Origin of the sequence: Litchfieldia salsa (genome assembly GCF_900104555.1) — a bacterium.
Lineage (GTDB): Bacteria > Bacillota > Bacilli > Bacillales > Bacillaceae_L > Litchfieldia > Litchfieldia salsa.
Genome location: NZ_FNJU01000006.1, coordinates 193,863 through 243,082 on the forward strand (window position 1 = coordinate 193,863; position 49,220 = coordinate 243,082).

The window sequence follows — 49,220 nt, forward strand, 5'->3', positions numbered from 1 at the left end:
GATCCAACAGATCCGGTAGACCCAGTAGATCCAACAGACCCAGTAGACCCAGTGGATCCGACAGATCCGGTAGACCCAGTGGATCCAACAGATCCAGTAGACCCAGTAGATCCAACAGATCCTGTAGATCCAGTGGATCCAACAGATCCGGTAGACCCAGTGGATCCCACAGATCCGGTAGACCCAGTAGACCCAGTGGATCCAGTAGATCCAGTAGACCCAGCTGATCCAGTAGACCCAGCTGATCCAGTAGACCCAGTAGATCCAGTAGACCCAGTAGACCCAGTAGACCCAGTAGACCCAGTAGATCCAGTAGATCCAACAAATCCGGTTGATCCAACAAATCCGGTTGATCCAGTAGATCCAAAGAATAAGAGGGATATTTCAGCTACACCTGTAAGTGGCACTGGTACATTACCAAATACAGCATCACAGTGGATGAATTTGTTGTTTGTAAGTGCATTAATAGGCGCGGGTTCGTTGCTGACAATGTATAAATTAAGAAAGAATTAATTCAAGGTGGGAGGAAGGACATGAGTAAACGTTTGATTCTATGGGGCGTTCGAATTGTGTTCAGCCTCTCTCTTTTTTTCGCGGTTTATGCAATAAGTCAGATGATGTTAGAAAAGAAGGAAGTAGATTTAGCTTTGAATAAGTGGGAGAATAGAGAATCTTTTGAATCTCCAGTGTCTAGTCTCCAAATAGATCTCACTAATGCTGGTGCGTCAGAGACAAATAACAAAAATATAACATATCCTATAAAAGGTGATGTTTTCGGTAAACTCTCTATTCCTAAATTACACAGAGAACTCCCAATTATATATGGCACTGATAATGAAGAGCTTGCAAAGGGAGTTGGTCATTACATTGGAAGTGCATTTCCAGGAGAAAGGAATAACGTAGTGCTAGCAGGTCATCGTGATACTGTATTTCGCGGGTTAGATTCAGTGAAAGTTGGTGACCGGGTTTTAATCGAAACAGATTCGGGAGAGTATACATATGAGGTATTTGATCAATCGATCGTAAGTGAAGATGATTTATCAGTACTTTTATCTAATGAAGAAGCGATTCTTACATTAATAACTTGTTATCCTTTTAATTATATAGGGCCAGCCCCTAAGAGATATATTTTGAAGGCTCAGCTAGTAAAGCAAGAATAGTTTAAGTTAAAAAACTTATCTTATACTTGAGGCGAAAAGGAGGTTATCTTTTTTAAACAAAAAGAAAAACACCCCCATAAAAAGGTGCAAATGTGTGAATTGTTTGTATGTATTGGGGTAATTCTATTTTTTAGCCTGTTCTGATAAAAAAGATTGAACGTCTTTAATGCTTAGTCCCATCTTCTTTGCCTCCAGTATAAGGACAACCCAGTCAATGTCTAGCCCATTCTCTACTCCAACTGCAACATTGTTCAACACATATTCCTCCCATTTCCAGGAAATCCAGCCATCATAGTTTTTCAACCTTAGACCTGTGACTTTGCGTCCTGTCCTTTCAAACAGTTTGCCCTTCATATACTGGCTGTTCACTATATAAAACATTTGTAAAAGTTAATAGCTATAATATAGTACAAATTTTCAGAAAAATTTGTAGAACGATGCAAAACATTCCGACAGAATTTCCTATCTCTTTTTGTAAATAATCACCCTGTATAAGTTTTTGAACAGTAAATGAATACCAATGTACTTAAATTATCATAAGTAATGTGTAAATTTTACAGGATTTTTGTAAAAATATGATGAAAAGATGAGGTAGAATATATTGAACACTTCAGGTTTCATCATGCCAATTTTTACATTCTTAGTACAATTTGTTAAAATAGACCATTACAAGTGAAGAATTTATTATGTTGCTTTATAATGGAAAAATAAACAAGCAGTTTTATATCGTTTTATTAGGAGTGAGTTTGCAATGAGTGGATTACAAAATGAAATTATTCGTGCCTTAATGGTAAAACCAACGATTGATCCAGCAGAGGAAATACGTCGTAGTATAAACTTCTTAAAAGAATATATGAAAAAGCATACATTCTTAGAAACCTTTGTGTTAGGACTTTCGCTTGGCCAGGACTCTACATTAACAGGAAGGCTGGCACAATTAGCTGTAAACGAATTGAATGAAGAAGCTGGCGAGAAGAAATACAGATTTATAGGTGTTCGTTTACCTTATGGAAAACAAAAGGACGAGCATGATGCTGAAGCTGTGATTTCTTTTATTGAACCAGATGAGGTTCTAACGGTGAATGTCAAACAATCAGTGGACGCTAGCATTCAGTCATTAAAAGAAGCTGGGATTGAATTAACAGACTTCTTAAAAGGAAATGAGAAGGCAAGAGAACGAATGAAGGTGCAATTTAGTATTGCTGGTGCTACCAAAGGAGTTGTCCTTGGTACAGATCACTCTGCAGAGGCAGTAACTGGGTTCTTTACGAAATATGGTGACGGTGCAGCTGATTTAGTTCCTATTTTCCGATTAAATAAACGACAAGGAAAAATGCTGCTGAAGGAATTAGGTTCTCCAGAACAGCTTTACATGAAGGCGCCGACAGCTGACCTCGAGGATGATCGTCCAGGATTGCCTGATGAAGTTGCTCTTGGAATTACATATGATGAAATTGATGATTATCTAGAAGGAAAACAAATTAAATCAGAGAGTCAGAAGAAACTCGAAGAGACATACTTAAAAACTGAACATAAGCGTCAAGGTCCGATAACGGTTTTTGATGATTGGTGGAAATAAGAAGGAATGAGTAGTCGTAAAGGACTGCTCTTTTTTTGGTTCTAAATAAAGAGCGATATTCGTTATAACAGTTGAAAAATTCAAAAAATAAGGGTATTATTATAAAAACATGTTATAAATTGTTCTTTTTATAGAAAAATTGACTAAATGTGAAGTTGTATAACCTTAGTTCTAATGACAGTTGGATTTGAATATATCTTTATCTATGTCGAAGAGTTGGTAAATAACCGAGCATTAGGAAGGAACGGAGGTTATATGGAGGTGATGACAGTTGACTAAACAGCTAGGTGAGAGAATAAAGGAGTTAAGAATTGATCATGGCATGACATTAAAGGAATTAGGACATGCGATTAACTTCAATTATAGTAACCTTTCAAAAATTGAAAGAGGACATAGAAAACCAACGATTGAATTTCTTGAATGTTTATCTTTCTTCTTTAATATACATATTTCATACTTCTTTGACGAAGGTATAGGCAAAAGAAACCTTTGTAAAGAAGAACATGAGTGGATCTCTTTATCGAATGAAATGAAGCATCAAAATATTACAATTGAAGAAGTTCGTGAACTGGTTAATGTGTTAAATAACAGTAGAAAAATTAGTTACTGAATTTTCTATCATATTTTAATATTTTGTTGACACGTTCTCTAAAAAGAACTAATATGATGATAGATTAATTTTCCATATTGAACAATCGATTTAGTCAAAACCGCCCATCAGGGTTCTATTTTTGGTTAAGGTGTTCTTTTTATAGAACAACGAGGAGATTTAGTCGAATACTCGTAAAGCGGTGAAAAAAGTGGAAAAAGAAATTAATTTAAAGAAAATAGTAAGTGTTATTAAACACAGAATTTGGATGATCATTGTATTATCGTTTTTAGCGGCACTGGCAGGCGGCATTTATAATCAGTATACTTATGTTCCAATCTATGAAGCATCAACGCGAACATTAGTTAAGGCAGATGATAACTTATTTGCTCAATTAACAGCATTAATAAAGGAACCGAACATATTAGAAAAAGTAGTCAGTGAATTAGACCTTCCGGGTTCAGCAGCTAGTCTTGGAAGTAAAATTACGATTAATCAAAGTTCTCAAGTATTAGTTATAAGTGTAGTTGACATTGATCCAGCGAGAGCAGCAAATATTGCGAACACAGTTACTGAAGTATTTATTAAAGATGCAGCCGTTCATTATGATTTCACTGATTTTGAAATTTTTACATCTGCAGAAGAAAACCCATGGCCTATCAATCCTAAAAGCAATAAATTATTAATAGTTGGTTTTATTTTAGGTGCAGGAATAGGAATTGGATTAATTTTTCTATTAGATTCTTTAGACGATACAACAAGGAATTCTCGTGATACGGAAGAAATTTTAGGAATCCCAGTTTTAGGAAAAATATCAAAAATGACAAAAAAGAATACGAATATGAAAATGAAAAAACAAAAAAGCTTAAGTATAAGAGGTGAGTCGATTGGATCTTAAGGGACTTAAAAAGAAACTATTTAAACGAAAAGATATTGTCATCGACAATCCATTAGTAACGTTTAATCAACCAGCTTCAAAAATTTCTGAACAATATCGTACGATTAGAACGAATTTGAAATTCTCATCGTTTGATCAATATCATAAAACATTACTTATAACATCACCAGTAGGTGGAGAAGGAAAATCGATTACGATTGCTAATTTAGGGATTTCAATGACACAGCAAGGACAAAGAGTCCTGATCGTGGATGCTAACCTCAGAAATCCTAATCTCCACCATATATTTAAAATGGATAACTCGTTAGGCTTGTCTTCCATTCTTACTGGTAGATCAGTATTAGAGGGTACTGTTTCACAAACAGATATTAGTAAATTAGAAGTGTTAACAAGTGGGCCTATTCCACATAATCCTACAGAGTTACTAGGATCCCATTCAATGAGGAAACTTATAAACAAAATGATAGAGAACTATGATGTGATCCTGTTTGATTCAGCGCCTGTCCTAGAAGTGGCTGATACGACCGTTATTGCGAACCAATGTGAAGCAGTGGTATTAGTTTTAGATTACGGACACACAGAAAATCAAGATGCGATTGAAGCGAAAAGAGTTTTAGAATTTGCCAATGCAAAGGTTGTAGGTGCAGTTATTAATAAGGCAGGCTAAATCACGGATTTTTGTTCGTTATTAGGAACGCGTTGACTATATTTTGGTGATGCCTCCTCTCCTTTATCAGCGGAGGCACTCGGTCATGCTGTGGGTTGAAAGACCTTAGACGCGATTTGTCGTCAAGAGTGTGGTGTGAGGGTGGGTTAGATGCCCATTTATACTTATTAAAGATTTTATCAATACGCTTTTACTAAAGAACGTATTGATAAGTCCTTTAATAATATCCACAAGCAATATATACCTGAGAGGAGTGAATATATGACATACCGACAGAGAGTTTCTTTTTTAATTTTTATCGATTCCTTTATTATTTTAACAGCCATCCTAATTAGTCGCTTTTTAGTCGAAGGGGACATATATGTTATTACAATACCAGTTGTTGTTAGTGCGATTACCCTATTTTTAAGTCATCATTTCTTTTCATTCTTTTATAAGCTCTATAAGAAAGCTTGGGAATACGCAAGCATAGGTGAATTATTTATTATTTTTAAAGCTATTACATTCTCAGCTATTACAACCGCACTTGTTCAACAGCTTTTCTTAGGTGACATGATGGTAAGATTGCTTGTTGTTACGTGGATGATTCATATACTGCTTATTAGTGGGTCTCGGTTAGTATGGAGAATATATAGAGATGCATTTATTAAGAACCAGGATCATAAAAAAAGAACACTTATAATCGGAGCGGGATCTGCGGGGACGATGGTTGCTAGACAACTGTTGAATAATCATGATTCAGAACTTCGACCTGTTGCTTTTATTGATGATAATGTCAGAAAACAAAAGTTGGATATCTTAGGAGTTCCAGTGGTTGGAGCGGTTCAAGATCTAGAAGGCACGGTAAGCAAATATAAGATTGCCAATATTATTATCGCAATCCCCTCATTAAGTAAGAGAGAACTGAATCGAATTTTTCAAGAATGTGCAAAAACGACAGCTAAAACGAAAATTCTTCCTATGCTTGAAGATTTAGTCACCGGGAAGGTTTCAGTTAATCAGTTCCGAGATGTACAGGTAGAGGATCTTCTTGGTCGTGAACCGATTGAGTTGGATATTACTAGTATTTCAGAATATGTGACAAACAAAGTTGTGTTAGTGACAGGTGCTGGCGGTTCTATTGGTTCAGAGATTTGTAGGCAAATATCAAACTTCAAACCAAAGACGTTAGTATTACTCGGACATGGAGAAAATAGTATTTATTCGATTGAAATGGAACTTAAGGAAACTTTCAAGAGTACACCGATTGAATTCATAACCGAAATTGCAGATCTTCAGGATGCAAAGAAGATGATGAGTGTTATGAGTACCTATCTTCCTGATGTTGTTTATCATGCTGCAGCACATAAACACGTACCTTTAATGGAGCGAAATCCAGAAGAAGCAGTTAAAAACAATATTATTGGAACTGTCAATGTGGCGAAGGCTGCAAGTTGGAATGGTGTAGGTACATTTGTCATGATTTCTACAGATAAAGCGGTAAATCCGACAAGTGTAATGGGAGCGACTAAACGACTTTCCGAAATGATGATTCAGCATCTTGATAAAATAAGTAAAACAAAATTTGTAGCAGTTCGCTTTGGAAATGTATTAGGAAGTCGTGGTAGTGTAATCCCTCTATTTAAAAAACAAATTCAAAAAGGCGGACCAGTTACAGTTACCCACCCAGATATGGTTCGTTATTTTATGACAATACCAGAAGCATCAAAACTGGTCATCCAAGCAGGTGCACTTGCAAGGGGCGGTGAAATTTTCGTATTAGATATGGGGGATCCAGTGAAAATTGTTGATCTTGCCCGTAATTTAATTAAGCTATCAGGGAATTCCATTGATGAAATCGGGATTGAATACACTGGGGTGAGACCTGGTGAGAAATTGTTTGAAGAACTACTAAATCATGATGAGGTCCATGGCAAACAAGTATATCCTAAGATTTACATAGGAAAAACATCGGATTTATATATTGAGGAGATTGAGGAAATCATCGCATCCTTTGGGACCTATGATAAGACAAAGCTTAGAGATCGATTACTTGAACTTGCTAATAAGAAAGTAAGAGTGCAAGAGAAACTTGTGTCGATTTCTGGATAAGAGGAGTGAGATTTGTGAAGGTGAAAAAAGCAATTATCCCTGCTGCTGGACTTGGAACACGGTTCCTTCCAGCTACTAAAGCAATGCCAAAAGAAATGCTTCCAATTGTAGATAAGCCAACCATTCAATATATTGTTGAAGAAGCCATTGAATCAGGTATCGAAGATATCATTATTGTGACTGGAAAAGGGAAGCGAGCTATCGAAGATCACTTTGATCACTCGTTCGAGCTTGAGCAAAACCTATTTGAAAAAGGAAAGTTTGAATTACTAGATGAGGTACAGAAATCTTCAAAACTGGTTGATATTCATTACATTCGTCAAAAAGAACCAAAAGGATTAGGGCATGCCATTTGGTGTGCAAGAAAGTTCATTGGGAATGAGCCGTTTGCCGTTTTACTAGGAGACGACATTGTTCAAGCAGAGAAACCATGCTTACAGCAATTGATAGAGCAATATAATCGCTATAATGCGAGTGTTCTAGGTGTTCAAACAGTACCAGAAGATGAGGTATCCAGATATGGAATCGTTGATGGAAGTCAAATTGCAGACCGATTTCTTACCGTTAATAGTTTAGTAGAGAAACCTAAGCAAGAAGAGGCTCCTTCAAACTTAGCGATCATGGGCCGTTACATTTTAAGTCCTAGAATTTTTGATATCTTAAGTAAACAAGAACCTGGTTCAGGTGGAGAAATTCAATTGACAGATGCAATTGCAGCGCTAAACCAACATGAAGCAGTTTATGCTTATGATTTTGAAGGGACTCGACATGATGTGGGAGAGAAATTTGGATTCATTAAAACAACTGTAGAATTTGCGCTTCAACGTGAGGATTTAAAATATCAATTGTTAGACTATCTTTCGTCAGTTGTTGACAAAGAATTAACGAAATGAGCTAACTTATATGAAAAAAATCCTATTTTGTGCAACCGTAGATTACCATTTCAAAGCCTTTCATTTACCTTATCTAAAATGGTTCAAGGAACAAGGTTGGGAAGTTCATGTTGCGGCAGCTGGGGAAATCGAACTTCCGTATGTAGATCAGAAGTTTAACATCTCGATTCAAAGATCACCTCATAATCGAAAAAATGTTGGTGCTTATAAAGAATTAAAACAAATCATCGAAAACAATCAGTACCAACTCATTCATTGTCATACCCCAATGGGAGGAGTTCTTGCAAGACTAGCAGCAAGAACAGCTAGAAAAAAAGGAACAAAGGTTATCTATACTGCCCATGGGTTTCATTTCTGCAAAGGTGCACCATTACTGAATTGGTTGATTTATTATCCAATTGAGAAAATGTTGGCGAAAAACACTGATTGTTTAATTACCATTAATCAAGAAGATTACGAGCTTGCTAATAAAAGATTAAAAGCTGATCGAATTGAACATGTTCACGGAGTTGGCGTGGATATTGAAAGATTTAAGCCCATTAGTATTATTCAAAAGAATAATTTAAGAATCTCCTATGGGTTTAAACTAGGAGATTTTTTATTATTTTACGCGGCGGAATTTAATAAAAATAAGAATCAACAGTTATTAATAAAAGCTCTAGCCCAAATAAAGGATGAAGTCCCGAATGCGAAACTACTGTTATGTGGTGAAGGAGATTTACTAGAACAGTGTAGAGAGTTAGCGGGTACTCTTGAACTAAAAGATAGGGTTCATTTTCTGGGATTTCGAACCGATCTTGATCAATTGATTCCAATGTGTGATGTTGCTGTCGCTTCAAGCTTACGCGAAGGATTACCTGTTAATATCATGGAATCAATGGCATGTGGGTTGCCGGTGGTTGCTGTTGGGAATAGGGGGCATAGTGAACTAATTAATCACAGGGAAACCGGATATCTGGTTTTGCCAGAACAAGTTGAAAAGTTTGGTGAATATATATTGGATATTTATATGAAAAAGGATTTAAGAAAAAAAATGAGCTTAAACAGTATTGATAGAATGAAATTATTCACCGTTTATCGCGTGAGTCTAGAGCTTACCTCAATTTATGAATCATATATGGTGGAGGATATGGATGAGGCCCAAAATAAGCATAATCGTGCCTATATATAATGTCGAACAGTATTTAAATAGATGTTTTAATAGCCTATTATCACAAACACTAAAAGATATAGAAATAATTGCAGTAAATGATGGGTCCACAGATAGCAGTTTAAAGACTGTTGAACAGCTTGCTGCGAATGATAATCGAATTGTTGTTATAGACAAGGTTAATGGTGGAGTCTCATCTGCTCGAAATGAAGGACTAAGTAAAGCAAACGGTGAGTATATCGGCTTTGTAGACCCTGATGATTGGGTAGATTCTACAATGTATGAGACGCTTTATTCTATTGCTGAAAGAGAAAAATCAGATATTGTTATGTGTTCGTATATGCGTGAATTTGGAAGTCATTCTAAGGAAAAGAAGTTCAATCTTCCTGAGAAAACTACTTTTCATAATGAAGAAGTTAGAGACAAAGTACTAAGACGACTCGTAGGTCCTATTAATGAGGAAATTGCAAATCCAGAACTTCTTGATGCATGGGGAACCGTTTGGTCTAAATTATATAAAACTGAAATTATAAAAAACAACAAGATTCAATTTAAAGATCTTCAAGAGATAGGTAGTAATGAAGATTCTTTATTTAATATTGAAGCGGTATATCACGCTAAAACATTTACTTTTTTCAACCGACCTTTTTATCATTATTGGAGGGCTAATATTGCTTCAGAAACTTCTGGATATAAACCAGATTTAATGAAAAAGTGGTTTAAACTCTACAAACATATTGAATTATTTTTAGATAAACATGAAATGAAAGAGGAGTATTATCAAGCCCTAAATAACAGAATTTGTCTAAATACTCTAGGACTCGGCTTAAACACGATTAGTCATCAGAATAATTCATCTATGTTACATAAAATGAGAAAAATAAGAGAGTTTTTAAACAATCAAAGGATTAAAGGATCATTTAAGCAATTTGATTTATCTGTATTTCCATTTGTATGGAGAATTTTTTATTCTTTAGCTAAAGTTCGGTCGGTAATAGGGTTTTATTTCGCACTAATCGGAATTGAGCAGTTAAGAAAAATTGTTAGGTAGGAGGTGTTGAAATATGGAACCAATTCGAATTCTTCAAGTTGTAACCATTATGAACCGTGGTGGACTAGAGACGATGTTAATGAATTATTATCGTCAAATTGATCGAGCAAGGATACAGTTTGATTTTATGGTTCATCGATCAGAAGAAGGTCATTATGACCAAGAAATAAAGGAACTTGGCGGGAAAATTTATAAGATGCCTCAGATAAGACCAGGGAACTACCGAAGATATTTTAAAGAGTTAGATGTTTTTTTTAAGAAGCATGATGAATATAAAGTAGTACATTCACATATTAACGAAAATAGTAGCTTTGTACTTAGGGCAGCAAAGAAAGTTGGAATTCCAGGAAGAATTGCTCACAGTCATTTAAGCGATTTAGGGTTGGATAAGAAACTACCTTTTCGATTATATGCCCGTTATCATATGAAAGATAATCCTACTTCTTATTTCGCATGCTCAAAAAATGCAGGTCAATGGCTATTCGGTAGGCAAATAATGAATTCTAATTTGTCAGTTGTTAACAATGCAGTAAATGTAGAAGAATTTAAACATAGCAAGGAAATACGAGCGAAAGTCAGAAGAGAGCTTGGATTAAAAAATCAATTAGTGATTGGCCATGTTGGAAGGTTTAATAAACAGAAAAACCACGAGTTTATTATAGATATTTTCAAAGAACTAAAAAATAAGAAACCGGATGCCGTTTTAGTTTTGATTGGCGAGGGAAATTTAATGGACGATATTAGAGTTAAAGTAAAAAAGCACAATCTAACTGAGAATGTTAAATTCTTAGGAGTTCGGAATGATATTCCTGATTTAATGCAAGCAATGGATCTATTTCTATTCCCATCTTTATTTGAGGGATTACCTGTAGTTTTAGTAGAGGCGCAAGCGGCAGGGCTAAGATGTGTTGTTTCTAATTCAATTACAAACGAATCAGATGTTACGGGTAGAGTGCATTTTATGAGTCTGCAAGATTCTTCAGCAAAATGGGCAGATCAGATTCTTTTAACCCCTTTGGACCGTATTGATTCAACAGAGGATCTTATAAGAAACGGGTATGATTCTAGAACAATGGTGAAGTGGTTGAGTAAATATTACTCTAAGTATTATTTACTAGCAAACTAATGGGGGTGAAGAGTTTGAAACCTACACTAACGGTATTTACTCCAACATTCAATCGTGCTTATACACTCCATCTAGGCTATGAAAGTTTGAAGAGACAAACATTTAAGGATTTTGTTTGGTTAATAATTGACGATGGTTCAACTGATGATACAAGGGAATTAGTTGAAAACTGGATTAAAGAAAAGATTGTTCCTATTCGTTATCATTACCAAGATAACCTAGGGATGCATGGAGCTCATAATGCAGCCTATGAATTAATAGATACTGAGCTAAATGTTTGCATTGATTCTGATGATTATATGCCGGATCAAGCAGTTGAGAAAATAGTTAATTTTTGGAGCAAATATGGAGATGCAAATGTAGCTGGTATTGTTGGACTAGATGCGAATCAAGCAGGACAGATTATTGGAACTGAAATTCCAGAAAGTCTCGAAAAATCTACTCTATCAGATTTATACGGAAAGTATAAGGTAAAAGGAGATAAAAAACTTGTGTATCGGACGGATTTGATAAAGAACACTCCACCATACCCAATCTTCCCTGGTGAAAAATACTGTCCTCTTAGCTATAAGTACATTTTAATTGATCAAGGATATCCTTTGTTAGTAATGAATGAAGTCTTATGTCATGTTGAGTACTTAGAAGATGGTTCCAGTTTGAACATGATTAATCAATATAAGAGAAATCCTAGAGGATTTTTGTTCTTTAGAAAGGTAGCAATGGAATATTCACCGACTCTAAAAGATTTACTTCGTGAATCCATCCACTATGTATCTAGTAACATGATGGTAAAGAATTATAGATTTCTAATTGAAACACCAAGATTTTTTCCGACATTATTAGCTACTCCGTTTGGAATCGCACTGTTCTTATATATTAAGAACACAAAAGTGAAAGCTCTTAAATAATAGTTCTACAACATCAACAAAGGAAGGGAAGTAATTATGACTGTTTTATGGATTAACTTAGCGGTAGTTTATTTACTTTCTTTCTTAGGAAGATACTTTTCAAGCTATGATCTAAGGTGGATTAGCAATCTAAAGCCAAATCGATTTTTTGTATTTTTAGTCATTACAAGCCTTGCTTTAGTTTCCGGATTGAGGAATAACATTGGGGACACATACTTCTATATGCATTCTTACGGAATACGTGAATTAACATGGAAAGATATTGATTTTACCGGAGATTTTGGTTTTGATATTTTACAAATGTATCTTCAAAGAATTTCTCCTGATCCACAGATAATGATATTCGTTACAGCCATTCTTACAAATACACTAATTGTTATTGCTCTTTATAGATATACTAGAGTATTTGAAATAGCTATCTATGTTTATATCACTTCAGGAATGTATATTGTTTCTATGAACGGTATTCGTCAATATTTAGCAGCTTCGATTGCATTTATAGCTACTAAATACTTACTAAATGGGAATTTTAAAATGTACACCTTAATTATTCTACTGGCATCTACCATGCATAAAACGGCACTTGTACTTTTGCCAATATATTTTATTGTTCGAAGAGAAGCCTGGACTAAAATCACCTTTCTATTATTAGGTTTTTCAATAATTATTGTACTTGGATTTAACCAGTTTTCCACCATGCTGTTTGCTGCATTAGGAAATACTCAGTATGGACATTATAGTGAGTTTTCTGAGGGAGGAGCAAGTATCTTAAGAGTGGTGGTTACTGCTGTGCCAGTTCTGCTAGCATTCTTAGGAAAAGAAAAACTTAAAGAACTCTGGCCAAAAAGCGATTATATTGTGAATATGTCAATTATAAGTATGGTGTTTATTGTCATATCATTACAAAGTTGGATTTTCGCGAGGTTCAATATTTACTTTGGCCTGTATAATTTGATATTAATTTCTTGGGTATTGAAAGTATTCAAGGATAAAGACCAGAAATTTATATACTTTGGAATATTGTTTTGTTATTTCCTTTATTTTTACTATGAGCAAATACTAGGACTTAGACTTGAATATAAGAGCGATTATATACCCTTTTAAATAATCATTCTTAATATTTTATAGTTATTATAAATTTAAATATTTTAAAACGAAAGGTAAAAAAAAATGAGTATATCAGATAGTTTAACTGAAGAGAAATTACAGAAAATCTTAGTAAATGTGTATCAAAAGGATCAAGAATTAGTAGATGTGAAAGTTTCTGATGTAATCGAGGATATAAAACTTCAGTTAATGTCGATTATTGAAATGAAAGAATAAGGCTGCTTTGAACTTATTATTTTCATAGGAATTAATATATTGAAATATATTTGATTTCGGAGAAGGAGTTGAGTTATGAAGCGATTATTCGATTTATATGTTTCTATATTTTTATTAGTGATTCTCTCCCCGTTAATAGGAATCTTGGCTATCATGATACATTATAAGTTAGGGTCACCTGTAATATTTAAACAACAAAGACCTGGTTTAAATGGAAAGCCTTTTTACCTTTATAAATTCAGAACGATGACAGACGAAGTGAATCATAATAATGAGTTATTACCTGATCATCAAAGATTAACATCGTTTGGAAAGTTACTTAGAAAATATAGTTTAGATGAATTAACACAGCTAATAAATGTGATAAAGGGAGATCTCAGCTTAGTGGGACCAAGACCTTTGTTAATGGAATATCTTCCACTATATACAGAAGAACAAGCAAAGCGACACCTAGTAAAACCTGGAATCACTGGTTGGGCTCAAATTAATGGTAGAAATACAGTTAGCTGGGAAGAAAAATTTAAATTAGATGTCTGGTATGTTCAGAACCAAACATTCTTGTTAGATACTAGAATATTATTTCTAACTGTTATGAAGGTGATTAAGTCTGAAGGAATTACACAACCTGGGAATGTGACGGTTGATAGATTTGAAGGATCTCATTCCAAAGTAAAAGAGGGACATGGATGAAGATAGCGATTGTTGGAGAAGGTGGCCATAGTAAAGTTATTCAAGATTTGATTTCTTTGCTCAATGGATACGAAATTGTTGGTATATTTGATGATAAATACAATGAATTAGAACTTAAAGAGAAGCATTATATCGGTCCAATAAAAGCTATAAATCAGTTTTGTTCCTTCTTTATCGATACAAAGGTCATAGTGGCAATTGGTGATAATCGGATAAGGAAATCAATTGTCTCTAGACTGAGCCTTTCAGGTTCCACTTACATTACCTTGATTCACCCTTCAGCGATTGTTAGTCAAAAAGCGACTCTGGGAATTGGGACGGTTGTCATGGCGAATGCTGTTATTAACTCAGATACTTACGTAGGTGATCATTCCATTATAAATACAGGTGCTATTGTGGAGCATGACAATAATATTGGAGATTTTGCTCATATCTCCCCAAATGCAACATTAACGGGTTCAGTTCAAGTGGGTGACGGAACTCATATTGGAGCAGGTGCAACCGTAATTCCTAATTTAACTATTGGCGCTTGGGCAAAGGTCGGAGCGGGTGCAACTGTCATTCATGATATACCAGACTTTTCTACAGCTGTGGGTGTTCCAGGGAAAATTGTAACTAAAAAGATGGAGGTGTAATCTTGATCAAAACATCATTAAAGAATAGGATCTATCTCTCACCACCACATTTAAGTGGAAATGAGAAAAAGTATATTCAGGAAGCATTAGATTCGAATTGGGTTGCACCACTTGGACCAAACGTAGACGCTTTTGAAAAAGAACTAGCAAATTATGTAGGAGTCAATGATGCTGTTGCAGTAAGTTCCGGAACTGCGGCGATACATTTGGCTCTTTCTTTATTAGGTGTACAAACAGGCGATATCGTTTTTTGTTCTAGTCTAACTTTTATTGCTAGTGCTAACCCGATTCTTTATCAAGGAGCTAATCCCGTTTTTATAGATTCTGAGCCTGAAACATGGAATATGTCACCTCAAGCACTTGAAGAGGCATTTAATTCCCACGCAAAAGAAGGTAAGCTCCCTAAAGCTGTTATACTAGTCAATTTATATGGCCAGTCTGCCAAAATGGATGAATTATTGACTATTTGCAATTATTTTGATGTACCAGTCATTGAGGATGCTGCTGAGTCTTTAGGTTCAACTTATAAAGGAGTGTCAAGCGGAACCTTTGGGAATTTTGGTATCTACTCTTTTAATGGTAATAAAATAATTACAACTTCTGGGGGCGGTATGCTTGTTTCGAATAATACGAGTCTCCTAGAGAAGGCCCGTTATTTAGCTACACAGGCAAGGGATCCTGCTAAGCATTATCAACATAGTTCAATTGGCTACAACTATAGATTAAGCAATATTTTAGCTGGTGTAGGAAGGGGACAATTAGAGGTAGTAGAGGAAAGAGTAAATGCAAGAAGAAGGATATTCACTAATTATTCAAATGAATTGTCTAAGATACCAGGTATTAAATTTATGCCTGAACTAAATAATTCAATCTCTAATCGTTGGTTAACTACATTAACCATTGACCAAGGGATAACAGGGGTGTCGGTGAATGAATTAATTGATTCTCTTGAAGAAGAAAATATTGAGGCAAGGCCTGTCTGGAAACCATTACATTTACAGCCCTTATTTAAGGGTGTAACTTACGCTCAACACTCAAAAAACATAGATGTTTCAAGAGAACTTTTTGAAACAGGATTATGTCTTCCATCCGGTTCTAATATGACGGAAGAAGATCAAGAAAGAGTAATAGAGTGTATTAAGAATGTATTAGTTAAGAAATCAATACTTTGAAATTAAAGGTGTGTTACTTATATGTTGATAGAACAAAAAATCCCTAAAATCATCCATTATTGTTGGTTTGGCGGAAATGATAAGCCCGCTATTGTAAAGAAGTGCATTGAAAGCTGGAAACAACATTTATCTGACTATGAAATCATAGAGTGGAATGAACAAACCTTTGATATTTTAAGCATTCTCTATGTTAAACAAGCGTATGAATCAAGGAAATTTGCTTTTGTCAGTGATTATGTAAGAGTTTATGCTCTTTACCATATAGGAGGTATCTACCTTGATACAGACGTAGAAGTATTTAAAACATTCGATGAACTACTCCATCACGAATCATTCTGGGGATTTGAGCAAGAAAATTTTATTGCTACCAGTACAATTGGATCAGCTAAAAGTAATACATTAATTGGACACTTTCTAGAATTCTATAAGGATAAGAAGTTCAAAAAAGAAGATGGTTCATTTGACGAATTGACCAATGTAGCTATTGTAACAGATATGTTAGAAAAAAAAGGACTTAATACAAATGGTACATATCAAGTTATAGAAGGAATAGGAACGTTTTACCCTCAAACGTATTTTTCTCCATATGATTATATTAATTGTAGAAAGTTTATTACTGATAACACTTTTGCTATGCACCACTTCTATAAGAGCTGGCTACCACCTACTGCAAGGTTAAAGAGTAATATAAAAGTTTCATTAGCGAAGATTGTGGGTGGGGAAAATATAGCTAGAATAAGACAATTAAGACAGAAGAACAAATCCTCAAGGAGTGATTTGAATGAATATTCTAACAAAAATTATTAAAAATACTACCGCAGAGTCCCGAAAAAGAGGGGTATATTATACACTTCTAATGAACCTGTCGTATTTGATTGGTATTTCAAGAGGTTATATTTTTAAGTTGATTTATTTTAAGAACATTTCCTCTACCGTCTTTTCTATGCAGGCTAACAGTAGAATAGAAATTTTTAATAAGAATGCAAAAGTCTCTATTGGAAAGTTCGTTTTTGTAAGAAAAAATGCTAGTTTTAGAATTGATTTTGAGGGTGAGCTCAATATTGGAGAAAAAGTATTCATTAATGATAACTGTAATATTAATTGTGTAAGTAAAATTACAATAGGTAGAAATACTAAGATAGCACCGAATGTTTGTATAAATGATCATGATCATAATTATAAAGAACCAGGTAATAATCATTTGAAAATTGGTGAAGTGACGATAGGAGAGAATGTTTGGATTGGGTCCAATGTGGTAATTTTACGAAATACAACTATTGGAGATAACTGTGTAATTGCTGCCGGAAGTATTGTAAATGGTAATGTTCCCACTAACACTTTATTTATTAATAAGCGGGAGAATCAAATGCAGAACTTTAAGAGTGCTAGTGCTAAAACTATAAAGACAGCCAATTGAAGCTTTTCATAGATTGAGAGGATTACGAATGAAGAAAAGTATTTTAATATCAGTTTATAACATGGAAATTGGTGGTATTGAAAGAAGCTTAATTAACATGCTCGAAAGTATAGATTATAGTAGTTATACTGTAGATTTACTAATTTTCAACCATACTGGTGACTTTATGAATTTAATACCCTGTCAAGTAAATATCTTACCACAAAATAATAAATATACAGTTTTTAGAAAATCGATTATTCAATGTTTGAAAGAGGGACACTTTCTTTCAGCTTTAATAAGAGTATTAAGTAAATATATTGCAATTTTTAAGGGCATATCTAGGAAACTGGAAGAAGGTTCTGGTTATATTCAAATGCAGCTAACAATGAAGTATTTAACTTATATTCTACCTAAGCAATCAAAAAAGTATGACCTTTCAGTAAGTTATGCTTGGCCGCACAATATATTGGCAGAAAAGGTAGAAGCCAAAAAGAAGGTAGCGTGGATTCATACTGATTATAGTAAATTAGAAATTGATAATAAACTAGACTTCCTGATATGGGATAAATTTGATTATATTGCTTCTATTTCAGATGAATGTACAAAGTCATTTGTAGAGAAGTATCCAACACTCAAATCCAAGGTGGTATTGATAGAAAATATTACCTCACCTAATTTTATAAGAAAAATGGCAAATGATACTGTTTCACTTCCGAAGGAAAATGAGAATTTTTTCAATATTTTATCAGTAGGAAGATTATCTTATGTTAAGGGCTATGATCTTGCAATCCATGCACTTCGGAGGCTACATGATAAGGGATTAACAAATATAAAATGGTATGTCATTGGCTATGGAGGATATGAAAAAGAACTTCAAGAACTCATAGAACATAACGATTTGAATGAGAGTTTTATTCTACTTGGTAAAAAAACAAACCCATATCCTTATATGAAAGCATGTGATTTATATGTGCAACCATCAAGGTACGAGGGAAAAGCAGTTACAGTTACAGAAGCTAAAATTTTAGGCAAACCCATTATCATTACTAATTATCCTACTGCAAAAAGCCAATTGAAAGATGGAAATGAAGGAATAATATGTGATCTTAGTGTAGAGGGTATTGCGGCGGCCATCGAAAGAATAATGAAAAATCAAGAATTGTCTTTAAGGTTGGTAAATAATATAAAAGAATTTGATTACAGTAATGTGGATGAATTAAAAAAACTTTATAAAATCATTGGTTAAAGCTGATAAAAAAGGGGTGTATAAAGCTTGAATATTAAAGTTAGTGTAATTGTTCCGGTTTTTAATGCGGAAGAATATCTAACAGAATGTATTAACTCATTATTAAATCAAACACTCCAGGATTGTGAATTTATCTTTATTAATGACGGTTCTACTGATAAGAGTAAGTTTATTATCGAAAATTATAGAGCATTAGATTCAAGAATTAAGCTTATTAACCAGGAGAATCAGGGTGTCAGTACAGCTAGAAACAATGGGTTACGGTATGCTTATGGAGAGTATATTGGTTTTGTAGATGCAGATGATTTTATTGAGAAGGAAATGTATGAGGTATTATATTATTCTGCAAAACTAAGTAATTGTGATATGGTTTTTTCAAATTTCAAAGGGGAAACTGAAGGTCGAAAAGTAGTAACGAGATATCAATTTCCAAGTAATATAATCCTCAATAAGACCTTTATACAACAGGATTTATTACCTTATTTTTTGAAAGAGGATAATTTAAACACTGTCTGTACAAAAATTTATAAAAGTAAAATTGTTCAACTAAATAATGTTACTTTTCCCAACAACATTGAATTAGGGGAAGACGGTATGTTTAATATGCACTTTTTAAGTGGTGCTAAAACTGTTAAATATATAGATTATATTGGATATCATTACCGAGAAGTAAAAGGAAGTGCCACTAGAAATATATCTGAAAAAGACTATTTTAAAAGGGCTATAGACGTATATAACATAAAGTATCCGGAAGACTATTATTTTCATATAGATAAAGAAATAATTAATAAGCTAAAATCAATAAAGTTAATCAAGAGTGTTATATCTTACATTCATTTATATTTTAATTCATTTAAAGAATTAAGTTTTAATCAAAGATATTCCTACATAAAAAAAATGATTAGACATGAAAATGTTCGAAATGCATTACCGATATTTTACGGTGAATTTCACGCAAGTTTAGGAAGATATGAGAAGTTTATCCTTGAAATGATTAACAAGAAATTTGTCTTAGGATTATATTTTGCAACAACATACAGCAGGCTTAGAAGTAAGTAGATTAAAAGGAGGCATGGATAATGAAAATACTAATGTTTTTTCATGGCGGAAGCCAGAATAGAGGCTGTGAAGCAATTGTACGATCTTCTACTAATATTATTAAAGAAAAGATAAACGAAGCGAAAGTGTACTTAGTTTCTGGGAGACCTGATACCGATCGTATTATTACTAATTTAGATGGAATATATGATGGGGCAGATTTGAGTATTCAGAAGTACTCTTATGAGTGGTTAGTTTCAGCATTAAAAGTGAAGGTGTATAATGATGAATCTTATGCTTTGGGAAAAATACACCAAAATATTATTAAACATATTGAATACGTAGATGTGTGTTTATCGATAGGTGGAGATAATTACTGTTATGGAGAGCAGCCTGGATGGTATGAGATACATCGACGTGTAAAAGCCAAAGGGAAGAAATTAATATTATGGGGTTGTTCAATCGGAGAAGAAGATATGTCAGAAGCAAAACTTGAAGATTTAAAATCATTCGATTTAATTTTGGCCCGAGAGACATTAACATATGAACTTTTAAAAAATAAAGGCCTAAAAACTGTAGAACTATGTGCAGATTCGGCTTTTACGATGGAAAAACATGAACTTCCACTACCTGAAGGATGGCAAATTGGTAATACTTTAGGTTTAAACTTTAGCCCGCTTGTCCAGAAAAAAAACACATCTTCTGAAGTAGCTGTGAGGGATCTAATTAATCATATATTAGATAATACCAATATGACCATTGCACTTACACCTCATGTTATAGACGAAGGGAATAATGATTATGAAGTTCTTTATAAATACTATGAAGAATTTAAGAGTACTAGTAGAGTGATAATCTTACCAGATAATTTAAATGCTACACAATATAAGGGGTATATTTCAAGGATGAGATTTTTTATTGGTGCTAGAACTCATGCTACAATTGCTGCATATTCAAGCTGTGTTCCAACAATGGTCCTTGGATACAGTGTTAAATCAAAGGGAATCTCGAAAGATATCTTTGGTGATGAAAAACTAGTACTTGGAATTGAAGATATTTCAGATAACAAAAAACTAAAAATGAAATTTGATGAAATGGTCCTTAATGAAGAAGAATTGAAAAATAAATTGCAAAAATCTATCCCGCAAATTAAGAAAATGTCATACAAAGCAGTAGAATATTTAAAACAGCAATTTGCACTGATGTGAGAAAAGATATGAAGAGAAACTTATTATTTGTAATCCCAAGTTTGTCTGCTGGCGGTGGCGAAAAAAGTTTAGTTAATTTATTGTCCCAGATAAATTTTGAGTATTACAATGTTGATCTGTTTTTATTTACTCATGACGGAATTTTTATGGGATATTTACCCAAAGAGGTTAATGTTATTAATTTACCAGAGGATTATAAGCTATTCAGCTTACCACTTCTTTATTCTATTAAAGAACTATTTATAAAAGGAAAATTTAATTTAATTTATAACAGAATGAAATTTGCACTAAATAACAAGAGTAATAAAATTGTTTCTATCAAGGAGCAAGAAAGTTGGAAATATATATCCAAATCCCTAGATAAGTTAGAACGGAATTATGACGTAGCAATTGGTTTTCTAGAAAAAACATCAACTTATTTCTGTGTGGATAAGGTAAATGCAAGTAAGAAGATTGGATGGGTTCATATTGACTACGATCAATTAGGTATGAATCCAAATTATGACATAAAGTATTTTAATAAATTATCAAATATTGTTACTGTTTCTGAAGAATGTGCAAATATTTTAAGAAAGAAGTTTCCTAGCCAAAGTAAAAAGATAGAAGTTATCTATAATATTGTTTCACCTAGTGTAATTAATAAAATGGCAAATATAGAAGAGAGCTTATATGATAAACACCATAAAGAAATTAATATTATTTCTATTGGTAGATTACATTATCAAAAGGGATTTGAAGTTGCTATAGAAGCTTGTAAAAAATTAAGAGATAAGGGATTTAAAATAAAATGGAATATTATAGGAGATGGAGAAGAAAGGGAAAAGTTAATTAAGCTAATCAAAGAAAACGACTTACAAAATCATTTTAAATTATTAGGACTTAAAGCTAATCCTTACCCTTATATTAAACAAGCGGATATATATGTGCAAACATCAAGATTTGAAGGAAAATCCATCGCAATAGATGAAGCAAAAATATTGAATAAGCCAATCGTTGTTACAAATTTTAGTACTGCAAAAGATCAAATAAACGATGGAGTAGACGGTCTGATTGTTGACATGAACTCAAATTCAGTTGCTATTGGGATTGAGAAGTTAATAAAAGATAACTATCTAAGAAACAATCTAGTACATAACTTATCAAATCTAAAACTTGGAACCGAAGAGGAAATAGAGAAGCTCTATAAACTGTGTGACTAGTAATAGGGAATTTGAAAAGAACTATTTTGTATAAATTACTATAATTGTGAGAGCAGAAACATTCAAGAAACCATTTCACTTCAATAATAGTTAATTTATATAGATGGTAGGAAATTAGCATTAGATAATGTAATCATTAATACATTTTATATTTATAACTAAAATAATCCAAGGGAGAAACTTATGTTCAGTAAATTGATGAGATTTTTAAAGGTAAAAGCAGGAATAACATCACTTGAACAACTTACTGTAGAAGCATGTTTACAAAGGGGGATGAAAGTTGGAAAAAGCTGTCATGGTCTTGGCAGTAGTACAATCGATTATGCACATTGTTGGTTAATAGAAATAGGAGATAATGTAACCTTCGCACCCCAAGTATATCTTCTTGCACATGATGCTAGTACAAAGCGATATTTAAACTACACAAAAATAGCTAAAATTATAATAAAAGACAATGTATTTATTGGAGCAAGAGCTCTAATAATGCCTGGTGTAACTATTGGTACTAATGCAATTATTGCAGCTGGAAGTATTGTTACAAAGTCAGTCCGAGAGCTTGGATCAAAATATTACAATAGAAATGTGTAATGAGATGTCAGAACAATTAGATAATAAAGTTGGATATGTGAAGTGAATCAGTTAAAATTTACAGAACCAATTGAAAGGGATTTTTACTAAATGATATTATTTGAACTCTTACTATATTTAATACTGTTTATGGTTTTATTAGTAGGTTATATTGATATTTTTCCATTAGTAAATGATTGGGTTCAGAGAATAAAAATTGGGAGATTTAAGGACAAAATTTTATGGAATCATAAAATAAGTAACATGGGTATACGTTGGCTGTTAAAAACACCAAAAATTAGAATAACAGATAATACGAGATTAATTGCTATAGATATACTAAAAAGAAATTATAGTAGTAGGGCTATTCAAGATTGGCAAGAAGCAGCACTTTTACTAGGACTAACAGAGACATTTAGACTAAAAAATGATGGGGAAATAAAAAAAGAAATTTTGGAGTATATAAACTTAAAGTTTGATCGAAATGGCCATTGGTTAAATAAACCAAAACATGTAGATGCGGCTATTCTTGCTTATGCAGTTATGAAAATTGATTTTATAGATACTGAAAAATACAAATGTGCTTTTGATGCAACTTGGAAAATGATAAAAGACCATATAGGTGAGGATGGTACGGTAGAATATAGGAAATTTATGAAAAGTTATAGGTATGTAGATACTATTGGATTTGTTTGTCCTTTCTTAATAACATATGGTGTTAGGTTTAACAAAGAAGAATGTATTGAATTAGGTATTAGGCAAATTAAAGAATATGTAAAGTATGGTATGTTAAAAGAGCATTTTATTCCTAGTCATGTTTACAAAATAGATAATAATGTCCCTCTTGGTCTATATGGTTGGGGGCGAGGTCTAGGGTGGTTTGCTATAGGACTTATAGATTCTTGGTCTGAATTACCTCTTGGTCATAAATATAAAGATGATCTAGAAGAAATTATAATAAAGTTCGCAAAAGCATCCGTGTCTTTCCAACAACAGAATGGTAGTTGGAATTGGACTGTTACAAGAGAAGAAACTCGATCTGATTCATCTACAACAGCAACATTATGTTGGTTCTTACTAAATGCAGCAAGGATAAATGTGATTACTGATGATTGTTTAGAAAGTACTGATAAAGCTTTAAATTACTTAATGAGTGTCACAAGAAAAAGTGGAGCAGTTGATTTCTCACAAGGGGATACTAAAGATATAGGGGTATATTCAAGTTTGTTTAATATATTACCATTTACACAAGGCTTTAGTATTAGAACTATAAATTATTACATTATAAACATTTTGAAAAAAGAAGAAAACCAGAAAAGAGTATCCTAGTGTATGCAAAAGTGAGGTGCAAATTCCATGAAAATTACAGTTTTTACTCCTACCTTCAATAGAGGTTATATAATAGAACAACTATATAAATCTTTAAAAGAACAGACATACAAAAATTTTGAGTGGTTAGTAATCGATGATGGATCTACAGATAATACAGAAGATTTATTTAATTTATGGAAGGCAGAAAAAAATGAATTTACGATTAGATATTATAAAGTTGAAAATGGGGGCAAGCATAGAGCTATAAATAAGGCTACTGATTTAGCAAAAGGTGAATTATTTTTTATAGTTGACTCGGATGATCAACTTGTTAATGTAGCATTAGAAGACGTAGTTAGTTGGGAGAAAACTATAGAGAATAAAAGGTATTTTTGTGGAATTGCCGGTAATAGAGGAAGAAATGATAATGAAATACATGGTACTTCATTTATTGGAGAATACAAGGACGCAACATCACTTGAAAGAAACAAATTCAATATAACAGGTGATAAAGCAGAAGTTTTTTATACGGAAATCCTTAGAAAATATAAGTTTGATGAAATAGAAGGAGAAAAATTTATTACAGAGGCAACAGTCTGGGATAGAATGGCTTATGACGGGTATAAGATAAGATGGTTTAATAAAACCATATATATTTGTGAGTACCTTGAAGACGGATTAACAAAAAATATGACTCAGGTTTTTGCACGAAATCCTAAAGGGACAGCTATATATATTAAGCAACAAATAAAATTTTATAACTATAATTTAAAGGGTAAACTGGCAAACTATAATTTGTACTATAATTTTGTCAAATCAAACATAAATTTACTAAAGGCTGCGAAATTACTAGATATTCATCCTATAGTTTTATATTTTGCAATCTTTTTATTTAAAAGTAAATCTCTTATTCATGAAAGATAATATTTGTGGTGAAGTATTAAGTATGAAATATTAAAAAGTTAATATTCTGTATGTTTATTTATGAGCTTAATTAGATGAAAAAGTTTGTTTTAAGAAATTCATTTTATAGGGTGGATAATTTTGAGGATTCGAATAGAGATGACAGTATGAAAAAAAAAGTTGCTTTTTACATTGAGTCAATGGTAGTTGGAGGAGCAGAGAGAGTTCTAATTGACCTAGTAAATAATTTAAATCCTGAAAAATATGAAGTTACAGTAATTGCACTTTTTAAGAACAGTGTATATTCAGATTACTGCTTCCAATTTGAAGACGGATTCAAATCGCATGTACAGTACAAGTATCTAATTGACAACACTAGTGGAATACGGTATCGAATATTTAATTATATGAATGCACATCTATCAAAAAAAAAAATTTATCAATATTTAATTAATGACGAATTTGATGTTGAAGTGGCATTTTATGAAGGTTGGCCAACGGAATTTGTTAGTTTTTCGAATCAAGACAGTTACAAAATAGCGTGGTTACATACAGATCAACATAGGTTATATGAGAAGTTAACTATTAACCAAATTAAAGAAAAGAAAAAAGTGTATGAATCCTTTAGTCAGATTGTCGGTGTATCTGAGGCAGTCTGTAAATCATATAAATTCATTTTTCCAGAATCTGAACCTCGTTGTGTTTATAATCCGGTTCAAGATGATTTGATTCGCACGAAGGCGCAGAAAGAAGAAATAAAACCTAAACAGTTTGTGCAATTTGTTACTGTGGGACGTTTAATTACAATAAAGGGATATGAACGATTGATTTCGGTTTTGGCAAGATGCAAAAGAGAGGGCTATAAATTTAGTTTATGGATTATTGGTGATGGTGAAGAACGTGAGCATTTAAGATTAATTATAGAACGTGACCAATTAGAACAGGAAATCCTTCTATTAGGACAAAAAAGTAATCCATATCCATTTATTAAAACTGCTGATTGCTTAATTTGTTCTTCCTATGCAGAAGGCCTAAGTACTGTTGTAATTGAAGCAATTGTTCTGGGAAAACCAGTAATTACTACTGATTGTTCTGGTATGGATGAAATATTTGGAAACCTAGAATGTGGTTGTATTTGTGAGAATAGTGAGGAAGGTTTGTTTCTAGCAATAATTCAAGTGCTAGAAACGCCAAATAGATTGGATTATTACCATAGTCAAGCTAAGCAGCGAAGTTCTTTTTTTGCATTAAAGAATAGAATGGCTGATGTGGAAGCCTTATTGGAAGGGTTAACAAAATAAGATAACAACTATATTACTGAGAAATGATAGTGGTAAAAAAATGAGAACTAAGAATTCTATAATTAACATTTCTGCAGGTTTAGGAAATCAACTAATAATAACTTTGCTAAGTTTTGTATCAAGAACGGTTTTTATAAATAGCCTAGGTATCGAATATCTAGGAATAAATGGATTGTTAACTAATATTTTTGCAATGTTAGCATTAGCAGAAGCTGGTATAGGCTCCAGTATCATGTATAGTCTTTACAAACCTGTTGCTGAAAATGACCAACAAAAAATAAATGTACTAATGAAGCTTTATCGAAATGCGTATTTAGCAATTGCTATTGTAATATTAGTTTTAGGTCTAACATTGTTACCGTTTCTAGATCTATTTATTAGGGATACTTCTGCAGATAATATTAATGTTATATATATAATATTTTTAATAAATACAGTTATCCCCTACTTATATTTACATAAGAACTCTTTTCTAAATGTTAGTCAAAAGGGCTATATTGTTACGGCTGTATATTCCGTGTCCTCAATAGTTTCTACCGTTTTAAAGATTGCAATATTATATTACACACAGAACTATATCTTATTTCTTTTAATTGAGAGTGTTATAACTATTACAACTACTATTATATTAGCTTCTATTGTAAATAGGATGTACCCTTTTTTAAAAAACAAAGTTGTTGAGAAACTAGATATTGAAACTAAACAGAATATTATGAGAAACGTCAAAGCTATTGTAATGCAGAATATAGGTGTATTTTTAGTATTTGGTACAGATAATATCATCATTTCATCTTTTATTAGTGTCGCTGCAGTAGGTTTATATTCAAACTATGTAATGCTAATAGACATTTGTAGAACTTTTATTAATCAAATTTTTAACAATATCTATCACAGTGTAGCTAACCTAGTTGCAAAGGAAAATAAAGAGAAAATTTATAATATATATAAAGTATATTATTTTTTAAACTTCTGGTTATATTCTTTCTTCACAATAGCATTAGCTGTATTAATAGAACCTTTTATACTTTTATGGTTGGGGAAAGAATATTTAATGGGGCAGGCAGTTCTTATTGTCTTAATGATAATTTTTTATGAAAGAGGAATGCGAAATGCGATTACAACTGTCAAAACAACCGCAGGTATTTTTCATGAAGATCGATATGCGCCACTTTGCCAAGCAGCTGTTAATTTAATAATTTCTATTATTTTAGTTAAACAAATTGGCATTGTTGGAGTGTTCATAGGAACAATGGTTAGTTCGTTAGTAGTGCCGTTTTGGACTACACCATATTTAGTATATAAAAAAGTTTTTAACAAACCTTTGATAGAATATTTTAGTAAGTATTTTTATTTCTTATGCATTGGAGTATGTACATATTATGTTACCAGCTTTATAAGTGGGTTTATCTTATTAGAAAATCTTTTAGGATTATTTTTAAAAGGCGTAATCTGTCTCATCATTCCAAACGTTGTATATACTGTTATTTTTTATAAGACAAGTGAATGTAGGTATTTATATGCAATATTGAGAAATATAATGAATTCAGTAGTTATAAAAATGAAATCTGGAAAAGTAAAATTACCTGTGAATTAATATCGCTTATGAATCATTGAGATGTTCGATTTATTAAGTCATCATGTACCGTATTCTGTATTCACTATAACTTAAATAATAGTTCATTTAAAAAACATAATTCTGCCTAAACCAGAGAGATAACTTAAATAGGAAAAGGTTAAGAATATTTACCATCCCTCCAGTATGGAGATTAGTTATAATGAAGGGCTCACTTTTGAAAGGATTACATCCGGCTCTATGATATATATTTATTTAACGCAAAATAATTTCGAAGAATATAAGTTATCAACAATGAGTTGTCATAATAAACACAAATATAAATTGACACCACCCAAGGGACATGATATATTTCGGTTATATCGTTCTTAATAAAGAACTAACCGACTGAATATCTACACATAGAACCAGCGACATATTGTATTTAAAACGAGAACTAAGGAGAGAGTTTATGAGTGCAATAGTTGGCATCCATAACATAAGAAAAGAGAAAGTATCTTTTGAAGATACTGATACTCTAATGAGTGAGTTAAAAAAGTTTCCAGCTAATGATGTCAAAACATTGCACCTAGATAATATATTCCTAGGTTGTCTTGCCCAATGGATTACACCTGAATCAGTTGGTGAACCACTTCCTTTTTATGATCGTAATAGAGAATTAGCTATTACAGCAGATGCAATTATAGATAACCGCTTAGAATTATTTGAAAGATTGCAGGTTGAGAAGCACTTAAGAAAATCAATGCCTGATAGTCAATTAATTTTACTCGCTTATTCTAAATGGGGAATTGAATCTCCGAAATATCTAGTTGGTGATTTTGCTTTTATGATTTGGGATCAAAGAAAAAATCGGATTTTTGGAGCAAGGGATTTTTCAGGCACTAGAACCTTATATTACTACTTTGATCATCTGAGATTTGCTTTTTGTACTACAATCAAACCTCTGTTGCTTTTACCGTACATTAAAACAAGATTAAATCAACAATGGCTAGCAGAATTCTTGGCTGTATCAGGAATGGTGGATACAGTAGATGCTTCGGTAACACCTTATTTAAGCGTTGAGCAAGTCCCACCATCTCATAGCCTATTAATTGAAGGTAATAAAATAAAGCTTATTAGGTATTGTTCATTAACTTCAGTTGAGAAAATAAAATACAAAAAAAATGAAGATTATGTAGAAGCATTTCAAGAAATTTTTCAAGAGGCTGTGAATTGTCGTGTTCGTACCTATCATGAAGTGGGGGCCCAATTAAGTGGTGGGTTAGACTCGGGTTCAATCGTGAGTTTCGCAGCAAGAAAATTAAGAGAAGAAAAGAAACTATTACATACATTTAGTTATATCCCTCCAGCTGATTTTGTAGATTTTACCCCAAGAAACATCATGCCTAATGAAACACCTTTTATTAAGGAGACTGTTAGGTATGTAGGGAATATATCTGATAATTACCACGACTTTGCTGGAAGAGATCCTTATACTGAAATTGACAGCTTCTTAGATTTAATGGAGATGCCGTATAAGTTTTTTGAGAACTCCTTTTGGTTAAAAGGTATGTTTGAAAAAGCAAAAGAGAAGGGAGTGGGCGTATTACTTAATGGAGGAAGAGGAAACTTATCAATTTCTTGGGGATCTGCGATTGAGTATTATGGTTTTCTTTTAAAACGACTAAGGTTTGTACGTCTTAGTCAAGAGTTAAATCAGTATAGTCAAGTTGTGGGAGGTAGTAGATATAGACGTCTTCCATTAATAGCAAAGGTTGCATTTCCTAGGATAAATAAATTCTTAAAAGCTGGCCAATCACCTTATGAAATGCCAGCGTTAATAAATAGTGAATTTGCAAGAAAAACAGATGTATATAATAAGCTAAGTGAATTTGGAATGGATGAAACAGGATGGTTTAGTTCAAACGATGTATTCGAACACAGAAAAAGTCATTTTTCAGAGGTTTTTCATTGGAATGCTAGTAATACATTAGCTTCTAAATTATCCTTACCATTTTCTTTGTTAAAGCGTGACCCGACTAATGATATTAGGGTAATTCGTTTTTGTTTATCCATTCCAGAGGAACAGTATGTACAAAATGGCATGGATCGAGCACTTATTAGAAGGTCAACTGAGAATTTATTACCAGATGAAGTTAGATTAAACCAGCGAATTCGTGGGGTTCAAGGGGCAGATTGGGTACACCGTATGTTGCCACACTGGGATAAACTTAGTAATGAGTTAAGAAGCCTGAATATTAATTCAAGAATCTTTGAATTCGTAAGTGTTGAGATGTTTGAGGATGCAGTAAGTAAGACTCAAAAGAAAGTAACACCAGAGTGTGCAATTGACCCATACTATAAGGCTCTAATGAGAGTTATGATTGTTAACCGTTTTATACAAAAATTCGCTTGAAAGGAGGTGAGAAAATGAAAAAGAATTGGGAACAACCTGTCTTAGATGTACTTAACGTCAATATGACAATGGCTTCAACTGTTTCTGGACCATATACTGATGAAGCATATGTACCAGGTGTAGAAGTAGATAAAAATGATCCAGGAACTTGGAACCGTTTTGATAGTTAAAGTTATTTTCGTAAGTGGTATGTTATTAAATGTAAAATGAAATAATTGTTCATTAATGACCCTTAAACAGAGTAATGTTTAGGGGTTTAGCTTTTCAGGATAAAGAATCATCTTAACTTTCAACTATTAGTCACATAACCTTCAGTATTTTTCCTCTCAAAAAAACATACGATTAAATTTCCGTTTCGATGTATGTTTATGATTCTATTTCATCTAGTAATAAAGGAGTTACGATTATTTAGGATAGTTGGATGTTGAACATGTTTAATACAGAGTAATATTGTTATTGACTCCTAATTATATAAATGGTAAATTCATTCTAAGTAGTTCTTTATAGTGAACAGTATACATTTGAAATAATGTGTGTATATAGTAATTACAATATTATTGTTCTTTAATAAGAATAAAAGTGTATATGATTGTATTTTTATAAATATACAACACAATAGGAGGCAATTATGTTATGAGTGCTATAGCAGGTATGTTTCATTTAAATGAAACTCCAATATCAATTGAACATAGTAGTACGTTAATGAAATCATATGAAAAATATCCTGCTGATGATACTCAAACCTGGCAAAATCAGAATTTGTTTTTTTATTGTCTGAACCAATGGATCACACCAGAGTCGATAGGAGAACGATTACCTAGATATGATTATGAACATAAATTAGCCATAACTTCAGATGCGATTATTGATAATCGTGAAGAATTGTTTGAGAGATTACAAATTCGTAAGCAAGATAGAAATAAGATTACTGATAGTGAGTTGATACTGCTCTCCTATAAAAAGTGGGGAGAAGAATCACCAAAGTATTTAGTTGGAGATTTTGTGTTCCTAATTTGGGATGAGAACATGAGAAAACTATTTGGTGCTCGTGATTTCTCTGGTTCCCGCACCTTCTATTACTATAGCGATTTTAATAGATTTGCGTTCTCAACAACAATAGAACCATTACTACAATTGCCTTTTATAAAAAAAGGCTTGAATGATATGTGGATGGCTGAATTTCTAGCAATACCAAATATGGTTGAAGCGGTCGACATGAACTTAACTCCATATAGTGGTATTTTCCAATTACCACCATGTCATAGTATCTCCATTATAATGGATGGAACTATTTCAATAAAAAAGTATCAACAGGTGGTACCTACGGAAGAATTAAGATTAAAATCGAATGAAGAATATGAGGAAGCGTTTAGTTCTGTATTTCATAATGCAGTTTCCCAAAGATTGAGAACGCGTGGCAATAGTGGTTCTCACTTAAGTGGTGGTTTAGACTCTGGGGCCGTAGCAAGTTTTGCAGCGACAGCTCTTAAAAAGGCAAATAAAAAGCTGCATACATATAGTTATATTCCTAGTAATGATTTTGTAGATTGGACTTCTAATTTTTATGCGGCAGACGAAACCCCTTATATTAAAGAAACTGTAAGTTTTGTAGGTAATATAGAAGATCATTATATGTCCTTTGATGGGAAGAGTCCTTTAACTGAACTTGATGAAATGTTAGAAATCATGGAAATGCCCTATAAATTTTTTGAAAATTCTTTTTGGTTAAAAGGTATTTTTCAGGAAGCAAGTAATGAAGGAATTAAGGTTATGTTAAATGGAGCTAGAGGAAATCATTCAATTTCATGGGGTTCTTGGAATTTAACGATGAATTATTATGCCAACTTGTTGAAGAAACTTAGGTGGATACGCCTTAACCAAGAATTAGGGAAATATTGTATCAACTATCAAACTGGTAAATCAGTAATGCTCCCTCTGATCGCAAAAAAGGCATTTCCAATGTTGGTTCAAGATAATCAAATCAATAATCTTGATCAATATGACGCTCCATTACTTATCAACACAAACTTGTCTAGAAGAACAAATGTATTTGAGAAGATACAACAGTATGGTATGGATTTAAGCGGAAAAGTTGTATCAGGTAATAAATTAAATGATTTTAGAAGAAATCATTTCGAATTACCATATTCTTGGAACAAAACAGGAGTAGTCACTACAAAAATTTCATTGCGTTATGGAGTATGGGATCGTGATCCTACAAATGACTTAAATGTAGTACGATTTTGCTTATCTTTACCAGAGGACCAATTTGTAAAGGGAGGAATGGATAGAGCTTTTATCAGAAGAACAACTAAAAAATCACTTCCGGATAAGATAAGACTTAATATGAAAATTCGAGGTCTACAGGGGGCTGATACCATCCACCGGATGATGCCTCATTGGAATTCATTCATCAGTGAATTAAAAGAATTAACTAATGATTCAAGAGTAACAGAGCTACTAAATATTGACACAGTAAAGCAAGCATTAACGAGAATGGGGGAGAAACCTCGTTTAGAACATGTATTTAATGATGACTTTAAACTATTAAGCCGGAGTTTAATAGTTTATCGATTCATTAAAAAGTTTTAATAGAAAGGAGGGAGGAAGTCATGAAAGAGTGGAAAGTACCAGTTTTAGAAGTGTTAGATATTAGTATGACAATGCTTGGACCAGGAAAAGAGGTACCAGATTGTTATGAGGTGGGAGAAGCAAACGGTAATCAACATGGTCAAGGTCAAGATCCAGGATTGTCGAACACAGCTTGTAAAGCACTTAGTGATGTAGATAGTTAATGACGTAAAGAAGGATTTAATAAAGCTCTTGCCTTTCTCATTAGGCAAGGGCTGAATATGATATTTGGAGGACTTATGTTAATAACTAGACCTAGAGTAAAGTATAAAACCTTTGGACTTAATCTGTTAAGCGAGATACAATTTCCAGAATTACAATTATCAAAGGATCGTAACGTAATTGAATCTGACATACGATTAGAAATTACAGATCTTGCAGAGCGTTGGGATGAGGTGGCAGAATATAGTGATATTTTTTATATTACTCATAGTGTTATTATGTTTAAGATACCGAGAATTGCCATTTTCTCGATCGAGAATGGCTCAATAATTAAAGTATCTCCATTAGAAGACTGTACAGAAGATCATTTGAGGTTATATGTTTTGGGAACATGTATGGGCGGATTATTACTACAAAGAAAAACACTGCCTTTACATGGAAGTGCAGTTTCAATAAATGGGAAAGCTTATGCGATTGTAGGAGATTCAGGAGCTGGCAAATCAACGTTAGCTTCAGCTTTTTTAAAGAAAGGATATAAGCTTATCAGTGATGATGTAATCCCGGTTACTTTTTCTGAGAAAGGTACCCCTGAAGTAACACCTGCATATCCACAACAAAAACTATGGCAAAACAGTCTAACTGAATTTGGGATAGAATCAACAAACTTACGCCCTATAATTGAAAGAGAAACTAAGTATGCTATAGCTGTAGAAAACCAGTTCGTTACTCAAACGCTGCCTCTAGCCGGAATTTTTGAACTAGTTAAAACAGAAAATAATAATGTTATCTTCCAAGAAATAAATAATCTAGAGCGATTGCATAAGTTATTCTATCATACATATCGGAATTTCATTCTCGAACCAGCTGGATTATTAAAATGGCATTTTTCTTTTACTGCCCAATTATTAAATCATGTAAAAGTCTATCAAATACAGCGACCAATTACTCGCTTTACTGCAGCTGAATTAACAACTCTTATTTTAGAAAATATTAATAAGGAGGAGTAAACCAAATGATTTCTAGTCAACTAATTACAGTAAAAACAACAGTTAACCAAGGAAAAGGAAACATTGTCAGTGACATGGGTGGAGAAAAAGTAATGCTTAGTGTCTCAAAAGGCAAGTATTATAACTTAGGGGATATTGGTGGGGAAATCTGGGACTTAATAGCTGACCCTATACCCGTATCAGATGTTATTGAAAAGTTAATGACTGTTTACCAAGTGGAAGTGCATGTTTGCGAGGAGCAGGTGCTATCTTTCTTGGACCATCTTAGTCATGAGGGGTTAATAGAGATTCATAACTAGTTTTGGGGTGGAATGAAGTGAATAGTATTTTTAGAAAGATTAATAGTTTCTTAGGAATGAATTCTTCCTCAAAAAGATTACTTGTTGAAGCTTATTTTTTCTTAGCATGGGGCCGTGTATTTAAGCTTTTGCCCTTTTCCAAGGTTGCTCCATCATTAGGGGAACAAATGGTCGAAACCTCAGCCAATGACATGCAGGATCGTAAGGAGCTTTTGATGATTTCAAATGCGATACACTTGATGAGTCGTTATACTTTTTGGGAAAGTGAATGTCTAGTTAAAGCAATTGCTGGGATGAAAATGCTGGAGAGACGTCAAATGGAGAGTACCTTGTATCTAGGTACAGCAAGAGATGAAGAAGGTAAAATGATCGCTCATGCGTGGTTACGAAGTGGCTCATTTTATATTTCTGGTTCAGAAGGAATGGAACGGTTTACGGTAGTTGGGATGTTTGCAAAGAGGATTAAGAACCGAGTTGTAAAGGGTGAAAGTATTGGATAGAAACCTACAATTAGAAATATCAAACCTCCCAAAAGAACTTGTAACGATTCTTGAATTGATTAGGGGAGAAAAAAGTCTCTCAACAGGAATAGATATGACAAAATGGGATGAATTCCTGGAATTATCTCTACATCACCGTGTCTATCCAATCTTGTTCACGAAACTTAAAAACCTTGAAAATTATCCTGAATTAAATACAACCATACAGTCACTTACACAAAATTATAGAAGAAACACATTTATAATGCTGCATTTATGTGGAGAAATGGAAGCTGTAGCCAAGCTTTTTTCAGAAGAAAAGATATGTCCTCTATTCTTAAAAGGACCTGTATTAGCAGCCGACCTATATGGTGATATCTCTTTACGAACAAGTGGCGATTTAGATATATTGGTACCGTTTGAACAGTTAAATCAGGCGGAATCGTTACTTTTGAGTCAAGGGTATGAAAAGGATGAGTACATCGAATCGGTTTTAGATGACTGGAAGTGGAGACATCATCATTTTACTTATTTCCATCCAACGAAGGGGGTTAAACTTGAAATCCATTGGCGACTTAATCCAGCACCTGGAAAAGAACCAAGTTTTGAAGAGTTATGGCAACGAAAGCGTCAAAGCTCCATCACTAGTTTTCCAGTCTACTTTTTAGGAAAAGAGGACCTATTTTTCTTTTTGGCCACTCATGGTGCTCGTCATGGATGGTCAAGATTACGGTGGTTATTAGATATTCACCAGCTAGTCGAGAAAGAATTAAATTGGAAGTTTCTCTATCACTTGTTGGAAAAATATCAATGTGTTCAAATTGGTGGTCAGTCATTAATCCTAGCTAGTAATTTATTTCATACGAAGTTAGCCAAGGAAATGGAACAACTACTAAAGGGGAGACGACCGAAAAGGCTCGCTCAGGAAGCTATATTCTATCTAGAACAAATGATAAATTTACATACTGAACCTGTACCAAGAGAAACTGCTTCTTATCATTCACGACATTTATATTCACTCATGTCGTTCCAACAAAAGTGTTGGTATTGGCTAAGTGTTTGTCATCCTTATTACACAGATGTTGAAACCTTACCATTACCGAAAAAGCTACATTTTTTATATTATCCGTTACGTCCTTTTCTTTGGTTATGGAGACGAAGTAGAGGTCATGCAATGCCATAGGAGGATTAACAATGAATCATGTTTTCTATTTCTTTAAACAGTTACAATCATATGCAGGGAAAAAGTTATATGGAAATTTAGTAGGAATGATCATCATTAGCTTACTAGATGGTATTGGAATACTCATGTTAATACCTCTTATTAGTGTGAGTGGTATATTAAATATCAATACAGAAGCGCTACCGATCACATTTATTTTTGATTTTTTTAATCAGTTTACTACTTCGGTTAGCTTGTTGATCATATTAGGGATATTCTTAACTGTAAACATCCTTCAGAACTTAGTTCAGCGCTTTTTAACGATTGAAAATGCTAAGATCCAACATGGTTTTTTTCGAGAGCTAAGACTCGATACTTATCAGTCTCTACTACAATCAAATTGGAACTTTTATTTAAAGAAACGTAAAACAGACCTGATTAACTCGTTGACAGCCGAATTAGCCCAAGCTAGTGCGGGGACCAATACATTTTTACAATTGGTTACTGGTGTAATTTTCACATTGATACAGGTGGGAATTGCGTTTTTCTTGTCCCCACAAATCACGATATTTGTGTTAGTAAGTGGACTTATTCTTTCGTTCTTTTCAAGACAATTTATTAAAAAATCCCAGGCTTTGGGGAGCCGAAATTGGGAGTTTGGTAAAGAATTCTTAGCTGGAATTACGGATACCTTTAATGGAATAAAGGAAGTGAAAAGTAATAGTCTAGAAGACTCTCGAATGAAATGGTACGGAAAGTTAACCCAGCGCATGCATGACGAACAGGTTGAATTTACGAAATTAAAGTCAGCATCTCAATTTTATTATAAGATTGCACAAGCTGTGCTAATTGCCTTATTTGTATTCTTTTCAATTCATTTGTTCCATGCTCAAGCAGCACAATTAACATTTATCATGATTATTTTCTCAAGGTTGTGGCCAAGAATTACTGGTATACAATCAAGTCTTGAGCAGATTGCTACTTTTGCTACACCATTAAGATCCGTTATCAATCTCCAACATGAATGTAAGATTTCAAGAGAAATTACAGATGACATGACTTCTAATGTAAACCCTATTTATATTGAGCGTTGCATAGAACTTGTAAATGTAAATTTTCGTTATAACGAAAATCAATCAAACTATGCCCTAAAAAACATTAATGTATTAATCCCTTCCAACCAAATGACAGCCATTGTCGGTCCATCTGGTGCAGGTAAAAGTACGTTTATTGATTTATTAATGGGTTTAAACCAACCTGAAACAGGGGAGGTTTTCTTAGATGGTGCACCATTATCAAAAGGTAATTTGCTTTCGTTAAGAAAGTCTATTAGTTATGTACCACAAGATCCATTTTTATTTAATACAAGTATAAGAGAAAATCTATTACTCATATCACCAGATTCTGAGGAAAAAGATTTGTGGGAAGCACTGGAGTTTTCTTCTGCAGCAGAGTTTGTAAGGAAACTTCCGCAAGGATTAGACACAATTATTGGTGATCGGGGCATTCGATTATCAGGAGGAGAGCGCCAACGACTTGTTCTAGCTCGAGCAATCTTACGCAAGCCTTCAATATTAGTATTAGATGAAGCAACTAGTGCACTTGATTCAGAGAATGAAGCTAAAATACAAGAAGCGTTAGGTCGATTAAGAGGTAAGTTAACGCTTGTAGTCATTGCTCACCGCTTATCAACAATTAAAAATGCAGACCAGGTTGTTGTTTTAAGTGAGGGGGAAATTGTCCAAAAGGGTGGATTTAACCAACTAGCTATAGAAAAGAAGAGTGTATTCGGTAATCTATTAAGTAAACAAATGGCATCAAATGTGTTGGACACTTCTGGTTAATGGGAGTGTCTTTTGTTTATATGAGACGGTTTATTGTGCACGGAGATACCTAATTGGATCATTATAAAAAAAACTCCGATTCATTCGGAGTAGGTTAATGAGTAAGTTATTTTCAAGTATGATGTAGTCCTCATTGAGGTGATTGGCTATTCAGCGTCCGGATTTAATATAGATTGTATTTTGCTGTTTTGTGTTTTCTCTTATATTACTGTTTTTATCAAATATGGGCGAATTATAATCATCCTGGTTATAATTTCCTAAAGGCTCATATTTACTAGCTATAACTGTATCGAGTAGAGAATATTGGGTGTAATGAATAACTAGTAAACCTTGTGAATTAAGTAAGTGATCTAACCCAATAATTTGCTTTTCAAACTTTTCAAAAGGATAAATCTTTTTTAGGCTAGTTATTCCTTTTTCTGCAATATAATGAGGTTGTCTTTGTAGTACTGCCATGCAGAAAATAACATCAAATGGTCCATGCTTTTCTAGTTCGTTAGGATTCGAATAGACAAATGAAATGTTGTTATCTACTGAAAGCTTCTTGCAAATTGCGAGAGAACTTTTATTGACGTCGGCACCCACTATTTTTGCATGAGGAAAATAATGACGCAGAGTTAGCACTTCTTCTCCTGTTGAACATCCATAGGATAGAATTTTTATATCTTGTTTTCCTTCAAAAAAATCCCGACAAGCAGAAAAAATGGTTGGATATCGATTCATATAGGTGAGAGAAGTTGTCTGATGGACATTTTTTGAGTTAAGTAATCGCATAAGTATAATTGATCTAAAATTTTTATCAATCAGGAATCGTTTGACTTCAGTAATAGGTTTACTAAGAGTGTACAAAATTGAAATTCCTAATCTAATAAAAGGATTTTTAGACGTACGGTGCATTTTAAGCGTTTGTTTTGCAGTCCCTATTAATCTAATTCCTATTTTATCATCCATACTTGTAGTTCCCTTCGTTTTCTGTTTTGGTGTTTCCTGTCGCTTGTCTTAATCTTAATTTTATATTATCACTGTTCTTTATAAGGAACAATGTGTTTTGCATGAACAACATATTTCTTTTATCTATTTAATCTGATAATCATGTTTTTACATGAATATTCTCTTTATATTGTTAGATAAGTTCAGTGTTTCAGTCATACGAGAACCAGTAACATCGTTCTTATAGTAAGGTTAGTTCAGTTAGGAGTTTTAATCAATGAATATATATATACGATTTTTGCTCAGAATCCTCCCAATCACATACATAATCTGGATCTGGCTCCAATCCGCACATTTCAACCCATCCTCAATCGAACACGTTTTTTACGGCATGGATTACAGAGTATATCTATTAATAGGTGGCACATTGGAGATGGCTCATCTCATCATGTTCGGTATACTGTATCTCTTCATAGTATTGGCACTGCTGACTTTCGGAAAGTTGACACGTAAGAAAGAGATATATGCTTTAATAATTGCAATCACCTATTCCATCACCGACGAAATCCACCAATACTACGTCCCATACCGATCTTTCTCAATCATAGACATAGTCAAAAACCTAATCGGAATATGGTTCTTCTGGTGGCTCATCAACAGAAGTTACTATAATAGAGATTCGAAGATAGGGAAGGTTTTTCGTAGGGTCACATCGAAAAAAGAAGTTCCTTTATAACTAGTAATAAAATGGCTGTGTTAAAGCTAATTGTTAATTATCACCTGGAGAATGAAAAAGGTTTTGCTAACTAAGTATGGAATGAGCGGAGAACCACTCAACTCCTGCGGAATATGCGGTACACGGGAGACCCGACGGGAGCTTGCGACGAGGAGGCTCCCGGAGCGCCCCGCGGAAAGGGAGTGGTTCGTAGCGAATGGAAGTTTACTAAATCAGGTATTTTATGTAGACAACAAAAAAGCGCCTCTTGATCACTCCATCAATAGTCGCTTTTTAACGTTATTTATTGTTTGTTCGCCATTTGTTGAATTCAAGAAATTCTTTGAATTGTTCTTTAGACACTCCAGAGTTCATTGCTTCTTTAACTAGGATTGCCCACTCACCGTCAAGCTCCGCAGGTTCACTGTTATATTCTCCATCAAGTAAGGTATTGACAGAAACTCCGAGGACAGTTGAGATTTTTTCTAAGAATTGAATAGAAGGATTTGATTGGAGATTGCGTTCAATCGAGCTAAGATAGGATTTAGCAACTCCAGCTCTATCAGCTAATTCGGAGAGAGATATTTTTTTTTGTAGTCTATAATTTTTGATTCGTTGACCAATCATGCTTAATGTCACCTTCCTTGCTCTCAATTATATCATATTAGAAGGATATTCATCATTATTTTCATATAAATATTCATAATCATACAAAAGTATTAGTCCAAATGAAAAAACCTGCTTCCTATGTAGCAGGTGGGTTAGGATTATGTATTGTTTTATGCCTTTTCTGTTGTTAATTCAATTTCTTCCTCTGACTTTCTAAAAAATGTTTGAATTTCCTGAACAGACATCCCGATTTCCATGGCGTATAGAATGAGATCAACCCATTCCTCATCCAGTCCATCTTTGTTTAAAACAGCATCATTAACCATTGTATCTCCCCCAAAATACTTTAGTATTTCAGGCAGCCCAGCCGTCGTTGTTCTTTTTATAGAACATTAGACCCGTGACTTTGCGTCCTCTTTTTTCAAAGAGTTTGCCTTTTGCTGAATTTTACTTCTTATATCTATGTCTTAACAGATAAGTATATGTCGTTTAATTATGTATAATTGAAGTATATACTTATATTTTACATATTTGTGTAGAATGATGTCGACTGTTTTAGATTTTTTCAAAATCTTTACAAATAAGGTAGAAGTACTATATATCCAGCGCTGTGGTAAGTTTTGTCGTGTTTTCTGGTAGAATCGATCTATAAAACCAATCCGAATAGTACTTTATTTGGAGGCAATATGTATCTTTGTACAGTAAAATAGGATAAATTGTCGATAAATTTTACATAATAAAAAGCTCAATTTAATACAGCTTGATAGGCTACATCTAATTGAGCTAAACGACCTAGTTCATTAAGGCTTGTGGTGTCAAATAAAATAATCCGCCGTTAATGATTTCGATTTTAACCTTTGGTTCGTATTGCTCTCGTAGGGCTTCTTTCTCAGTTTCATAGCTTTCAGGCTTTTCTTCGAGTCCCTCGTAAAAGTGATCGAGTAATGCAAGGTCTTCGTTCCAACGTTCCCTAGCTGCATCTGCCCATGAGTGATCATCACTTTCAATAAAGCCACGGATGTATTGTTGAAGGCGATTCAATCCACTTTTATGTTTGATGAGTGGGGACATAGTAAAGCAGTAGTCAGGGATCTTTGGTGTAAGTTCGAGACGCTCTAGTTTTTCTTGGAATCCTTCAATAATACTACCACTAACTAAATGAAGTCCTAATGACATAAGAATGTCTCGTTTTCGATCACATTGATAAGATACCTTCGCATTAATTCCTAACCAGGGGTGGAGAGGAATGTTGCTTGGTACTGTTTGCTTCACATTTTGATAGAGTCGCATATAACCTGCAAGTTTTTTTGATGATTGAAAAATTTGGTGTAGTCGAGGTGCACCAAAATGAATCAACTCACCCTTAAGGTCCTTAGGTGCTTTTTCTTGATCAGTGATAAAGGTGAGTGCCATTGGGTTGGGGGTACCACCTGTTTTTTCAAGGTAATGCCAGTAAAAAGGACGATTCATTAATTGCTTATCAAGCTCAACAGTGAGTTGAACGGTCATGTATCCATGTTGGTTTTCGGTAATTTCACAGTGGTTGGAGGTAAAATAGCGTTCAAGAAAGCTATGAATTTCCGCCTGCTGCATGTTGTTCATCTCCTTCTGATTCCTCGGCATAGTTTATGATACTTGTTAGGTTATCCATTTTAATTTTCATTTCTCCTTCACTTTTTGAATGAAGAAGAATGTCTTGAACATGTTCTTCAAGGTTGCCGATATCTAGTCTTGTTAAAATATCATCTAATTGACCAACAACTCGTTCAAACAGATTTATTTTTTCATATAGAAGTTTTAAGATATGTTCTTCAACTGTATTTGCAGTTGAGAAGTTATAGATTTTCACATCATGTTCTTGTCCAAGCCGGTGGATACGACCGATTCGTTGCTCTAAGCGCATCGGATTCCATGGTAAATCATAATTAATAAGGTGATTACAAAATTGAAGGTTAATTCCTTCACCACCAGCTTCTGTTGCAATTAAGACTTGGGCATTGTTTTGGAATAGCTGCTTCATCCAGTCTTTCTTACCGCGCTTAAATCCACCTCGAAAGGGAACAGATGATATTCCATTTTGTTGTAGGAACCATTGCAAATACATTTGGGTGGCGCGGTATTCAGTAAAAATAATAACCTTGCCGTCAATCTGTTTAATAAGCTCCAATGCTTTTTCTGCCTTAGAATTGGATTGAACTTGTTCGACTTTCTTCATTAAATGCATAACCATGTCTTCTGGGACATTTACTTCTTCGTCTGTATTCTTCTCAAGCATTTTCTTCAAGGTGAAAAATACAGCTTCACGACTACTGCAGGCTTCACGCTGTAATGTCATGATCGCGAAGCTACTTGTGATCCCTGTCCCATTTTTGTAGCTAGAAATGGCATCGTAAAGCTCTCGTTCTTGCTCGGTAAATACGATTGGAACTGTTTCAACTTTGCGTTTTGTCCACTCAATCCCAGTGTCACTTCTTCGATTTCGGATCATTACTTTATTTACAAGTTCTTTTAGATGTTCATCTTCCTGAAGTGAACGTGCTTTTTTCTTTCCATACTGTTCATTAAAGTAATCGAGATTCCCGAGATGGCCGGGTTTCAGTAGAGATACAAGGTTAAAGATTTCCTCGATTCGATTTTGAATGGGTGTTGCTGTTAAAAGTAGACAAAACTTTTTCTTTAAGGTTTGAGCAAATTCATAGTTTTTTGTTTTATTATTTTTCAACTTATGAGCTTCATCAATGATAATCATGTCATAATCCTGCTCTAATACGATCTCTCGATGCGGACTTCGCTTTGCTGTATCAATCGAAGAAACAACAACATCACATTGCTCCCATACATAGCTTTTCTTTTGTTCAACAGCAGGTATATAGAACTTTTGCTGTAATTCTAATGCCCATTGTGAAACCAGGGAAGCTGGTACTAGAATTAACACTTTTTTGACGAGACCGCGAATCATATATTCTTTTAAAATTAAACCTGCTTCAATTGTTTTCCCAAGTCCTACTTCATCAGCGAGTATTGCTTTTCCGTTCATTTTTTCAACAACCTGCTTTGCAACCTCTAGTTGATGAGGAAGGGGAGTAAGGTGTGCAAGATGACTAGGTGCTTGTAATCCTTCAAAAGCTGGAACATTAATATGTGTTTCTACCTCGTAGGCAAGCTTGTATAACTCCCAGCTAGCCCAAGGACCATCATCTTCAATCCGTTGTAAGAAGTCATCTTCCCATGTGTGATCAAACTCGGTGGTGACTTTCAATTTATTCAGTCCTTTCAGTTAACTTTACTATTATTCAGTAATCGCAAATGTTTTTTTAGTGATTTGTTTAATCGTATGTGTTTGTTTGGTAAAACACGAACATTAACAATGAGAAAATATTTTATCGTTCATGTAAATTCTTATTGCAGAGCTAAGTATTTTAATGGTAGGATGTTTATAGAAAAAGTTGTCACAAATTAGACTATATTAGGATAGTATTACCAAGTTTCCCAAAAATTATATATGGGCGGATGATGATAAGGGGAGAGACTACCGAAATTAGGTGGCGCCGAAGGAGCAAACAAAGAAATTTGTGAATCTCTCAGGCAAAAAGACTCTTGTTTGACGCAACTCTGGAGAGTGTCGTTTTAAAACTCAAGGCTAAATAAGGCTCTTGCTTTTAAATTTGACCACCAAAGGGGAAAGCCGGATAAAACGGTAAACTTTCAGGTATCAGGACAGAGAACTTCATGTTTGTTTATGGGGTTCATCTGTCCTTTTTGTGTCTGAAAATTTGCTATTTTATAAGGGGGAATGCACTTTGACTGAGTTACTACGTACTCCGCTTTTTGACGTATATGAAAAATACGGTGCAAAAACAATTGATTTTGGTGGATGGGATTTGCCTGTTCAATTTTCGAGTATAAAGGAAGAGCATGAAGCAGTAAGAACAAAGGCTGGCTTATTTGATGTTTCTCATATGGGAGAAATTGAAGTGAAAGGTCCAGGTAGCCTTGCGTATCTTCAAAAAATGATGACAAACGATGTGTCAATATTAAAGGACGGGGCAGCTCAATATACCGCGATGTGTTATCAAGATGGTGGGACTGTTGATGACCTCCTTATTTATAAAAGAGCAGATTATGACTATTTACTTGTTGTAAATGCTGCAAACATTGAAAAGGATTTTAACTGGTTAAAAGACCATGTGTTTGGAGAAGTAGAAGTTGTGAATATTTCAAATGATGTTTCTCAGCTTGCCTTACAAGGGCCACTTGCCGAAAAGGTTCTGCAAACATTAACATCAACTGATTTAAGTGAAATACGCCCATTCAAGTTTAAAGATAAAGTCGAGGTCGCTGGAAAGATCGCGCTTGTATCAAGAACAGGTTACACAGGTGAAGATGGATTTGAAATCTACTGTAAGCCTGAGGATGCTAGTACACTTTGGGATGAAATTTTAGCCTCAGGAAAGGAAGAAGGAGTTCTTCCAATTGGTCTTGGTGCTCGTGATACATTACGTTTTGAAGCAAACCTTGCACTATATGGTCAAGAATTAGCAAAGGATATCACTCCGATTGAGGCAGGGATTGGTTTTGCTGTTAAAACCAACAAAGAAGAGGATTTCTTCGGTAAGGCTGTGTTAAAGCAACAAAAAGAAGAAGGCGCTCCTCGTAAACTAGTAGGAATTGAAATGATTGATAAAGGGATTCCGCGTCATGGTTATGAAGTATTTGTTGGGGATGCTCAGGTGGGTGAAGTGACTACAGGGACACAATCACCAACTCTTAAGAAAAACATTGGTCTCGCACTAATTAGCGCTAATCTTGCAGTTTTAGGGACTGAGGTTGAGGTTCAAGTTCGTAAAAAGAGATTAAAAGCAGTTATTGTTTCTACACCATTTTACAAGCGTCCTAAAAACTAACTAATCCATCCAGTGTGATGAAAGGGGTATATATATGAGTACGAAACATCGTTATTTGCCTATGACAGAACAAGACCAAACTGAAATGCTTCAAGTAATTGGAGTAGATTCAGTTGATGAACTTTTTAGTGATATTCCTGAAAGTGTTCGTTTCCAGGGAGAGTATAATATTAAGCCTGCTAAAAACGAAGCGCAATTAATGAAGGAACTCGCGGGGCTTGCTGGAAGAAATGCTGATTTAAGAACAAATGCTTCATTTCTAGGTGCTGGAGTGTATGACCATTACATGCCGGTTATTGTAGACCATGTGATTTCACGTTCTGAGTTTTACACTGCTTACACGCCATACCAACCTGAAATCTCTCAAGGTGAGCTTCAAGCGATCTTTGAATTCCAAACAATGATTTGCGAATTAACTGGAATGGATGTTGCAAACTCTTCGATGTATGATGGTGGAACAGCATTAGCAGAAGCAGCGATGTTAGCTGCAGGGCAAACAAAATTGAAGAAAGTACTTGTCTCAAGTGCTGTACATCCAGAATCACGAGACGTATTAAAAACATATGCGGCAGGTCAGTATATCGAAGTTGTTGAGGTTCCTGCAACAAATGGAGTAACAGATCTTAAAGCGCTTGAAGAAGCAATGGATGAAAATGTTGCATGTGTAGTCGTTCAATATCCAAACTTCTTTGGACAGATTGAGCCACTAAAGGAAATCGAGAAGATTGCTCATACAGGTAAAAGTATGTTTGTCGTGTCAAGTAACCCACTTTCACTTGGGGCACTTACTCCTCCTGGGCAATTAGGTGCGGACATTGTTGCCGGAGATGCTCAACCATTTGGTATCGCTACTGCATTTGGTGGACCACATTGTGGATATTTTGCAGTCACTTCTAAATTAATGAGAAAAGTACCAGGTCGATTAGTTGGTCAAACAGTCGATGAAGATGGCAAACGTGGTTTTGTTCTAACATTACAAGCGCGTGAACAGCATATACGTCGTGACAAAGCGACATCTAATATTTGTTCTAACCAAGCGTTAAATGCATTAGCGGCCTCTGTTGCGATGACTGCTCTTGGGAAAAAAGGTGTGAAAGAAATAGCCACTCATAACATTCAAAAGGCTCATTATGCAAAAAGACAATTTGAAGCAAGAGGCTTTGAAGTGGTATTTACAGGTCCTTTCTTTAACGAATTTGTTGTGAAGTTAGATCGACCCGTTAAAGAAGTAAACCAAAAGTTAATTCAAAATGAGATTATTGGTGGTTATGACTTAGGTCGTGATTATCCAGAGCTTTCAAACCATATGTTAGTGGCTGTTACTGAGCTACGTACGAAGGAAGAAATTGATACACTTGTGGGAGAAATGGAGGGCGCGCGCAATGAATAATCAAGATCAAGCATTAATTTTTGAAGTATCAAAACCAGGTAGAATTGGGTATAGCTTACCAGAATTAGATGTGCCTGAATTTAATCTTGAAGATTTAATCCCATCTGATTATATACGTGCTGAAGAGCCTGAGCTTCCTGAGGTATCAGAGCTGGATATTATGCGCCATTATACAGCACTATCTCGTCGTAATCATGGTGTGGATTCAGGATTCTATCCTTTAGGATCTTGTACAATGAAATATAATCCGAAAATTAATGAAAATGTCGCTCGCTTCAATGGTTTTGCTCATATTCATCCATTACAAGATGAATCAACAGTTCAAGGTGCACTTGAATTAATGTATGATCTTCAAGAGCATTTAAAGGAAATCACAGGAATGGATGAAGTGACATTACAGCCAGCTGCAGGGGCGCATGGTGAATGGACGGGATTAATGATGATTCGTGCATTCCATGAAGCAAACAATGATACTGCTCGTACAAAAGTAATCGTACCTGATTCAGCACATGGAACAAACCCAGCATCTGCAACAGTAGCAGGTTTTGAAACAATCACCGTTAAGTCAGATGAAAATGGATTGGTTGACTTAGAGGACTTGCGTCGTGTAGTTGGTCCTGATACAGCTGCATTAATGCTTACAAACCCTAATACTCTCGGGTTGTTTGAAGAGAATATCTTAGAAATGGCAAGCATTATTCATGAAGCTGGTGGTAAGTTGTACTATGATGGAGCAAACTTGAATGCAGTACTAAGTAAAGCTCGCCCTGGTGATATGGGCTTTGATGTTGTTCACTTAAACTTACACAAAACATTTACAGGTCCTCATGGAGGCGGTGGTCCAGGTTCAGGTCCTGTTGGGGTAAAAGCAGACCTAATTCCGTACTTACCAAAGCCTGTTCTTGTTAAAGGTGAAGATGGTTATAAGTTTGAGTATGATCGTCCACAATCAATTGGTCGTGTGAAGCCTTATTATGGTAACTTCGGAATTAATGTTCGTGCATATACCTATATTCGTTCAATGGGGCCAGATGGTTTGAAAGCAGTGACTGAGTATGCAGTATTGAATGCGAATTATATGATGCGTCGATTAGCAGAATACTTTGATCTACCATTTGATCGCCATTGTAAGCATGAATTCGTTTTATCTGGTCGTCGACAGAAGAAGTTAGGTGTTCGTACACTTGATATCGCAAAACGACTGTTAGACTTTGGATACCATCCACCAACGATTTACTTCCCATTAAATGTTGAGGAATGTATTATGATTGAGCCGACTGAAACTGAATCAAAGGAAACACTCGATTCATTTATTGATGCGATGATTCAGATTGCTCGTGAAGCAGAAGAAAGTCCAGAAATCGTACAAGAAGCACCACATACGACTGTGATAAAGCGTCTTGATGAAACATTGGCGGCTAGGAAGCCTATCCTACGTTTTCAAAAATAATAGATTTAAGTTGATAAAGAGGGTTCATCATCGTGATGAACCCCTTTATATTATATAAACATCATAGATATATTTTTTCATAAAGTGTTGAACTTCTTTTACTTTTTTCAATTATATGTGTATTGTTGACTCTTAAGTCGATAGTGGTAGTTATGATTAAGAAGAGGGTTTCATTAGCGCATGATTTGATACCTATATCCTTTTGACGTTGCTCTATCAGGTGTATAAAGTGAAATTCATAGTTGACTTCTACGAAGTTTATGGTGTATTATATTCATATTAACGAAATGAGCATTTGCAATTTCTTCGTGGACCTTTAGCTCAGTTGGTTAGAGCAGACGGCTCATAACCGTCCGGTCGTAGGTTCGAGTCCTACAAGGTCCATATATTCAGCTTTAATCCATAATGATTGAAGTGAAAACATTTGACTTCTATGAAGTTAGTGTGATATAGTTCTCTTTACAGAAAAACAATTTTTTATTAAAAAAGAGGATAAAATGAATTAAGGTTGTTAATACTTTATTTTGTCGGCTTAAAATGAATTAGTATTCTTATTCCTTATTATCGCGGGGTGGAGCAACGAGCATTTGCTTCATGTAAGATCTGCGAGTTGTACTGATCGAGCCTCTTCTAGCATTAGCTTCCTGAGATCAGGACAGTCCTTAATCTACGGTGAAGATTAAAATCTTATAATTTTTATTATCGCGGGGTGGAGCAGTCTGGTAGCTCGTCGGGCTCATAACCCGAAGGTCGCAGGTTCAAATCCTGTCCCCGCAACCAATTACCTGCGGGTGTAGTTTAATGGTAAAACCTCAGCCTTCCAAGCTGATGTCGTGAGTTCGATTCTCATCACCCGCTCCATATTAATATTATTATTCCGCAGTAGCTCAGTGGTAGAGCTATCGGCTGTTAACCGATCGGTCGTAGGTTCGAGTCCTACCTGCGGAGCCATGGAGAAGTACTCAAGTGGCTGAAGAGGCGCCCCTGCTAAGGGTGTAGGTCGTGTAAGCGGCGCGAGGGTTCAAATCCCTCTTTCTCCGCCAGTAATAATTACCATATTTTTCAAACTTCGTAGAAGTTGACATTTTAAAAGGTATGTAGTAAAATGATTATTGTGTCGATTTAGAAACAAGTAATCTTAAGTGGTTGCTTTTTATTTCTCTAATCACTTCGCGGAAGTTGACTAAAGAGAAATGTTGTGGTATGATATCAGTTCTTAACATAGTAAATGATATTCATATTTATTTGTTAAAAAACATGTTGACACCGTAAATGTTAATGTGATAAATTAATTAAGCTGTTTTGAAAGCTCTTTGAAAACTGAACACAATAAACAAACGTCAACGTTTTAAATTAAGTAACAAACTATTGAGCAATCAATACTCTTTTTGGAGAGTTTGATCCTGGCTCAGGATGAACGCTGGCGGCGTGCCTAATACATGCAAGTCGAGCGGATCTGAGGGAGCTTGCTCCCAAAGATTAGCGGCGGACGGGTGAGTAACACGTGGGCAATCTGCCTGTAAGACTGGGATAACTTCGGGAAACCGGAGCTAATACCGGATAATA

General features: G+C 34.3%; 46 protein-coding genes, 5 tRNA genes, 1 rRNA gene, 1 pseudogene and 3 riboswitches. Of the genes and pseudogenes, 47 read left to right on the forward strand and 6 right to left on the reverse strand.

Features of this window, described 5'->3' with window-relative positions; all coding sequences use genetic code 11:
• On the forward strand, window positions 1-513 hold a 513-nt coding region (locus BLQ56_RS24090), incomplete at its 5' end, for a DUF4573 domain-containing protein (RefSeq protein WP_204381081.1).
• Between the two features lie 20 nt (window positions 514-533).
• Complete coding sequence (locus tag BLQ56_RS13790; RefSeq protein WP_090855316.1) at window positions 534-1,160, forward strand: class D sortase; 627 nt, start codon at window positions 534-536, stop codon at window positions 1,158-1,160.
• A 123-nt stretch (window positions 1,161-1,283) separates the two neighbouring features.
• Here BLQ56_RS13790 and BLQ56_RS23200 read toward each other — a convergent pair whose 3' ends face one another.
• Window positions 1,284-1,415, reverse strand: a complete 132-nt coding sequence (locus tag BLQ56_RS23200) for an anti-repressor SinI family protein (RefSeq protein ID WP_139163098.1) — start codon at window positions 1,413-1,415, stop codon at window positions 1,284-1,286.
• Window positions 1,416-1,433: 18 nt separating this feature from the next.
• Window positions 1,434-1,518, reverse strand: a riboswitch (cyclic di-GMP riboswitch).
• 393 nt (window positions 1,519-1,911) lie between these two features.
• Between BLQ56_RS23200 and nadE the strand changes: the two genes are divergently transcribed.
• The 35 genes and pseudogenes from nadE to BLQ56_RS13955 all read left to right on the forward strand — a co-directional run bounded on the left by nadE (window position 1,912) and on the right by BLQ56_RS13955 (window position 37,656).
• Window positions 1,912-2,739: an ammonia-dependent NAD(+) synthetase gene (gene nadE, locus BLQ56_RS13795; RefSeq protein ID WP_090855319.1), complete on the forward strand. Its 828-nt coding sequence runs from the start codon at window positions 1,912-1,914 to the stop codon at window positions 2,737-2,739.
• A 271-nt stretch (window positions 2,740-3,010) separates the two neighbouring features.
• Window positions 3,011-3,349: a helix-turn-helix domain-containing protein gene (locus BLQ56_RS13800; protein WP_090855322.1), complete on the forward strand. Its 339-nt coding sequence runs from the start codon at window positions 3,011-3,013 to the stop codon at window positions 3,347-3,349.
• Between the two features lie 190 nt (window positions 3,350-3,539).
• Entirely contained in the window at window positions 3,540-4,226 is a 687-nt protein-coding gene (locus BLQ56_RS13805; protein ID WP_175490303.1) for a YveK family protein, read from the forward strand.
• 34 nt (window positions 4,227-4,260) lie between these two features.
• The gene (locus BLQ56_RS13810; protein WP_386756459.1) at window positions 4,261-4,893 is read left to right on the forward strand and encodes a CpsD/CapB family tyrosine-protein kinase; all 633 of its coding nucleotides are present in this window, start codon (window positions 4,261-4,263) and stop codon (window positions 4,891-4,893) included.
• 261 nt (window positions 4,894-5,154) lie between these two features.
• Window positions 5,155-6,984, forward strand: coding sequence for a nucleoside-diphosphate sugar epimerase/dehydratase (locus tag BLQ56_RS13815; protein ID WP_090855331.1), 1,830 nt, complete (start codon window positions 5,155-5,157; stop codon window positions 6,982-6,984).
• 14 nt (window positions 6,985-6,998) lie between these two features.
• Entirely contained in the window at window positions 6,999-7,877 is an 879-nt protein-coding gene (galU, locus tag BLQ56_RS13820) for a UTP--glucose-1-phosphate uridylyltransferase GalU (protein WP_090855333.1), read from the forward strand.
• Window positions 7,878-7,887: 10 nt separating this feature from the next.
• Window positions 7,888-9,048 carry a glycosyltransferase family 4 protein gene (locus BLQ56_RS13825; protein WP_090855335.1) on the forward strand — a complete coding sequence of 387 codons (1,161 nt, stop codon included), beginning with the start codon at window positions 7,888-7,890 and terminating at the stop codon, window positions 9,046-9,048.
• On the forward strand, window positions 9,011-10,078 hold the full coding sequence (locus BLQ56_RS13830; RefSeq protein ID WP_090855337.1) for a glycosyltransferase family 2 protein: 1,068 nt from the start codon (window positions 9,011-9,013) through the stop codon (window positions 10,076-10,078). The genes BLQ56_RS13825 and BLQ56_RS13830 overlap by 38 nt, the downstream gene beginning before the upstream one ends.
• 13 nt (window positions 10,079-10,091) lie before the next feature.
• Window positions 10,092-11,204 (forward strand): glycosyltransferase family 1 protein, encoded by a 1,113-nt coding sequence (locus tag BLQ56_RS13835; protein WP_090855340.1) that lies wholly within the window; start codon window positions 10,092-10,094, stop codon window positions 11,202-11,204.
• A gap of 14 nt (window positions 11,205-11,218) precedes the next feature.
• On the forward strand, window positions 11,219-12,112 hold the full coding sequence (locus BLQ56_RS13840; protein WP_090855343.1) for a glycosyltransferase family 2 protein: 894 nt from the start codon (window positions 11,219-11,221) through the stop codon (window positions 12,110-12,112).
• Window positions 12,113-12,148: 36 nt separating this feature from the next.
• The gene (locus BLQ56_RS13845; RefSeq protein ID WP_090855346.1) at window positions 12,149-13,216 is read left to right on the forward strand and encodes an EpsG family protein; all 1,068 of its coding nucleotides are present in this window, start codon (window positions 12,149-12,151) and stop codon (window positions 13,214-13,216) included.
• Window positions 13,217-13,282: 66 nt separating this feature from the next.
• On the forward strand, window positions 13,283-13,435 hold the full coding sequence (locus BLQ56_RS23565) for a YwzD family small protein (protein ID WP_175490304.1): 153 nt from the start codon (window positions 13,283-13,285) through the stop codon (window positions 13,433-13,435).
• A 75-nt stretch (window positions 13,436-13,510) separates the two neighbouring features.
• Window positions 13,511-14,125 (forward strand): sugar transferase, encoded by a 615-nt coding sequence (locus tag BLQ56_RS13850; RefSeq protein WP_090855349.1) that lies wholly within the window; start codon window positions 13,511-13,513, stop codon window positions 14,123-14,125.
• Window positions 14,122-14,760, forward strand: a complete 639-nt coding sequence (locus tag BLQ56_RS13855; RefSeq protein WP_090855352.1) for an acetyltransferase — start codon at window positions 14,122-14,124, stop codon at window positions 14,758-14,760. The genes BLQ56_RS13850 and BLQ56_RS13855 overlap by 4 nt, the downstream gene beginning before the upstream one ends.
• 2 nt (window positions 14,761-14,762) lie before the next feature.
• Entirely contained in the window at window positions 14,763-15,932 is a 1,170-nt protein-coding gene (locus tag BLQ56_RS13860) for a DegT/DnrJ/EryC1/StrS family aminotransferase (RefSeq protein WP_090855354.1), read from the forward strand.
• Between the two features lie 21 nt (window positions 15,933-15,953).
• Entirely contained in the window at window positions 15,954-16,739 is a 786-nt protein-coding gene (locus tag BLQ56_RS13865) for a glycosyltransferase family 32 protein (protein WP_090855357.1), read from the forward strand.
• Window positions 16,714-17,349, forward strand: coding sequence for an acyltransferase (locus BLQ56_RS13870; RefSeq protein WP_238457264.1), 636 nt, complete (start codon window positions 16,714-16,716; stop codon window positions 17,347-17,349). The genes BLQ56_RS13865 and BLQ56_RS13870 overlap by 26 nt, the downstream gene beginning before the upstream one ends.
• Window positions 17,350-17,377: 28 nt before the next feature.
• Window positions 17,378-18,577 (forward strand): glycosyltransferase, encoded by a 1,200-nt coding sequence (locus tag BLQ56_RS13875; RefSeq protein ID WP_090855360.1) that lies wholly within the window; start codon window positions 17,378-17,380, stop codon window positions 18,575-18,577.
• A 27-nt stretch (window positions 18,578-18,604) separates the two neighbouring features.
• Window positions 18,605-19,636 carry a glycosyltransferase gene (locus tag BLQ56_RS13880; protein ID WP_090855363.1) on the forward strand — a complete coding sequence of 344 codons (1,032 nt, stop codon included), beginning with the start codon at window positions 18,605-18,607 and terminating at the stop codon, window positions 19,634-19,636.
• 20 nt (window positions 19,637-19,656) lie between these two features.
• Window positions 19,657-20,823 (forward strand): polysaccharide pyruvyl transferase family protein, encoded by a 1,167-nt coding sequence (locus BLQ56_RS13885; RefSeq protein ID WP_090855365.1) that lies wholly within the window; start codon window positions 19,657-19,659, stop codon window positions 20,821-20,823.
• Between the two features lie 8 nt (window positions 20,824-20,831).
• A complete protein-coding gene (locus BLQ56_RS13890; RefSeq protein ID WP_090855367.1) occupies window positions 20,832-22,022 on the forward strand; it encodes a glycosyltransferase in 1,191 nt (396 codons plus the stop codon).
• Between the two features lie 444 nt (window positions 22,023-22,466).
• A pseudogene (locus tag BLQ56_RS24250) lies at window positions 22,467-22,571 on the forward strand (DapH/DapD/GlmU-related protein); the annotation flags it as partial.
• 132 nt (window positions 22,572-22,703) lie between these two features.
• Complete coding sequence (locus tag BLQ56_RS13900; RefSeq protein WP_386756458.1) at window positions 22,704-23,918, forward strand: glycoside hydrolase family 88 protein; 1,215 nt, start codon at window positions 22,704-22,706, stop codon at window positions 23,916-23,918.
• A 27-nt stretch (window positions 23,919-23,945) separates the two neighbouring features.
• Window positions 23,946-24,824 carry a glycosyltransferase family 2 protein gene (locus BLQ56_RS13905; protein ID WP_090855373.1) on the forward strand — a complete coding sequence of 293 codons (879 nt, stop codon included), beginning with the start codon at window positions 23,946-23,948 and terminating at the stop codon, window positions 24,822-24,824.
• Between the two features lie 146 nt (window positions 24,825-24,970).
• Complete coding sequence (locus BLQ56_RS13910) at window positions 24,971-26,104, forward strand: glycosyltransferase (RefSeq protein WP_175490305.1); 1,134 nt, start codon at window positions 24,971-24,973, stop codon at window positions 26,102-26,104.
• A gap of 40 nt (window positions 26,105-26,144) precedes the next feature.
• On the forward strand, window positions 26,145-27,698 hold the full coding sequence (locus tag BLQ56_RS13915; protein WP_090855378.1) for a lipopolysaccharide biosynthesis protein: 1,554 nt from the start codon (window positions 26,145-26,147) through the stop codon (window positions 27,696-27,698).
• A gap of 430 nt (window positions 27,699-28,128) precedes the next feature.
• Window positions 28,129-30,072, forward strand: a complete 1,944-nt coding sequence (locus BLQ56_RS13920; protein WP_090855380.1) for a lasso peptide isopeptide bond-forming cyclase — start codon at window positions 28,129-28,131, stop codon at window positions 30,070-30,072.
• 14 nt (window positions 30,073-30,086) lie between these two features.
• Complete coding sequence (locus BLQ56_RS23205) at window positions 30,087-30,242, forward strand: paeninodin family lasso peptide (protein WP_139163099.1); 156 nt, start codon at window positions 30,087-30,089, stop codon at window positions 30,240-30,242.
• A gap of 463 nt (window positions 30,243-30,705) precedes the next feature.
• Window positions 30,706-32,664 (forward strand): asparagine synthase-related protein, encoded by a 1,959-nt coding sequence (locus BLQ56_RS13925; RefSeq protein WP_090855382.1) that lies wholly within the window; start codon window positions 30,706-30,708, stop codon window positions 32,662-32,664.
• Window positions 32,665-32,684: 20 nt separating this feature from the next.
• On the forward strand, window positions 32,685-32,867 hold the full coding sequence (locus BLQ56_RS24255; protein WP_090855383.1) for a paeninodin family lasso peptide: 183 nt from the start codon (window positions 32,685-32,687) through the stop codon (window positions 32,865-32,867).
• Window positions 32,868-32,942: 75 nt separating this feature from the next.
• Complete coding sequence (locus BLQ56_RS13935) at window positions 32,943-33,872, forward strand: phosphoenolpyruvate carboxykinase (ATP) (RefSeq protein ID WP_090855386.1); 930 nt, start codon at window positions 32,943-32,945, stop codon at window positions 33,870-33,872.
• Between the two features lie 5 nt (window positions 33,873-33,877).
• Entirely contained in the window at window positions 33,878-34,171 is a 294-nt protein-coding gene (locus tag BLQ56_RS13940; RefSeq protein ID WP_090855389.1) for a lasso peptide biosynthesis PqqD family chaperone, read from the forward strand.
• A 56-nt stretch (window positions 34,172-34,227) separates the two neighbouring features.
• Window positions 34,228-34,671 carry a lasso peptide biosynthesis B2 protein gene (locus BLQ56_RS13945; RefSeq protein WP_090855469.1) on the forward strand — a complete coding sequence of 148 codons (444 nt, stop codon included), beginning with the start codon at window positions 34,228-34,230 and terminating at the stop codon, window positions 34,669-34,671.
• Window positions 34,664-35,833, forward strand: a complete 1,170-nt coding sequence (locus BLQ56_RS13950; protein WP_090855392.1) for a nucleotidyltransferase domain-containing protein — start codon at window positions 34,664-34,666, stop codon at window positions 35,831-35,833. The genes BLQ56_RS13945 and BLQ56_RS13950 overlap by 8 nt, the downstream gene beginning before the upstream one ends.
• Window positions 35,834-35,844: 11 nt before the next feature.
• A complete protein-coding gene (locus BLQ56_RS13955) occupies window positions 35,845-37,656 on the forward strand; it encodes an ABC transporter ATP-binding protein (RefSeq protein WP_090855395.1) in 1,812 nt (603 codons plus the stop codon).
• Between the two features lie 150 nt (window positions 37,657-37,806).
• On the opposite strand, the gene BLQ56_RS13960 is transcribed toward BLQ56_RS13955, so the two are convergent.
• On the reverse strand, window positions 37,807-38,607 hold the full coding sequence (locus tag BLQ56_RS13960; protein WP_090855398.1) for a class I SAM-dependent methyltransferase: 801 nt from the start codon (window positions 38,605-38,607) through the stop codon (window positions 37,807-37,809).
• A 370-nt stretch (window positions 38,608-38,977) separates the two neighbouring features.
• On the opposite strand from BLQ56_RS13960, the gene BLQ56_RS24260 reads away from it, so the two are divergent.
• Window positions 38,978-39,322 (forward strand): VanZ family protein, encoded by a 345-nt coding sequence (locus BLQ56_RS24260; protein WP_386821597.1) that lies wholly within the window; start codon window positions 38,978-38,980, stop codon window positions 39,320-39,322.
• 279 nt (window positions 39,323-39,601) lie between these two features.
• On the opposite strand, the gene BLQ56_RS13970 is transcribed toward BLQ56_RS24260, so the two are convergent.
• From BLQ56_RS13970 to BLQ56_RS13985, 4 genes are all read right to left on the reverse strand, one after another.
• Entirely contained in the window at window positions 39,602-39,928 is a 327-nt protein-coding gene (locus BLQ56_RS13970) for a helix-turn-helix domain-containing protein (protein ID WP_090855404.1), read from the reverse strand.
• A gap of 152 nt (window positions 39,929-40,080) precedes the next feature.
• Window positions 40,081-40,236: a DNA-binding anti-repressor SinI gene (gene sinI, locus BLQ56_RS13975; protein ID WP_090855472.1), complete on the reverse strand. Its 156-nt coding sequence runs from the start codon at window positions 40,234-40,236 to the stop codon at window positions 40,081-40,083.
• A 28-nt stretch (window positions 40,237-40,264) separates the two neighbouring features.
• Window positions 40,265-40,355, reverse strand: a riboswitch (cyclic di-GMP riboswitch).
• Between the two features lie 347 nt (window positions 40,356-40,702).
• On the reverse strand, window positions 40,703-41,503 hold the full coding sequence (locus BLQ56_RS13980) for a YqhG family protein (RefSeq protein ID WP_090855407.1): 801 nt from the start codon (window positions 41,501-41,503) through the stop codon (window positions 40,703-40,705).
• A complete protein-coding gene (locus BLQ56_RS13985; RefSeq protein WP_090855409.1) occupies window positions 41,481-43,169 on the reverse strand; it encodes a DEAD/DEAH box helicase in 1,689 nt (562 codons plus the stop codon). Before BLQ56_RS13985 ends, BLQ56_RS13980 begins: the two co-directional genes overlap by 23 nt.
• A gap of 251 nt (window positions 43,170-43,420) precedes the next feature.
• Window positions 43,421-43,517, forward strand: a riboswitch (glycine riboswitch).
• A 193-nt stretch (window positions 43,518-43,710) separates the two neighbouring features.
• On the opposite strand from BLQ56_RS13985, the gene gcvT reads away from it, so the two are divergent.
• The 9 genes from gcvT to BLQ56_RS14030 all read left to right on the forward strand — a co-directional run.
• Window positions 43,711-44,814: a glycine cleavage system aminomethyltransferase GcvT gene (gcvT, locus tag BLQ56_RS13990; protein WP_090855412.1), complete on the forward strand. Its 1,104-nt coding sequence runs from the start codon at window positions 43,711-43,713 to the stop codon at window positions 44,812-44,814.
• A 34-nt stretch (window positions 44,815-44,848) separates the two neighbouring features.
• Window positions 44,849-46,204: an aminomethyl-transferring glycine dehydrogenase subunit GcvPA gene (gene gcvPA, locus BLQ56_RS13995; protein ID WP_090855415.1), complete on the forward strand. Its 1,356-nt coding sequence runs from the start codon at window positions 44,849-44,851 to the stop codon at window positions 46,202-46,204.
• Window positions 46,197-47,654 (forward strand): aminomethyl-transferring glycine dehydrogenase subunit GcvPB, encoded by a 1,458-nt coding sequence (gene gcvPB, locus BLQ56_RS14000; protein ID WP_090855418.1) that lies wholly within the window; start codon window positions 46,197-46,199, stop codon window positions 47,652-47,654. Before gcvPA ends, gcvPB begins: the two co-directional genes overlap by 8 nt.
• A 310-nt stretch (window positions 47,655-47,964) precedes the next feature.
• Window positions 47,965-48,038, forward strand: a tRNA-Ile gene (locus tag BLQ56_RS14005).
• Between the two features lie 319 nt (window positions 48,039-48,357).
• A tRNA-Met gene (locus tag BLQ56_RS14010) sits at window positions 48,358-48,434 on the forward strand.
• Window positions 48,435-48,441: 7 nt separating this feature from the next.
• Window positions 48,442-48,515 (forward strand) — tRNA-Gly (locus BLQ56_RS14015).
• Between the two features lie 15 nt (window positions 48,516-48,530).
• A tRNA-Asn gene (locus tag BLQ56_RS14020) sits at window positions 48,531-48,605 on the forward strand.
• A gap of 1 nt (window position 48,606) precedes the next feature.
• A tRNA-Ser gene (locus BLQ56_RS14025) sits at window positions 48,607-48,697 on the forward strand.
• Between the two features lie 342 nt (window positions 48,698-49,039).
• Window positions 49,040-49,220: ribosomal RNA gene (locus BLQ56_RS14030) — 16S ribosomal RNA — on the forward strand; the annotation flags it as partial.

Coding starts and splice junctions, on each gene's coding strand:
- BLQ56_RS13915 (WP_090855378.1), top strand. CDS start 26,145: ATGAGAACTAAGAATTCTATAATTAACATTTCTGCAGGTTTAGGAAAT.
- BLQ56_RS13870 (WP_238457264.1), top strand. CDS start 16,714: ATGAATATTCTAACAAAAATTATTAAAAATACTACCGCAGAGTCCCGA.
- BLQ56_RS23565 (WP_175490304.1), top strand. CDS start 13,283: ATGAGTATATCAGATAGTTTAACTGAAGAGAAATTACAGAAAATCTTA.
- BLQ56_RS13920 (WP_090855380.1), top strand. CDS start 28,129: ATGAGTGCAATAGTTGGCATCCATAACATAAGAAAAGAGAAAGTATCT.
- BLQ56_RS23205 (WP_139163099.1), top strand. CDS start 30,087: ATGAAAAAGAATTGGGAACAACCTGTCTTAGATGTACTTAACGTCAAT.
- BLQ56_RS13945 (WP_090855469.1), top strand. CDS start 34,228: ATGAATTCTTCCTCAAAAAGATTACTTGTTGAAGCTTATTTTTTCTTA.
- BLQ56_RS24255 (WP_090855383.1), top strand. CDS start 32,685: ATGAAAGAGTGGAAAGTACCAGTTTTAGAAGTGTTAGATATTAGTATG.
- BLQ56_RS13875 (WP_090855360.1), top strand. CDS start 17,378: ATGAAGAAAAGTATTTTAATATCAGTTTATAACATGGAAATTGGTGGT.
- BLQ56_RS13960 (WP_090855398.1), bottom strand. CDS start 38,607: ATGGATGATAAAATAGGAATTAGATTAATAGGGACTGCAAAACAAACG.
- BLQ56_RS13910 (WP_175490305.1), top strand. CDS start 24,971: ATGAAAAAAAAAGTTGCTTTTTACATTGAGTCAATGGTAGTTGGAGGA.
- gcvPA (WP_090855415.1), top strand. CDS start 44,849: ATGAGTACGAAACATCGTTATTTGCCTATGACAGAACAAGACCAAACT.
- BLQ56_RS13890 (WP_090855367.1), top strand. CDS start 20,832: ATGAAGAGAAACTTATTATTTGTAATCCCAAGTTTGTCTGCTGGCGGT.
- BLQ56_RS13825 (WP_090855335.1), top strand. CDS start 7,888: ATGAAAAAAATCCTATTTTGTGCAACCGTAGATTACCATTTCAAAGCC.
- gcvPB (WP_090855418.1), top strand. CDS start 46,197: ATGAATAATCAAGATCAAGCATTAATTTTTGAAGTATCAAAACCAGGT.
- BLQ56_RS13815 (WP_090855331.1), top strand. CDS start 5,155: ATGACATACCGACAGAGAGTTTCTTTTTTAATTTTTATCGATTCCTTT.
- BLQ56_RS13845 (WP_090855346.1), top strand. CDS start 12,149: ATGACTGTTTTATGGATTAACTTAGCGGTAGTTTATTTACTTTCTTTC.
- BLQ56_RS13905 (WP_090855373.1), top strand. CDS start 23,946: ATGAAAATTACAGTTTTTACTCCTACCTTCAATAGAGGTTATATAATA.
- sinI (WP_090855472.1), bottom strand. CDS start 40,236: ATGGTTAATGATGCTGTTTTAAACAAAGATGGACTGGATGAGGAATGG.
- BLQ56_RS13980 (WP_090855407.1), bottom strand. CDS start 41,503: ATGCAGCAGGCGGAAATTCATAGCTTTCTTGAACGCTATTTTACCTCC.
- BLQ56_RS13935 (WP_090855386.1), top strand. CDS start 32,943: ATGTTAATAACTAGACCTAGAGTAAAGTATAAAACCTTTGGACTTAAT.
- BLQ56_RS13955 (WP_090855395.1), top strand. CDS start 35,845: ATGAATCATGTTTTCTATTTCTTTAAACAGTTACAATCATATGCAGGG.
- BLQ56_RS13940 (WP_090855389.1), top strand. CDS start 33,878: ATGATTTCTAGTCAACTAATTACAGTAAAAACAACAGTTAACCAAGGA.
- BLQ56_RS24260 (WP_386821597.1), top strand. CDS start 38,978: ATGGATTACAGAGTATATCTATTAATAGGTGGCACATTGGAGATGGCT.
- BLQ56_RS13850 (WP_090855349.1), top strand. CDS start 13,511: ATGAAGCGATTATTCGATTTATATGTTTCTATATTTTTATTAGTGATT.
- BLQ56_RS13835 (WP_090855340.1), top strand. CDS start 10,092: ATGGAACCAATTCGAATTCTTCAAGTTGTAACCATTATGAACCGTGGT.
- BLQ56_RS13830 (WP_090855337.1), top strand. CDS start 9,011: ATGAGGCCCAAAATAAGCATAATCGTGCCTATATATAATGTCGAACAG.
- BLQ56_RS13885 (WP_090855365.1), top strand. CDS start 19,657: ATGAAAATACTAATGTTTTTTCATGGCGGAAGCCAGAATAGAGGCTGT.
- BLQ56_RS13970 (WP_090855404.1), bottom strand. CDS start 39,928: ATGATTGGTCAACGAATCAAAAATTATAGACTACAAAAAAAAATATCT.
- BLQ56_RS13855 (WP_090855352.1), top strand. CDS start 14,122: ATGAAGATAGCGATTGTTGGAGAAGGTGGCCATAGTAAAGTTATTCAA.
- BLQ56_RS13925 (WP_090855382.1), top strand. CDS start 30,706: ATGAGTGCTATAGCAGGTATGTTTCATTTAAATGAAACTCCAATATCA.
- nadE (WP_090855319.1), top strand. CDS start 1,912: ATGAGTGGATTACAAAATGAAATTATTCGTGCCTTAATGGTAAAACCA.
- BLQ56_RS13865 (WP_090855357.1), top strand. CDS start 15,954: ATGTTGATAGAACAAAAAATCCCTAAAATCATCCATTATTGTTGGTTT.
- BLQ56_RS13790 (WP_090855316.1), top strand. CDS start 534: ATGAGTAAACGTTTGATTCTATGGGGCGTTCGAATTGTGTTCAGCCTC.